Below are 56289 nucleotides of genomic sequence, written 5' to 3' on the forward strand. Positions count from 1 at the left end.
AAATTGATTCCCAGCGGATCGTGCTGGAACCGTTCGATCCTGCGATGGTCCAGCCGTCGTCCGTGGATGTCCGGATCGACAAGTTCTTCCGCCTGTTCGACAACCACAAGTACGCGCACATCGATCCCGCGCAGGAGCAGCCTGAGCTGACGCGGTTGGTGGAAGTGGAGCAGGACGAGGCCTTTATCCTGCACCCGGGGGAGTTCGTCCTGGGTTCCACCTATGAAACCGTGACGCTGCCCGACGACATCGCGGCCCGCCTGGAAGGCAAATCATCCCTGGGCCGCCTGGGCCTGCTCACGCACTCCACCGCAGGTTTCATCGACCCCGGATTTTCCGGCCACGTCACCCTGGAGCTGTCCAACATGGCCACGCTGCCCATCAAGCTGTGGCCGGGGATGAAGATCGGGCAGCTGTGCTTCTTCCGGCTCAGCTCGGCCGCGGAATACCCCTACGGCCAGGGCGAATACGGCAACCGGTACCAGGGCCAGCGCGGCCCGACCGCAAGCCGCAGCCACCTCAACTTCCACCGCACCAGCATTTAGCCGCACCAGCGTTCACCTGCGGCAGTGTCCGGCAGAACCGGCACGGCCGCCGGCGCGCCTCCAGCGCCTAGAGCTGCGGGGCGACGGCCGGCCTCCGGATAAACGGCCTGGCCAGCGGTTCCACGTAACGTGCGGCCAGCGGGCCCAGCACCGCCATCAGCAGCACGTAGGCCGTAGCCAGCGCCGCCAGCTCGCGCGGGACCACTCCCGATGCAACGGCCAGGCCGGCGATCACGATGGAGAATTCGCCGCGGGCCACGAGCGCGGCGCCGGCGCGGAAGCGGCCGGGCCTGGCGATGCCGGCGCGTTTGGCGGCCCAAATCCCGGTGGCCATCTTGGTGGCGGTGGTGGCCGCCGCAAGGACCAGGGCCCAGCCAAGGACCGGGGGAATGGATGACGGGTCCGTGTTGAGTCCGAACGCCACAAAGAAGATGGCGGCAAACAGGTCGCGCAGGGGTTCAAGGATCCGGGTGGCGTTGTGGGCCGTGGAACCCGAGATCGCGATGCCCAGCATGAAGGCCCCCACGGCTGCGGAAACCTGCATTGCCGATGCCGCCCCCGCCACCAGCAGGGCGGCCCCCAGGACGTTGAGCAGGAAGACCTCGGAATTCTCGCTGTGCACTGCCTTGGAAACATGGTGCCCGTGCCGCAGCGCCACCATGAGGACCATGGTGACCACCGCCAGGGCGATGCCCACCGCGGTGAGCCCGCCCAGGAAACTTACTCCCGCGAGCGTTGCCGTGAGGATGGGCAGGTAGACGGCCATGGCCAGGTCCTCGAACACCAGGATGGACAGCACCACTGGTGTCTCGCGGTTTCCCAGCCGGCCGAGGTCGGTGATGACCTTGGCGGCGATGCCGGACGAGGATATGTACGTGACGCCGCCCATGACCATGGCACCCACGCCGCCCCAGCCCAGGAGCAGGGCCAGCCCCGCGCCGGGCAGGAAGTTAAGGACCAGGTCCAGGACGCCGGCCTGCCACGAGCGCCGCAGGCCGGTGAAGAGCTCAGACGCCGTATATTCCAGTCCGAGCATAAGCAACAGCAGGATGACGCCGATCTCGCCGGAGAGATGTGCGAACTCGTGCATGCCTTCCAGCTTGACGATGCCGCCCGCACCAAAAGCCAATCCGCCCAGCAGGTAGAGCGGGATGGGCGACATTCCGATCCGTCCGGCCAGCCTGGCCAACAGCCCCAGGCAGAACACAACGGCCCCCAGTTCAATGAGGGTCAGGGCCAACGGGTCCATAGGGCTTAGCCGTGGCGCAGGATATCGGCCGCTGAGTCGAGGCCTTCCTGGGTACCCACAGCCACCAGCAGGTCGCCGGGGTGCAGCACGACGTCGGGACCCGGCGACGGCAGCACTTCGCCCTCGCGCATGATGGCCACGATCGACACGCCGCAGCGGGTGCGGATGCAGGCCTTGCCCATGGGCTGGTTCTGGAACGGGGAGTCCGCGGCGATGGAGAACTGCCGGGTGACAATCCCGGGAACGTCCTTGTGCTCTTCCGCGAGCTTCATTGCCAGGTGCGTGCCGCCGAGGAGGTTGCCCAGGGTGGCGGCTTCGTCGCTGGTGAGCGGAATGGAAGCCTGGCAGGTGTCGGGGTCGTCCCAGGTGGAAACGATGAGTTCCGTCTGGCCTTCCCGCCGCTCCACGACACCGATGCGGCGTCCGGAGGCGGTCATGAAATCCTTCCGGCGGCCCAAGCCGGGAAGGTTGGTTTCGTCCACGTTCATAGGTCAAGCCTAGTCTGCCTGGCAACACTTGGCCGGGGCCTGGAACGTTGCCCGGAAGGTGTTTTCAGGCGGCGGGGACCACGGCGATGGGTGCCTTGGCCGGCGACTTCACCGGCAGCAGCACCAGGAGCCCTGCCAGGAGGACCACCATGATGCCCAGGATCCCCCACCGCTGTGCCTGCCCGGCCGGCACCAGGGGGGTGGCCACGGTGATGCAGAGGGTGAACAGCGCCGGCGCCAGGAAGCTGACGGCCCGGCCTGTGGTGGCGTAAAGGCCGAACAGCTCCCCGGATTCGCCGTGCGGCGCGAGCCGGGCCAGGTATGCGCGGGAGGAGGACTGGGCAGGCCCGACGAACAGGCAGAGGAAGAGCCCGAATACCCAGAACGTGGTGGTCCCGGCCCACTGCATCCCGAAGAAGACATAGTCCCCGTTGCCCAGGGCCAGGATCGCCGACCCGGCGACCAGGAGGCCCGCCAGGGACCCGGTGATGACAGCTTTGGGGCCCACCTTGTCGTCCAGGAATCCGCCAATGACCGCCCCGACGGCAGCCACCACGTTTCCGAAAATGGCGAAGAAAATCACCTGGGAAAGGGCAAAGCCGAAGGTACCGGCGGCGATGATGCCGCCAAACGTGAAGACGGCGGCCAGTCCGTCACGGAACACGGCACTGGCCAGCAGGAAGTAGATGGTGTGCGGGCTGGTGGCATAGATCGCCTTGATGCGCCGGAACAGCAGCCCGTAGCTGGCAAAAAAGCCCAGGCGGCCCGCCTGGGCGGACCGGGGCAGTTCGGGGACGGCAAACAGGACGGGGAGGGCGAAGACGAAGAACCACAGGGCGGAGAAGACGGCAACCAGCCTGATGTTGAGGCTGTCCCGGGTGGACGCGCCGAACCAGTCAAAGGCCGGCTGGACGAACAGCTGCAGGACGATCAGGAGTGCCACGATGCCGCCAAGATAGCCGGCTGCCCAACCCAGGCCGCTGACCTTTCCGATGTTTTGCGGCGTGGAGACCTGGGCCAGCATGGCGTTGTAGTTCACGCCGGCAAATTCAAAGAACACGTTGCCCAGGGCGATCAGCGATACCCCGAGGAGCAGGAATTCCGGGCGGGGGAATACGAAGAAGCACAGGGCCGTCAGGATGGCGACGGCGGCCGAGTTGACTCCCAGCCACAGCTTCCGCCGGCCCCCCGCGTCCGAACGCTGGCCCGTGACCGGCGCCAGCAGGGCGATGGCGAGCCCGGCAACGGCAAGTGCGGCGCCCAGGACCGCCGAGGCACTGTCCTCGCCGCCGAAAGCGTTGGACGTCAGGTAGACGGTGAAGACAAAGGTGGTCATCACTGCGTTGAAGGCCGCCGAGCCCCAGTCCCAGGAAGCCCAGGCCAGTACGCGGCCCTTGCTGGAGTTCCGGGTTCCGGCTTCGAGTTCCGAGGCAGGCTGCATTGCTCCCGGAGCGCTGGCGCTGTTCATACGATGCATCGTATCCGCCGGTGGCGAACACCCTTGGGACCACGGGCCTTTGACGGCGGGGTTCCGCCGGCGGCGGGGCCGCTGACGGGGGAAGACACCCGACGGGCCTTGATAAACTGAGCCCTCCCGGACCTTACTTTTTGCCGCCTGCTCCAACTTTTGACAATCGAATTCCTGACGTTGCGGAGAATACAGTGATCACAGTCCTTGCCGTGCACTTTTCGGTGGCTGTCCTCGCGCCCTTCCTCTTCAGGCTCTGGGGCCGCAACGCCTTTTACGCGCTGGCTGCCGTTCCGGCTGCTTCCTTCGGCTGGCTGGTGTTCCAGCACGGTCCCGTCTACTCAGGGTCAGGGGCCGTCACCGAGGCCTTGGACTGGATCCCCAGCCTCCACCTGGAATTCGCCTTCCGCATGGACGCACTGGCTTGGGTGATGTCACTGCTGGTGCTTGGCGTCGGCGCCCTGGTGCTGGTTTATTGCGCCCGGTACTTCAAACGGAAAGACCAGGACCTCGGCCCGTTCGGCGCCCAGCTGCTGGCCTTCGCCGGTGCCATGTTCGGGCTGGTCACCGCCGATGACCTGCTGCTGCTGTTCATCTTCTGGGAACTGACCACCATCCTGTCCTACCTGCTGATCGGCTTCGCCCGGACCAGGCTTGCCGCCCGCCGGTCCGCCCTCCAGGCACTGATGGTCACCACTGCCGGCGGCCTGGCCATGCTGGTGGGCCTGATCATGCTGGGCTACACCGCGGGCACGTACCGTATCTCCAGCATCCTGGAGCAGGCTTCCACACTGGCGTCCGGACCGTCCGGCGCCGTGGTGGGTGCCGCCGTCGTGCTCATCCTGGTGGGTGCCATCACCAAGTCCGCGCTGGTCCCGTTCCACTTCTGGCTCCCCGGCGCCATGGCCGCGCCCACCCCCGTCAGCGCCTACCTGCATGCCGCCGCCATGGTGAAGGCCGGCATCTACCTGGTGGCGCGCCTCGCTCCGGGATTCTCCGCGACGGCGTACTGGCAGCCCGTGGTCCTGGGCCTGGGCCTGGCCACCATGCTGGTGGGCGGCTACCGGGCACTGCGGCAGACCGACATCAAGCTGATCCTCGCGTACGGCACCGTCAGCCAGCTGGGCTTCCTCACCATGACGGTGGGCCTGGGAACGCCCGACGCCGCGCTGGCGGGCCTTGCCATGCTGCTGGCCCACGGCCTCTTCAAGGCCACGCTCTTCCTGGTGGTGGGCATCATCGATCACCAGTCCGGAACCCGCGACGTGCGCAAGCTGTCAGGGGTCTTCCGTTCCTCCCGTGCGCTGGGCATCGTGGCCGGCATCGGTGCCGCGTCCATGGCGGGCGTTCCGCTGCTGGCCGGCTTCGTCGCCAAGGAATCCGTGCTGGAGGCGTTCGTGCACCACGCCGCGGACCCGCACTCCGGACCGTGGGGCACGGTGGTCCTGGCTGGGCTGGTGGTGGGGTCAATCCTCACGTTCGCCTACAGCGCCCGCTTCATGTGGGGTGCCTTCGCGGTCAAACCCGGCGTGGACCCCATCCCCTTCAAAGCCATCCGGCCCTCCTTCCTCGCCGCCCCCGCCGTCCTCAGCGTCCTGACCATCGTGTACGGGCTCTGGCCCGTGCCGGTGGAGGCCTGGATCCAGCCGTACGCGGCGCTGTTCGCTTCCACAGCGCCCGACGCCGGCACTCCGGCCGCGCAGGCGGGCCACCTTGCGCTGTGGCACGGACTGACCCCGGCGCTTGGGCTGACGGCCGTCACCTTCGTGCTTGGCGCGGCCATGTATCTTGGCCGCAACGCGGTGGCCCGCGTCCAGTCCCTGGTCCCGGCCTGGGTGGACGGCGACCGTGCCTACCAGCTGACCATCGGCGCCCTGGACGACGTGGCCGTCTGGATCACCGGCCGGACCCAGCGCGGCTCACTGTACTTCTACCTTGCCGTGATCCTCAGCGTGGCGTTCGTCCTGCCGCTCACGGCCATCCTCCTGGGCGGCAACCCCCTGCCGCAGAACGTCTACCTGGTGGATCCCAACTCCCCGCTGCAGCTTGTGGCCGGGGTGGGCATCGTGATCGGCGCCCTGGCCGCCGTCAAGGCGAACAAACGCTTCCTCGCTGTGCTGATGGTCTCCGTGACCGGGTACGGCATCGCCCTGGTGTTCGCCCTGCAGGGCGCTCCGGACCTGGCGCTGACCCAGATGCTGGTGGAGACCATCATCCTGGTGGCGTTCGTCCTTGCCATGCGCAGCCTCCCGCCGGAACTGCGGGACCGCACCGGCGGCAAATACCGGGTGGTGCGCGTCATCATCGGTTTGGGTTTCGGCGCCACCATGGTGTTCGCGGCCATTTTCGCCATGGGCGCCCGGACCGCCCTGCCCGTATCACTGCAGTTCCCGCAGCTTGCCTACGAGGGCGGCGGCGGCCTGAACGTGGTCAACGTGACCCTGGTGGACATCCGCGCCTGGGACACCTTCGGCGAGATCAGCGTCCTTGCGCTTGCCGCCACCGGCGTCGCCAGCCTGATCTTCGTACGCGGGCGCGGCGACCGGCTGCAGCGGTCCGCATCCGTTGCCGAGGGCACGGTGGGACGGTCCCACGGCGTGGATCCCGGCTCCCGCGACGGCGCGGCACTGGCCATCAGCCGCAGGTTCGCAGCCGCAGCCCGGGATCCCTGGATCGTCGCGGGCCGCACCCTGGCCCCCGAACGGCGCTCCATCATCTTCGAAGTGGTCACCCGGCTGCTCTTCCACTCGATGATCATCTTCTCGCTCTACCTGCTGCTGGCCGGCCACAACCTGCCGGGCGGCGGTTTCGCCGGCGGCCTCACCGCCGGCCTGGCGCTGACCATCCGCTACCTGGCAGGCGGACGCTTCGAACTGCGGGAGGCGGCGCCACTGAGCGCCGGCGCGCTGCTGGGCACCGGCCTGGCCCTGGCCGCCGTGTCCGGCGTGGTGCCCCTGCTGCTGGGCGGCCAGGTGTTCCAGTCCGCCATCATCCAGGTGTGGCTGCCCGTCTTCGGGGACATCAAATTCGTCACCTCCACGATCTTCGATATCGGGGTGTACATCGTGGTGGTGGGGCTGGTGCTTGACGTGCTGCGCAGCCTCGGGGCCGAAATTGACGAGCACATGGAGGAACGATCGGCGGCCGCCCCACACCAGGACGAGCCGGACATCGACCGTCCCGGGCAGCCGGAACTGGAGGCTGAACGGGACCTGGAACCCCCGCTGGAGCCCGACACCGTCCCCGCCGAGACCACCGCAAAGGGCCACGCATGAGCGTCAACCTGACCCTGCTGATCGTCATGGGCGCCCTGTATGCCTGCGGCATCTACCTCATCCTGGAACGCAGCCTCACCCGGGTGCTGCTGGGGCTGATGCTCCTGGCCAACGCCACCAACCTGCTGATCCTGGCCACCGGGGGCTATGCAGGACTGGCGCCGCTGTTCGCCAAGGACACCCCGGCACAGGACTACAGCGACCCGCTCCCGCAGGCCCTGATCCTGACCTCGATCGTCATCTCCTTCGCCGTCACGGCGTTCATGCTCGGCATCATCTACCGCACCTGGCTGCTGGCGCGCCAGGACGACATCCAGGACGACCTGGAAGACCGCCGCGTGGCGGCGACCCCCAGCTTCGACGCGGAGGACGACGCCGAAGTTCCGGCGGAAACCTCCGAGTTCCCGCTCACCATGCTGGGATCGGACGGCCGGGACGTCTCAAACCATGCAGCGTCCAACAACAACGCAGATCTGCAAACGGACCAGCCGGTGGCCACGCTTGTGGCCGGCGGCCGGGAGATGCCCGCCGAACACGCTGCCGCGGAGGAAAAGCCCGGCTCACTCAACGTCGACTCCGGCCCGGAAGGAGGCGGAAAGTGAACATCGCAAGCTTTGCCCCGCTCGCCGTCGTACTTCCCATCCTGGGCGCTGCCCTGACCTTCCTGCTGATCCGGCATACCCGGGCCCAGCGCGCGGTGAGCATCGCCCTGCTCTCGCTGACGCTGGCGCTCGAATGCCTCCTGCTGGCATCGGCGTGGAACGGCGGGACCGCTGCCGTGGCCATCGGCGGCTGGCTGCCGCCGTGGGGCATCGTGATGGTGGTGGACCAGTTCTCGTCCCTGATGCTGGTGGTGTCCTCCGCCGTGAGCCTGGCCGTGCTGGTGTATGCCACCGGGCAGGGCATGGCCGACGGCGACCAGGACGCCCCGGTCTCGATCTTCCACCCCACCTACCTGATCCTGGTGGCGGGGGTGTCCAACGCGTTCCTGTCCGGGGACCTTTTCAACCTATACGTGGGCTTCGAGATCCTGCTCACGGCAAGCTACGTCCTGATGACGCTGGGCGGCACCGGGCCGCGCATCCGCGCCGGCGTCACCTACGTGGTGGTGTCCGTGGTGTCCTCGGTGCTGTTCCTGATCTCCATAGCCATGGTCTACGGCGCCACCGGAACGGTGAACATGGCGGATCTGGCCATCAAGCTCGGGGACCTGGACCAGGGCACCAGGACCCTTCTGCACGTCATGCTGCTGGTGGCCTTCGGCATCAAGGCCGCCGTCTTCCCCCTGTCCTTCTGGCTCCCTGACTCCTACCCCACGGCGCCGGCCCCCGTCACCGCCGTGTTCGCCGGGCTGCTCACCAAGGTGGGTGTGTACGCGATGGTCCGGACCGAGACCCTGCTGTTCCCCGGGGACACCCTCAACACCCCCCTGATGGTGGCGGCGCTGCTGACCATGGTGGTGGGCATCCTTGGTGCCCTGGCCCAAAGCGACATCAAGCGGCTCCTGTCGTTCACCCTGGTCAGCCACATCGGGTACATGGTGTTCGGCCTGGCCATGTCCTCCGTTGCCGGGCTGGCCGCAGCGGTTTTCTACGTGGCCCACCACATCACCATCCAGACCAGCCTCTTCCTGGTCACCGGCCTGATCGAACGGCGGGGCGGGAGTTCCTCCGTGGACCGGCTGGCCGGCCTGGCCAAACTGTCGCCCATGCTGGCGATGCTGTTCTTCGTTCCGGCCATGAACCTCGCTGGCATCCCGCCCTTCTCGGGGTTCCTCGGCAAGGTGGGCCTGATGCAGGCCGGCGTTGAGCTGGGCACGCCACTGGCCTACGCCCTGGTGATCGGCGGGGTGGTGACGAGCCTCCTGACCCTGCTGGCCGTTGCCAGGGTCTGGAACCGCGCGTTCTGGCGCAGGCCCACCGACGCTGAGCATCCGGATCCGGTGCTCCTTGCCAGCCCGGCCCGGGTGTCGGGACCGGGCGCCAAGCTGAACACCGTGACCCTCCTGCCGCGCACCATGGTGGGCCCCACCCTGGGCCTGGTGGCGCTGGGCGTTGCCCTGACCGTCTTTGCCGGGCCGCTGTTCGGGCTCTCGGACCGGGCAGCGCGGGACATGCTGGACCGGACCCCGTACATCCAGTCAGTCCTGGGCCCTGATGTCCCGGTTCCCGCCACGCCTGCCGTGGGAGGTATGCGATGAGCCGCAAACGCATCTCCCTGCGCCAGGAACTGCCTCTCCTGGTCTGGCTGGTGATTGTCTGGGGCGCCCTGTGGCAGGACTTCAGCCCCGGGAACCTCCTCTTCGGTGCCCTGCTGGCAGTGGGCGTGGCCCGGTTGTTCTACCTTCCGCCGGTGGAGCTCAGCGGCCGGTTCAACATCCTTTACGCGGTTCCCTTCGCGCTTGCCTTCGTGGGCAAAGTGGTGGTGGCCAGCGCCCAGGTGCTGTACCTGGCCACGGTCCGCGGCCCCAAGGTGACCAACGCCGTCGTTGCGGTGAGGCTGCGCAGCCACCAGGACCTGATCGTCACCGCCACCGGCCACGTGATCTCCCTGATCCCGGGGTCCCTGGTGGTCGAGGTGGACCGCTCCACATCCACCCTCTACCTGCACGCGCTCAACATCGCCTCCAAGCAGGACGTGGAGGGCCTGCGGAACGAAGTCCGGTCCATCGAGGCCGGCCTGATCCGCATCATGGGCAGCCCGGAGGAACTCGAAGCCGTCCGAATGGAGGCCGCCACGTGATGCATGTTGTCCTGGCTGTTACAGCCGTCATCTTCTCGCTTGCTGCGGCCGGTGCCATCATGCGGATCGCCCGCGGCCCGTCATTGCTGGACCGGGTGCTGGCGGCCGACGTCCTCCTGGCCATCCTGGCCGGAGGCCTGTGCATCGACATGGCCGTGAACCGGCACCTGAACAACCTCATGCTGGTGGTGGCCATTTCCATCATCGGCTTCATCGGGTCCGTCACCGTGGCCCGTTTTGTGGCGGACCGAAGGGTGAAGCCCGATGAATCCTGACTTGTCCGGTCCCGACGGCTGGATCGACGCCGTCTCGGCAGTATTCATGGTGGTGGGGGCGCTCATGTCCCTGGGCGCCGCCATCGGCCTGCTCCGCTTCCCCGACCTGCTGAGCCGCATGCACGCGGCCACCAAACCGCAGGTCCTGGGCCTGTTCCTGCTGCTGGCGGCTATTGGACTGCAGATGCGGACATGGTGGGTATGGCCTGTCCTGGTGGTTGCCTGGATCTTCCAGCTGCTCACCGTACCGGTGTCCGCGCACATGGTGGGCCGCGCGGGGTACCGCACCAAGCACCTGCACCGGGAGCTGCTCACGGCCGACGAGCTGGAGGCCGTGGTGCAAAAAGCCGCCGCCGAGGCTGCCCGGAAAGACAGCCCCGACGGCGGCGGGTAATGCCGGGAGCTAGACGATGTCCTGCGACTTGGCGAAGCGGGTGATGGCGCGCTGGGTGCCGCGGTTGGCCAGGACCTGGATGATGGCGCTGACCGACGCCGAGATCAGCGCGAAGGTCAACGCCGAACGCAGGCTGGTGGGGACATCCTCGTTCTTGCCGGTGGGGGCTTTCTGCCCGGTGGTCTTCTCCCAGATGGTGTTGACCAGCTTGGTGCCGGCCAGGCCTGCGCCGAGGCTCACCCCGGTTCCGAGCAGCTTGATGAAAAGGTTCATTCCTATTACTCCTTGCGGGCGGAAAACGGACTGCCTCCAGCCTAGCCGTACGCCCGTGCCGGTCCGGGCAAGGCCGTGGCGTGCTGCAGGCAGGTTGTTGGACTGAATGGCTTGTTGGACTACTTCGCGGGCGGCTCGGTGCGGAACTTGATCATCTTGTGCGTGCCGTCGCAGTAGGGCTTGATGGCCGAGGCGCCGCAGCGGCACAACGCAACTGTCCTGCGGTCGCGGGGCACCGCGTCCCCGGATGGGGTGACGATCTCGAAATCACCCCTGACGATCAGGGGCCCGTCCGGGCAGACCACGATGGAGCCCGCGGCGGATTCGTGGTCCATGTCCGATCCTGTTCCATGCTGTCCGGGTTTCATGCCTGCACCGCTTTCGTCGTAGTCATGCTGCCGCCGGTACGGCCGCCCGCAGCGATGATGCCCCGGCTTCCCATGAGGACATCAGATGGGCGGACAGCCGGCCGTCGAGGGCCATGGCGGCAGTGGCCCCAAACAGGACGTCCGCGAGGAGTTCCGGCTCGGCTTCGACGAGGCCGCCGGCGAGGTCCCGGCCTGCGATCTGCTCGTGGACGGCGTCGGCCTCCACATGCTCATCGAAGTAGTGGGTGATGTCCGCGCCGAAACCGTGCCGGCGGAATCCGTTGCCGTAGAACCGGTTGGGCTGGGAGGAGGTCATCTCGTAGATCGCCAGGTGGCCGGTGATGGCACCCCGGAGCCGCCGGTTCAGGCCGCACAGCGACATGAGGTTGACGGACGCGAGGGAGACGGCGGGGACGGCATCCACGTACGCGCCGTAGCTGACGTCGAGGCCCAAACCGCGCATGGTCCGGGCGAACAGCGCGCTGTGCATGCGCTCGGGGCGGCCGCCGCCGTATTCATCCGCCTGGATTTCCACCAGGGCCGCCTTGGGCCGTCCGCTGAGCCGCGGAATGGCCCATGTATGCGGGTCGGCTTCCTTCAGCTGGTACATCGACTTGTGGATCAGGAACTCCCGGAGCTGGTCCAGGCCCGCCCTCCTGGCGACGTAGCGGGAGACGCTGGGCCCGGTGTCCGTGGCTGCGAGGCCGAACAGGACGTCGGCGACCTGGTCGCTGGTCAGGGCACCGGCAGGCAGTTCGAAGTCTGCGGCGGCCTGGTGCGCGGCAGCACGGAGGGCTGCCTCAAACGGTGCCTCGACCAGCTGCCGGACCCGGATTAACGCCGGCTCCCACTCCCAGTTGTCGGAGACGCCGGCCAGGCCGGAATAGTGGAGCTCGTAGAGGCAGAAGAGGGCCAGCTGGATGTCCTCGTCGCCGATGATGTCATTAGTGCCGGCCACCTGCCGTGCCGCGAGGTGGTACAGCCCGTCCAGCCCCGTCCCGGCTTCGGCCGGAGCCTGCGCAAGGAGTGCGAACAGGGCGTTGCTGAGGGGGCCTCTGGATTCCGGGATTCTCATGGTGCTCCTTGGTCTGCCGCGCTGGTGACGGGAACGAACGCGGGACCGCCCATGGTGACTCCCATGCCCTGTCCTCCTCGAAACCCGGGAACCAATATAGTAAGCATGATTACTAATAAAAGCTAAGCAGGCTTCCTGTTGGCGGCAGGTCAACCGGCGCCTAATCCCGCAGCGACGACCCCAGGATGTCGCGCAGCGCCTCAACCACCAGGTCATGGTCCTGCAGCTGCGGCAACCCGGAGACGGTCACCGTGGCCACGGCGCCCACGCCGGTGACGTAGATCGGAAAGGCGCCGCCATGGGCTGCATACCGGGATTGGTCGAACCAGGCGTTGTCCTCGATCCGGCCGCCGCCCAGCCGGCCCCGCAGCCCCACCAAAAGTGACGGCACCTCGTACCGGGCGGCAGTGCGCTGCTTGGCGCGGATCCAGTGCCCGTTGTCCGGCGTGGCGCCCGGGAGCGCGACGTGGAACAGGACCTGCTCGCCCTTGGTGATGTCGATGGCGATGGGAAGGGACCGCTCCTTGCCCAGCTCCACCAGGAGCAGGCCCAGGTTCAACGCGTCATCCAGCGAAAAGCCGGGGAACTGGAGCTCCCGGACCTCCGCCTCGACGCGGGCAATCGACGCTTCCAGCGACCCCTCCAGCTGGGCGTCGGCGGAATCGGGATCGAATCCGGTCACATCCGGTGGAATGGCGCTCATGGCCCTCAATCTACCCCCGCCAGGTGTAAACTTGACCACGCCCGGAAGGGCAGTTCAAAAAGCCTTACCCATCCAAAAGCACCACTAATAACGACAGGGGAGCGCCGCCGTCGGACATCCTGGCACAAGCCGGGCACCGCAGGTGGGCGCTGAGAGTGCGGACAGCCGCAGACCCTCGAACCTGATCCGGTTAGTACCGGCGCAAGGGAGTCGAGTTCTCAAAGTGCCGCGGCTGCACGGCAACAGCCGTCAGCCGGGTCCACTTTCCCCTCCTGTTTCCCAGGAGGATCACATGAGTACTGCAGCAATCAAGAAGACCGCCAGTAAGTCCTGGCGCGTCGTGGACATCGTGGTCGCCGCGCTGGTGGCCATCGCGGGCGGCGTCATTTTCTGGGCGTGGGACCAGGGAGCAGCCGCGCTTTCTGCCCCCATGAATGCCGCCTACCCGCCCCTGACCGGGCTGCTGGCGGGCGGCTGGATGATTCCCGGCGTGCTGGGAATGCTCATCATCCGCAAGCCCGGGGCCGCCCTGTTCTGTGAAACCGTGGCCGCCACCGGGGAACTCCTCATGGGTTCCCAGTACGGTGCCTCGGTCCTCTTCTCCGGCTTCATCCAGGGCCTCGGCGCGGAAATCATCTTCGCCATCTTCGTCTACCGCAAGTTCAACCTTCCCGTCTCCCTGCTGGCAGGCGCCGCGGCTGGATTCTTCTGCGGACTGAATGACTCGTTCGCACCGTGGGGCTGGAACATCGCCTACTCCGGTGCGGACAAGCTGGCGTACATCGTGCTGACCACCCTCTCCGGCGCCATTCTCGCCGGCGCCCTGTCCTGGCTGGCCACCCGCGGCCTGGCGCGTACGGGCGTGCTGAGCTCCTTCGCTTCGCGCAAGGCCGCCACGGAGCCTGTCTTCTCCTGATGGCACCAGCCCAGCGTGACGGCGGCACCGTCCGCCCTGCCGCCGTCACAGCCCGGGGCTGGGGGTGGCGGCATGCCGGCAGGGCCAAGCCTGCCGTCCATGCGCTTGACCTGGACATCAGCCCGGGGGAGCGGGTGCTCCTGCTCGGCCCCTCGGGTGCCGGGAAGTCCACGCTCCTGCATGCGCTCGCAGGGGTGCTGGGGGACATTAACGACGACGGCGGCGAGGCGGGGGACGCCGACGAGTCGGGTTCGCTGCTGGTTGACGGCGCCGTGCCCCGCGCCCAGCGCGGGCGCGCCGGACTTATGCAGCAGGACCCCGAGACGCAGGTGGTCCTGTCGCGGGTGGGGGACGACGTCGCCTTCGGTGCCGAAAACCTTGCCGTCCCACGGGAAGCAATCTGGGCGCGCGTGCACGAGGCGCTTGCCGACGTCGGACTGTCCCACCTGCCGCTGGACCACCCGACGTCGGCCCTGTCCGGCGGGCAAAAGCAGCGCCTGGCGCTGGCCGGCATCCTGGCCATGCGCCCGGGTCTGATCCTCCTGGATGAGCCAACCGCCAACCTGGACCCGGACGGCGTGTTGGAGGTCCGCGATGCCGTGGCGCGGTGCCTGGACAAGACCGGGGCCACGCTCGTGGTGGTGGAGCACCGGGTGTCCGTGTGGAAGGACCTGGTGGACCGGATCGTGGTCCTGCAGCCGGGCTCCGCCGCGGATCCTGCCGTACTCCTGGACGGGCCGCCGGACCGGGTGCTCACGGAGGCGCGGGCCATGCTGGCCGCCGCCGGTGTGTGGGTCCCCGGCTACGTCCCGGCAACCCGTGCCCGGGCGGTGGTCCCGGCCCCCGGCACGGGAAACCTCCTGCTCGCGGCCGAACAGTTGGGAGTCGCCCGCGAACGTCCCCGACGCAAGGGCTTAAGGAAGATTCCGCCGTCACCGGTCCAGGAAGGCCTGGCCGCGCAGGTGCGCGCCGGGCAGGCGCTCGCCGTGACGGGTCCCAACGGCGCCGGTAAGTCCACTTTCGCCCTGACCCTGGCAGGGCTGCTGGAACCGGTGTCCGGAAAGGTCTCCGCCACCATGGACCTGAGCCGCGGTGCCGGCATTGACCCGTACCGGTGGAAGGCGGATCAGCTGATTTCCCGAGTGGGGACGGTGTTCCAGGAGCCGGAGCACCAGTTCGTGACCGGCAAGGTGCTTGACGAACTGCTGTTCGGCCCCCGGCACCTGGGCCACGGCGGGGATCGGGTGGACGAACTGCTGGAGCGGCTGCGGCTCACCGCGCTGGTGGACGCCAACCCCTACACGCTCTCCGGTGGCGAGAAGCGGCGGCTGTCCGTGGCCACCGTCCTTGCCGCCAGCCCGCAGGTCCTGGTCCTGGATGAACCCACGTTCGGGCAGGACGCCAACACATGGGCCGAGCTGGCGTCCTTCCTGTCCGAGCTCCTGGATGCCGGCACTGCCGTGGTGTCCGTGACCCATGACGCCGAATTCACCCAGGCCTTGGGCGGGGCCGAACTGTTGATGGCCGCGGCGGAAGCGGTGGCGCCATGAGGCAGCAACTCACCCTGGGCGGCAACCATGCCCTCCTGGTCCGCGCCAATCCACTAAGCAAGTTCGCTGCCGTCCTGCTGATCACCGCCGTCCTGGCGCTGTCCATCGACTGGGTTTCGGCGTCCGTGGCCCTGGTCTTTGAGCTTCTGCTCTTTCCCCTGGCCGGGCTCACCCTGTCCCTGCTGTGGCAGCGCGGCTGGCCGCTGATCCTTGCCGCTGCCGTGGGTGGCTGGAGCACCTCCATCCTGGCCCCGGACAGCGGCCGGATCCTGCTCGACGCCGGGATCTGGTCCATGAGCGAAGGTTCCCTGCAGCTGGGCATCGGCTTCCTCCTGCGCGGCTTTGCGATCGCCCTTCCGGCCGTGCTCCTGATGAGCTGCACCGATCCCACGGACCTTGCCGACGCGCTGGCGCAGAAGGCGCGCCTGCCGCACCGCTTTGTCCTGGGAACGCTCGCCGCGATGCGCCTGGTGGGGCTCATGGCTGAAGAATGGCAGACCATCGGGATGGCCCGGCGTGCGCGCGGCGTGGGTTCGCGCGGCAGCGTGGCCCAGCGGGTGAAGGCCACGCTGGGCCAGAGTTTCGGGCTGCTGGTACAGGCCATCCGCCGCGCGTCCCGGCTTGCTGTGACCATGGAAGCCCGCGGTTTCGGCGGCGGCAACCGGACCTGGGCCCGGGAATCCACGTTCAGCGCGCTGGACCTTGGGGTGGTGGCCGGCGGTGTCCTGGTGGCCGGCCTCGCGCTATTTGCTGCCCTGGCCGCCGGGACCTGGAACATGGTGTGGCTGGGCAGTTGATGTTGGCGGTCCGGCCCAGGTGATTCCTATCGCATGCAGTGGGTAGAGGCTTTCCCGATGCCCCATACCAGTGGCCGATCAGGGCCCGCGTAACTCATCTATGATATATTTGCGGATATGACGCAGGAGACCGCTGAGCACGTTGCCGCCATGTTGAGGGATGCCCGGAGCGAGAAGGGCTGGACCCAGGGCCAGTTGGCCGCCGAGCTCGGCACCAGCCAGAGCGCCGTTGCCCGGATGGAGCAGGGCAAGCAGAACCTGAGCCTGAAGATGATCCAGAGGCTGGAGAAGATCTTCGACCGCAGCATCGTCAACGTCGGCAAGCCGCAGATGACGCACCTGCGGGTGGAGGGCGGCCGTACCCTCTCCGGTGCCGTGGATGTCAACAGCAGCAAGAACGCCGGCGTCGCCCTGCTGTGCGCCAGCCTGATCAACCGTGGCACCACCGTGCTCCGCCGGCTGGCACGGATCGAGGAAGTCAACCGCATCGTCGAAGTGCTGACCAGCATCGGCGTCGAGTGCACCTGGCTTAACGACACTGACCTGCGTCTTCGCCGCCCCGCCGTCCTGGACCTGGAAGCCATGGACGTTGACGCGGCGCGCAGGACCCGCAGCGTCATCATGCTGCTGGGTCCCCTTCTGGATGAGTCGCGGGAGTACCGGCTGCCCTACGCCGGCGGCTGCGACCTCGGCACCCGCACCGTGGAACCGCACATGCAGGCGTTGCGCCAGTTTGGCCTTGCCGTGGAAGCCACGGCCGGTTTCTACACGGTCCAGGCTCCGCCGGCGGACGCGCAGGACCGCTCCTTCGTCCTCACCGAACGCGGGGACACCGTCACCGAGAACGCCATCATGGCCGCGGCGCACCGGCCGGGAACCACCGTGATCCGCAACGCCAGCCCCAATTACATGGTGCAGGACCTGTGCTTCTACCTGCAGATGCTGGGCGTCACCATCGAGGGCGTGGGCACCACCACCCTGAAGATCACGGGCCGGGCCGACATTGACGCGGAGATCGAGTACTTCCCCTCCGAGGATCCCATCGAGGCGATGAGCCTCATCACGGCCGGCATCGTCACCAATTCCGAGGTCACGGTGCGGCGGGTGCCCATCGAGTTCATGGAAATCGAGTTGGCCACCTTGGGCCAGATGGGGCAGAAGCTGGAAATTTCCGGCGAGTACATGGCCCGCAACGGCCGCACCCGGCTGGTGGACGTCACCACCAAGCCCTCCGAGCTGCATGCCCCGGAGGACAAGATCCATCCGATGCCGTTCCCCGGGCTGAACATCGACAACCTGCCGTTCTTTGCCGTCATTGCCGCGAACGCCGATGGCCAGACCATGATCCACGACTGGGTCTACGAGAACCGGGCCATTTACCTGACAGAGCTGAACAGGCTTGGGGCGCAGGTGCAGCTGCTGGATCCGCACCGGATCTACGTCAACGGGCCCACCAAGTGGCGCGCCGCCGAGGTGGGCTGCCCGCCGGCGCTTCGTCCGGCCGCCTGCCTGCTGCTGGCCATGCTCGCCGCCCGGGGCGTGTCCGAACTGCGGAACATCTACGTGATCGAGCGTGGCTACGAGGACTTGGCGGAACGCCTGAACACCATTGGCGCCAAGGTGGAGTACTTCCAGGACTAGCATTCACGGTTCGTCATGAATCGCCGGGGGCCCTCGAATGCCGGACAAGTATCGCAGAATGTTCGTATGCGTACTTTTGGCGTAGAGGAGGAACTCCTGATCGTTGATCCGGAGTCCGGGGAACCCCTTGCCCTGGCCGACGCCCTCCTGGCCGGCCACCGCGTTGCGGCTGACGATCTTCCCGTGGACCCGGAGGTCCACCACTCCGGAAAACAGGCGGATTACGACGACGAGATGGGCTTGAGTGCCGAGCTGAAGCTTGAGCAGATCGAGACCCAGACCCGTCCGTGCCTCGAATACGGGAGCCTGCTCGAACAGATCCGCGCGGGCCGCGCCCTGGCGGACCAGGCCGCCAGGAAGCATGGCGCCAGGGTGGCGGCCCTCGCCACCTCGCCCTTGGCCTCCACCACCCACACGACGCCCGACCCCCGGTACGCCAAAATGCTGGAGCGCTTCGGCCTCACCGCCCAGGAGCAGCTGACCTGCGGCTTCCATGTGCACACGTTCATCGAATCGCCCGAAGAGGGCGTGGCGGTCCTGGACCGGATCCGCGACAAGCTGGCAGTGCTGACGGCCCTGAGCGCCAATTCGCCCTTCTGGAACGGCGTTCCAACCGGGTTTGAAAGCTACCGCACCCAGGCCTGGAACCGGTGGCCCACGGCGGGCCCGGCCGGTATTTACGGGACGTACCCTGCCTACCGGCGCGTGGTGACGCGGCTGCTGGAAAGCGGCGTCATGCTCGATGAGGGCATGCTGTACTTCGACGCCCGGCTGTCCCGCAACCACCCCACCGTCGAGGTTCGCGTGGCGGACGTCTGCCTTCGTGCCGAGGATGCAGCGCTCATTGCCGTGCTGGTTCGGGCGCTGGTGGAATCCGCCAGCAGGGAATGGCAGGCCGACGTGGATCCTGCGCCGGTTCCCACCGTCCTCCTCCGGATGGCCTCGTGGCAGGCCAGCAGCGCCGGGCTGAGCGGTGAACTCCTGGATTTTGGGAATTTCCGGCCCGCACCGGCCGCGGACGTGGTCCGGTCCCTGGTGGATTACCTGGCTCCCGTCCTGTCCGAACAGGGGGAGCTGGCACTGGCACGGCAGGGGGTGGAGGACATCATCGCCCGCGGAACGGGAGCCGCCGAACAGCGCCGCGCCCGGGACAAGGCGCTGGCGGGACCGCCCCCGGAGGACATGGGGTTCGGCGCCGTGGTGCGGCAGGCCGTCAACGTGACCATGCGGGATGCCCTGGACCTTGCTGACGTGGAGGGCACGCCCGAACTGCTGCGGGTCCGCCAGAGCTGACCTTCGACGCGCATATCCATTCCCGACGCGCAGATTCCTCCTCGCGGCCCATATTTGGTGCGCGCCAGGGAATCTGCGCATCGAGAGTGAGGAAGCGCGTCGCCCGGACCCAGAGGAACTACGGCTTCCCGCGCGGCTAGATCTGCTTGAGGGCCTGTTCCAGGTCGCGGAGGAGGTCCTCCGGGTCCTCGAGCCCCACCGAGAGCCGCACCACGCCGTCACTGAGCCCAATGGCGGCGCGCCCTTCCGGCCCCATGGCGCGGTGCGTGGTGGTGGCGGGGTGCGTGATCAGGGACTTCGAATCACCAAGGTTGTTGGAGATGTCGATGATGCGCAGCCCGTCCAGCAGTGCGAAGGCCGCTTCCTTGCCGGAGCGCCCGCCGGAGGGAGCCAGCTCAAGCGTAAGGACCGTACCGCCGGCGCTCATCTGCCGTGCCGCCAGGTCGTACTGCGGGTGGGACTTGAGCAGCGGGTACTTCACCCAGCTCACGGCGGGCTGTTCTTCCAGCCACTCTGCGAGCCGGAGCGCCGTGGCGGAGGAATGGTTCACGCGCAGGCTCATGGTCTCCAGGCCCTTGGTCAGGACCCAGGCGTTGAACGCCGAGAGTGCGGGCCCGGTGTGGCGCATGAGCTGTTTCACGGGACCGTCGATGAACTCCTTGGTGCCCAGGATGGCGCCGCCCATGACCCTGCCCTGGCCGTCGATGTGCTTGGTGCCGGAGTAGACGATGACGTCGGCGCCCAGGTCACCGCAGCGCTGCAGCAGGGGAGTGGCGAAGACGTTGTCCGCCACCACCTTGGCGCCGGCGGCATGCGCAAGTTCGCTGACCGCGGCGATGTCCACGATCTCCTGCATCGGGTTGGACGGGGATTCGAAGAAGACGGCGGTGGTGGGCTTGGAGAGGGCCTCGCGCCACTGGTCCAGGTCCGGCCCGTCCACGAAGACGGTCTCCACGCCCCACCGGGGAAGGATCTCGTTCAAAATCACGAAGCACGAACCGAACAGCGACCGGGCGGCCACCACCCGGTCGCCGGCAGCCAGCAGGGCACCAAGCGCGGTGAACACCGCGGACATGCCCGACGCCGTCGCGAAGCAGGCTTCGGTGCCTTCCAGCAGCCGGAGCCGCTCCTGGAAGGTGGCCACGGACGGGTTGCCGTAGCGGGAGTAGACAAAGCGTTCGTCCTCGCCGGTGAAGGCGCGTTCAGCTGCTGCCGCGGATTCGTAGACGAAGCCGGAGTTCAGGAAAATGGCCTCGGACGTTTCCTGGAAGTTGGTGCGGTCCAGCCCGCCACGGACAGCCTGGGTGTCGGGGTTCCAGCCGGGGGCGTCTTGGTTGAAGGTCACTTAGTTCTTTCCGAGGTTGGTGGGAAGGCCGCGGTTTTTCCAGCCGTTGACGGTGCGTTCGCCATAGCGGTCCGGCTCGCCTTCAAAGCCCTCCAGCACGTTGTAGGAGGTGAAGCCGGCCCGGGTGGCCGCGATGGCTGCCGCGATGGACCGCTGGCCGGAGCGGCACAGGAACACCAGTTCGGTTGAACGGTCCTCGGGCGCCTGCTGGCTGAGGTCGTTGATGAAGTCGGGGTTGGGGATGCCGCCGGGGAAGGTCCACTGGATGAAGAGGGGGTCGTTGTCCGTGGCCTTGGTGTCCGGAATGCCGATGTGGGCCCATTCGCCCTCGGTGCGGACGTCCACCAGGATGGCGCCCTGTTCCAGCTTCTCCCATGCTTCCTGGGGCGTGAGGTCTCCCGCGTAGCTCATGCGTGGCCCTCGCCGTCGAACTCGCCTTCAAATTCGGCGTCCAGTTCATCCACTGCGGTGGCAACCGCGGCATCGGCCGAGGCGATTGCCGCCGGAAGGACCACTGCCTGCGCCACGATCACGCTGGTGCCGTTGAAGGTGGCTGCCGGGCTGCCGTGCAGCACATAGCCGTCGGCCAGGGCCGTGGAGATCCGCTCGCAGAATGAACGGTCATCCGGGCCGGTGATCAGGCGGTAGGACAATTTTTCGTCAGGGGCAGGTGCGTCAGACACGACGGATCTCCTTCTTTCACGCTTGCAGCTCGAATCGGTCGATATGCCGAGTATTCACCTGAGGCACCCCGCCGCGAAAGGGAGGGTTGCCGACCGGCCAGTCAGGGCTTCACACCGGTACTCATTACTCCCCAAAAACGTAACATCTGCCGCGCCAAGCCGCACCGCCGCCGTCGTCATGTTCCGTAATTGAGCAGCGCTGAAGGGAGGCGCGGGGTTGAAGGAAAGCGCGACGGCGGACATCGCCGCAGGTGGGCGGCCCGCCACGTGCCGCCCGGGGCCGCGGGGCCGATAAAGTTCTTACCGGGGCGCCGCCCCGTCGTCACAGCAATGAGCACCGGGGGTCCTGTCAGCATGCGGGCAAACACATCGCGCCACCAGGCCGCCATCCGGGGGACCCTCCGGCCGTCCATCGGGGCGTTCCTGGCCGCGGCCCTCGTCAGCCTCCTGGCCCTGCTGGCGGCTGCGCCGGCGCATGCGGCGGACGTTGCGCCGGAGAAGGGAAAGCCCTGGCTGGGCGCGGTGCTCGAGTGGGGCGAGGACACCGCCGCAGGTTTCAGCGGCCGGCTTGGTGCCAGTCCGGCCGTCTTCGGCCACGACATCACCATCCCCTACCGCGATTCGGAACGGAACGACCTTGACGGCTTCCTTCAGCAGGCCGCGTCCCTAGGCGCCCACGCCCTGCTCACGGTGAAGCCGTCAGTGCCCCTGGACCAGCTCGGCACCGCGGAAGCGGAAGCATTCGCAGCGCAGGTGCGCGACCTTACGTCCGGGTTCAAGGGGCAGTTGCTGATCCGGTTCGCCCCGGACATGAATGCAAGCTGGGTGGCCTGGGGCCAGCAGCCCGCCGCGTACCGGCAGGCCTTCAGGGCTGTGGCGGCAGCGTTCAAGAAGTACGACGGCGGCCGGGCCACCTTGGTGTGGGCGCCTTACCTGGGCAAGGACTACCCCTTTGACCGCAACCGGGATGCCCCGCAGCCCGGAACCGAAGGCTTTTCCCTCCTGGACACGAACGGCGACGGGGCCTGGAACTCAAGCGACAGCGCCTACGCCCCGTACTACCCGGGTGACGACGCAGTGGACTGGGTGGGGCTGGCCGCCTATCACGACGACACGGCCGGCGGCCCCGCCGTCAACTCCGAGCCGAGGGCCGGCGAGCTCCAGGACATGCTGACATCCTCCGGCGGCGAAAACTTCTACGGCACCTATTCCGAGGGGCGCAACAAGCCGTTCCTCCTCCAGACCTCTGCTTTCTACAGCCCCGCGTCCGGCGGCGCGCAGGAAACGGACATCAAGGCAGGCTGGTGGGACCAGGTGGTGGGAACTGCCACTTCCCCCGCTTTTGCCCGGACTGCCGCCGTTGTCTGGGACGAGCGCACCAGCACCAGGGATACCGGCGTGGCAAGCATCAGCTGGCTGCTCACGGGACAGCCGGGCATCGCCAAAGCGGCCCTGGACAGGCTGAAGGCATCGCCAATGGTCACCGGGCCGGTCACCGACGTGGCATCCGGGAGCACCTACGTCCGGGCCAACACGCTCTCCGGGGCTGCCGCCTGGACTGTTGCCGCCGCCATGGCCATCCTCCTGGTGGCCCTGTGGCAGATACCCCGCCGGATCAACGCAGCCACGGCCTGGGGCTACCAGGATCCCTCCGCCAGGGACTCGCGCATCGATCTGCTGCGCGGGATGGCCATCGTCTTTGTGGTGGTGAACCACCTGGGCATGGCATCGCTGTTCCAGCTGCTCACCCAGGAGGCCGTGGGCTTCGTGTCGGGTGCGGAACTGTTCGTCCTGTTCTCCGGACTGGTGGTGGGCATGGTGTACGGGCCCAAGGCCAGGGAGGACTTCGGGCAGGTGGTCGACCTCACGACCCGCCGCGCCGGCAAGCTCTACCTGACGGCGCTGGCCGTGCTGATCGGCGTCTTCCTTCTGTCCCTGCTCCCGTTCTTCCACACCGAGGCCCTGACCACGTTCGTGGACCAGGGGACCGGTGGCGCCGGGCACAACGGGGCCGGCCGGACCTACGACCTCTATTCGGGCATGGCATCGCTGTTCCAGTTCCCCGTCCCGCCCCAGGTGCTTCCGGCCATCGTGCTGCTGCAGTTCGGTCCCTGGCAGTTCAATGTCATGGGGCTCTATGTGGTGCTGTTGCTGGTCAGCCCGCTGATCCTCGCGGCGCTGAACCGCGGGAAGGCCATCTGGGTCGGGGCGGTGTCGGTTGCCGTGTATGCGGCAGGTGCCATGACCAGGTTCCGGATCCTGCCCTCGCAGTTCGAGGACTCCTTCCCGCTGCTGGTGTGGCAGGTGCTTTTCGTGCTTGGGCTGGTTGCGGGCTACCATCGGCGCAGCATCACAGCGTGGCTGTCGCGCCACACGTGGGTGGTGGTTGCCTGCACCACGGCAGCATTCGCTTTGGCCTTCCTGTCCTGGGGCAACCCCTACCTGGCCAACGCCTATGACGTCCGACTGGCGCTTCTGCCGGATGCGTCCTACCGGGCAATGTATGACGCCTTCTTCGGCCGGACATACCTGGCCCCGGGCCGGCTGCTCAACGTCCTGGTCCTGGTGGTGGCTGCGTACGCATTCCTCAGTGCCTACTGGAAACCGGTGGACCGGGCCCTGGGCTGGTTCCTGGTCCCGCTGGGCCGGGCCACGCTGTACGTCTTCATCATGCACGTGGTGCTGATCGCCGTCGTGGCCAACATCCCGGCCCTGCAGCAGCAAAGCATCTTCCTCAACACCGTGGCCTACGCCGTGGTCCTGGGGCTGCTCTGGGTGATGGTCCGCACCAGGTTCCTCTTCCGGATCATCCCTACCTAGCCCGGGGCATGAAAAATGCTGCGGCACGGGCGCGCCACAGCATTTGATCATGTACCACCCGGCTGCCCGGTGGCCTCTTACGAATCCGGGGGTCTCAGACGAGGCCCGGGTAGCTGGTCATGATGTAGTCCGCAGCGGCAGGACCCTTCATGCGCAGCCCGTTGCGGCGCGGCGGGATCCGGTGCTTCATGGCTGCCCAGAAGGTGGACTCGGTGCCGGCCGGCTGCTGGTTGAGGAAGCACCAGCTGGTGTACAGGCCGTAGAGGCGGTCGCGGTCCATGCTGGAACCAGCGGCGTGGTCGGGGTAGGTGGCTTCGTGGAGAAAAGTATCGAACTGCGAATGTGCCATGATGGCTTCCCTTCGCTAAGTGCTCGGCGCCGCCGTTCGGCTACAGCAGCAAGATTTGATGCCCTGCACATGGCCATCGAATCTATAGGTTGGGTCCCCTGAAAGGCATCTGGGGCCTCAGCGTCGTCAGCGCCTGTCTACGATGTAGACTTTACTCGTAGACTACAAGTAAGGCAACCGTCTCGATTAATCCGGGCCGCCACTTCCACCGCTAGGACAACACCATGAATCCCCCGCACGCTTCCGGCCGCACCCCCGCCAAGGCCAGGCTGAGCAGGGAGGTCGTGCTGGCCAAGGCCCTGGAACTGGTTGATGCCGAAGGACTGGATGCACTGACCATGCGCCGCCTGGGGCAGGAGCTTGGCCGGGACCCGATGAGCCTGTACCGCTACGCCGAGAACCGCGCGGCGCTGCTGGACGGGGTTTCTGAGCTGGTGCTCAACCAGCTTCCGATTCATCCGGAGGACCCGGATTGGAAAGCGCAGCTGCGGAGCATCGCCCACAACCTGCGGATGCTGGCGCTCAAGCATCCCAACGTTGTCCCCCTGCTGGTGACCCGGCCCCTCTCCACGCCGCTGGGCATGCGTCCGCTGGGCACGTTGCGGCCATTGGAGCAGATCCTGACCCTGCTGGTGGCGGCAGGATTCGAGCCGGCGGATGCGCTGCACGTCTACCGCGCCTACTACGGCTTCCTCTACGGGCACCTCCTGAACGAACTGCAGGAGTACGTGGTGGACCCGGAAGAGAACGAGGTGCTGCTGCGGCTGGGGCTCCACCGGCTGCCCGCGAAGGAATTCCCCCGGCTGCGTGCGCTGGCGCCGGCGTTGGCTGACTACGACGGCGCCAAGGAGCTTGACCAAGGGCTCACCATCCTGCTGTCCGGGCTGGAAGCCCAGCTTTCACGGCAGGCGGCAGGCTCCAGCGCCTGACGGAGCGGCCGTGTAAAGGTGTGGTCGTTGAGCGGCCGCTATTCGAATGACGCCCGGCGCCGGTCCTGGAGGCGGGTGTTCCAGACGTCCGGGCGGTTCACCTGGAACCTGCGTCCGGTCAGCGCCTTGGCGTTCAGCCTGACGTAGTTTGCCTTTTCGCCGGGCTGCCACGGCTCCAGGCCAAGGCTGTCCACCGCATCTTTGACGGCCTGGTCTTCGATGATCCCGGTATTGCCCCGCGCCACCACGCTCCAGGCCAGTTCGGTGGTGGGGTCGTAGCCGTCGATCTCCAGCGCGGCAGGGCGTTCCATTTTCGCGTCCCACAGTTTTGAGCCGGGTGCCGTGCGGAAGACGATGCTGCGCAGGTGGACAACGTAGTTCACGGGGAAGATTTCCGGATGTCCGTCCACCACGATGGCCAGCCTGCCCACCGTGTCGGTGTCAAGGAGTTCCCAGCAGTCGTCAAAGGACAGTTTTTCGATCGGCAGCTTGTGCGAGTCCATGGTGCACACCTTACGGGTGATGCCGGGGCGGGAAAAGGGCCGGCCCTGCCTGTTGCGGGCTAATGGATGCCGGCGAAAAGTCCGCTCAGTTCTGTGGTCAGTTCCTTTTGCACAGACGGGGTGCCGATCTCCCTGCCGTCAATCCGGTTCACGGGCGCCAGCAGGCGGACACTGGAGATCAGCCAGACCGCGTCTGCGTCCAGGAGGTCCTGTGGCACCAGCGGCCCGTAGCCCAGTTCCCAGCCCGCCGCCTTGGCGGCAGCAAAGAGAGCCCCCTGTGACGTTCCAGGCAGGATGCCGCTGTCCAGCTGTGGTGTGATGAGGCGCTTCACTGTTGTGCCGTCGTCGGACTTCTCCACATGCGCCAGCAGCACCGTGGAGGTGGGCCCTTCCAGGACCCGGCCATCGGAGGACGTGAAGATGACGTCGTCGGCGCCCTGTTTATGCGCGTGGCGCAGCGCTGCCATGTTGACGGCGTAGGAGAGCGTCTTGGCGCCCAGAAGCAGCCAGGGTGCCCGTTCGGCCACGTCACTGTCGTAGCCGCGGTCAAGGAGGATGACGTCGACGCCCGTTTCCCGCTGGCGGCGGGCGGCAGCTCCGGCCGGTGAGGCCTGGACCCAGGCGGTGGGGGCGGGCGCGCCTTCCACGCCGCGGGTCACCACCAGTTTGACCACCAGTTCATCTGCCGCCGGGTCTGCCGGCGGGTTCTCCGAACGGTGCCGGGCAACGGCAGCGGCAATGGCGCGCCGCCACACATCCTGGTCCGGGATGTCCAGGTCCAGCGCCGCGGCGGATCCGGCAAGCCGGTCCAGGTGGGCCTGCATCTTCCGCACCGTTCCCCCAACGGCCAGCATGGTTTCGAACACGCCGTCACCGCGCGTGACGCCAAGGTCCGTGACCAGCAGCTGGGGCTGGGAGGCATCCGCCACCCTGCCGTCGGGGAAGGCGGGGTCAAGGAAAACGAGAACCACGGGGGCTGGAGAGCTCATGGCACCAGCTTAGTGCGGCACCGCGGATAAGCTGGGCAGAGCGCCCCGGCCGGAAACCGTTCCCCGGGGCCCAACCTCCCCGGGAGTTATTGACGTGTTGTGGCCTTTTTCGCTTGCCGGCACCGCGCCGACGTGGGTTGTGGTGCTCCTGGGCTTCGCCGACCTTGTCATCAGGGTCCTGGCACTGGGCATCATCCCCGGCAACAGGCGGCCCACCACGGCGATGGCCTGGCTCCTGGGCATCTTCTTTATCCCATTCGTGGGCATCGCGCTGTTCCTGCTGTTTGGAAACTTCCAGCTGTCCAGCCGCCGCCGCGCCCAGCAGGAGCAGGTCAACGACCGGGTGCGGGCCGGCATCACCGCCCTCTCGGACGTGGACAGCGACTACCCCGGCCCCGAGTGGGTCAAGTCCGCCGCCGAGCTCAACCGCACCCTGGGTTCGCTGCCCATGGTGGACAACAACTCCGTTGACCTCATCCCCGGCTACCCGGATTCCATCCTGGCCATGACCCACGCGGTGCGGAAGGCGAAGAAGTTCGTCAACGCCGAGTTCTACATCATGAGCTCCGACCACGTCACCAACGACCTGCTCACGGCCATGGAAGAGGCCGCCGAGCGGGGCGTGGAAGTGCGGCTCCTGTTCGACCACATCGGCACGCTGCGCATCAAGGGCTACCGGAAGCTGCTGAAGCGCCTGAGGGCCGGCAAGATCCAGTGGAAGCGGATGCTTCCCCTCCTGCCCATCCATGGCCAGTGGCGCCGGCCGGACCTGCGCAACCACCGCAAGATCATGGTGATCGACGGCGAAATCGCCTTCACGGGGTCGCAGAACCTGATCGAGCCGTCCTACAACAACCCGCGCCACCGCAAGGCCGGCCGCGAGTGGGTGGAGCTGATGGCGTGCCTGCGCGGGCCCATCGTGACCACCCTGAACGTCGTCTTCGCCACCGACTGGCTGAGCGAGACCGACGAATCCCTGGAACACCAGTTGCAGCTCCCCGCGAATCCGGAGCCCGGCCACGTCACGGCCCAGGTGGTGCCCAGCGGTCCCGGGTTCATCACGGAAAACAACCTCCGGCTCTTTAACACGCTCATCTACTCCGCGCAGCACCGGATCTCCATTTGCAGCCCCTATTTCGTTCCGGACGATTCACTGCTGTACGCCATCACCACGGCAGCGCAGCGCGGCGTCGACGTGGAGCTGTTCGTGTCCGAGAAGGGCGACCAGTTCCTGGTCCACCACGCCCAGCGCTCCTACTATGAGGCGCTCCTTGAGGCCGGCGTGCGGATCTACCTCTACAAGGCGCCGTTCGTGCTGCACGCCAAGCACTTCACCATCGACGACGAGGTGGCCGTCCTGGGCTCCAGCAACATGGACATGAGGTCCTTCTCGCTGAACCTCGAGGTCTCCGTGATGCTCCTGGGCGAGGACATCGTGAACAAGATGCGGGCGGTGGAGGACACCTACCGGGACATCTCCCATGAGCTGAAGCTGGCAGACTGGCTGAACCGGCCGCTCGCCGCCCGCTATGTGGACAACGTGGCCCGGCTGACGGCCACGGTGCAGTAGGACGGCCGTACCTCCCTAAACCCGGGTCAGTCTTCGGGAAACTCCGCCCCCAGGGTGGAGAGCACCCCGTAGGCCTTGGTGCGGATCTCCTCATATTCGTCGTCCGGGTCGGAGTCCGAGGTGATGGCACCGCCGACGCCGAGCGACAGTTCCGCGGTTCCGTCGCCAGCCGTGCTGACCACCAGGGTGCGGATGGCGACGGCGAGATCCGCCGCCGCGCTGAGCGAGAAGTAGCCGATGGCGCCTGAATAGATCCCCCGCGGCCCTGCCTCCAGGTTGTCAAGGATGGCCATGGTGCTGATCTTCGGAGCCCCGGTCATGGAGCCGGCCGGGAAGCAGGCCGCCACCGCCTCTGCCCGTGGTGCTCCGGGCAGGAGGTGGGCGTCGATGGTGCTGACCATCTGGTGGACGGTGGCGTAGCTCTCGATGGCGCAAAGCCTGCTGACCGTAACGGAGCCAGGCATGGCAAAGTGGCTGAGGTCGTTGCGCAGCAGGTCCACGATCATGATGTTCTCGGCCCTGTCCTTGACGGAGGTGGCCAGGTCCGTCCGCAGGCGGCTGTCCTCCTGCGGGTCGGCAGCCCGGCGCCGGGTGCCCTTGATCGGTTCGGCGCGCATTCCGCCGTCGGACCCTATCTTCAGGAACCGCTCGGGCGAGGTGCTGGCCACGGCAACGTTTCCCAGCCGGAGGTAACTGGCGAACGGGGCCGGGTTCCTGCTGCGGAGCGACAGGTAGGTGGCCCATGGATCCAGCGAGCCGGCCGGGACAGTGGCTTCGAGGGTGGTGGTCAGGCACACTTCGTAGGTGTTTCCCTGGGCGATCTGATGCTGTGCGGCGGCAATCTTCTCCCGGTACCGTTCCCCGGTGTCCCGGCTGCGGAAAGTGGGTGGTGTGGTGGGACGCACGACGCCGGTGCTGCCGCCGGCTTCCTGCGTTGGGTCCGCGGCGGCTTCCACGGCTGCCCGCGCCTCCACCAGCCACCCGCCGGCGTCCGGTGCCTCCAGGGCCAGGAGCCAGGCCGTGCCTTCGGCGTGGTCCAGGACCACCGCTCGGCCCGCGAAGATCAGGGCTGCGTCCGGCGTGGGCGCGGAAAGATCGCTGCCGCCGGTTTCGCGTTTCAGCTCATACCCCAGGCAGCCCAGCCAGCCCAGGGTGAATTCGCCGGGGTAGCCCTCGGGGGCCCGCACCGCCCGGCGGCCCCAGACGGTGTCGAGCCAGCGGAAGAAGGGGCCGGGAACGTTGGCAGTGGACGAGCCGGCGCTGATCCGGCTCACACCGCCACGGTGCGTGACGCACTGGCCGAATGTGCCGCCGTCGTCCGCCATGATGCTGAACCGGCTGCGCTCTGCGGCAGTCCGCTGTACAGGACCCGTGCTGTCCGGTCCGCTGCCTGTGTTGGAGGAGTCCAGCCAGACGGCGTTGCCAGAGCCGCCATACAGTGAGTGGAACAGGGTGGGTGCGTCCGGGGCGGCTTCAATGCGCTCGGCATGAAGGCGAAGGCCGCGGCGGGCTGACAACTCGGGGGCGAGGACCGGAGCCAGGGCGGGCAGGTAGGGGAGGAGTTGGAGGAGGTCCGCGGGGGCTGAGCCGTCGGCGAGGTTCCGGACGCGGAGGTCCGCGTGGCCGGGGACGTCGTCGCGGCCCAGCCACTCTTGCTCCTGGGCTGCCCACAGGTCCCAGTACGGTTCATATGTTGCGCCGTCGCGCTCCAGTGCCCGGGTCCGCCGGACGTCGTCCGGGGATTCCGCCCAGATCACCGCGCCCAGCATGGGGCGGGCGGCCTCGGCGGCGGCGCCCACTCCCTCAACGATGACGATCTCCGCAGGCAGCGTCACCCGGGCGTCGCCGTCGTAGTGGTTAGCCCAGTCCCAGCTGGTCCAGGAGGCCGCCTGCCCCCGGCTCAGCGGGGTGAGGACCGTGGAGACGTAGCGTTCAATGCCCGCCGCCAGTCCGTCCCAGCCCGGGTAGATGTCCTCAAGGTGGAACAGCGAGACCTTGTGGTGCGCCCGGAGCCGGGCCGCGAGCTCGACGGCGAGGGTGGTCTTGCCTGCGCCGGAGCGCCCGTCGATGGCGATGATGACGGGGGCTGGGCTCATGGACTAGAGCGTACCGTTTTCCGTTGCACCCTTTCACCCGTGGGGCAGTTGCTGCGCCGATGCGTGACGGCCGCTGCTCAGGTGGCCGCCCAGGAACCCGCTCACCAGCAGCAGGACAGCCCCTGCCCTCGCCAGGCGGCGTTGGCGCCGGCATGCATGATGCCTGCACGCTTCAGGGCGCGGTCCTTGCCGGACCATGTCGCCCAGCCGGAGACTCTGCCTCTTCCAGTGTGGCGAGGAGCCGTGCGTACTTGCCGGATGTGCTGGGAAGGCCGTCCATGCAGCAAGAAAATACTCCTGGTGCCGCTGGATTGCACCGTCTTTTGAAGAGTTTTTGGTGCCTAGTGCGGCTGCAGCTGGGTGTTCCGAAGGACCGCGGACCTGATGTGCTGGACCAGGCCGGGCAGGGCTGCATGGATCTGGTGCCAGACGGCGTCGAAATCCGCGTGGCCGCCGTACCAGGGGTCCTCGATGCCCTGATCCAGGCGGTCCCGCTCCGCCATGGTGGGATCGAAGCTGCGGAGCATCCGGATCTTGTCCAGGGATTCCTGGTCCGGCGCCGCCTCGGTGAGCCACGCGTAGTGGTCGATGTCCAGGGCCAGGATCAGGTCGCGCTCGCGGAACCACCCGGGTTCCCACTCGCGGGCCACGTGGTGGTCCGAGGCCAGCTGGGTTGCGGCGAGCCGGCGGGCGGCGCGGGGATCAATGGGCCGGCCCGCTTCGTAACCGGTGGTGCCGGCGGAGTCCACCTCCACCAGGCCGTCAAGGCCCTCGCGTTCAAGCGCTGCCTTGAGCATGAGCTCGGCCATGGGGGACCGGCAGATATTGCCCGTGCAGACGGTGATGACGCGATATGCGCTCGACGCTGAGTTCATGCCCTAAGCATGCGCGCTTCCGAACGCTCTTGGCTAGGCGCCTGTTCACAAAGTTTTACGGGTTTGTAAAGATGCATGACTAACGCCCGAATGGGTACGTCACACGCTGGTGCCGAGTTTGGTGGGTACCTGGTTCAGTGGATCAGGGCCAGCAGGATACCCACACCCACGAACAGGACACCGAACACCCTGCTGAGGACCATTTGGCCCTGTTCCGTGTTGGTGAAGCGCTGGAATGACCTGGCAGCCGCCGCAAAGAAGAACCACATCACCAGGATGTCGATGACAACGATTGTCGCCGTCAACACGGCGTACTGGGTGAACAGGGGCAGGTCGGGCCGGATGAACTGGGGAGTGAAGGCGAGGAAGAACACGATCGCCTTCGGGTTCAACAGGTTGACCCAGAAGCCGCGCCGGAAAATGGACCACGCGGGTTCGTTGCGAAGGGCAGCTGCCTGCTCCTGGGCCACCGTGGGCTTGCTCAGGAACTGGCGGATGCCCAGGTACACCAGATAGGCCGCGCCCGCGTAACGGACCACGTTGAAGGCAAGGGGGGAACTGGCCACCAGCACCCCGACGCCCAGGGCCACGATCAGGACGTGCACCATCAGCGCAGCCTGCTGGCCCAGGATTCCCCAGATGGACCGGCGGAACCCCGCGTTCAGCGAGTTGCTCATGGTGTTGATGGCCCCGGCGCCCGGGGTGAAGCTGATCAGGGCGCCGGCACCTGCCAGGGCCAGCCAGAGGGAAAATTGCACTGAACAATCCTACGGTGGCAATTGGCTGCCCCTTTTTCAGTCCCTGTGCTGCTGTCTGGGCAACCAGGGATCAGGCCCGGGCGATGACCTCACCGTTCGGGATCAGGAACCATCCGTCGTCCGTGGAGCCCCAGCGGTGCCAGCCCGCAGAGATACGGGCAAGGTCGGCCGGGTTGGCGAACCCGTACTCCAGCGCCTGCTCGGCGAAGGCTGAGTGGAGCACCCGCTCACCCCAGACGCGCGCCTGCCAGCGCCGCTGCTGCGCGGTGGCGTAAAGCCAGTTGCTGCTGGTGGGGGCGACGTCGGTGAATCCCGCAGCCTGTGCCCAGCTGACCAGCCGCCGCCCGGCGTCGGGTTCTGCACCGTTCCGGCGGGCAATCCGCTGGTACAGGTCCATCCACTCGTCCAGTTCCGGAATGGCGGGGTACCAGCTCATGCCGTGGAAGTCGGCGTCGCGCACTGCCACGATGCCGCCGGGCTTGGCCACCCTCCGCATCTCCCTGAGGGCCTCAACGGGATCGGTCAGGTGCTGGAGCACCTGGTGGGCATGGACGACGTCGAACGTTTCGTCGGCGAAGTCGAGGTCGTAGATGTTGCCGGCAACGAATTCAACGTTGGGTACTTCCCGCTCGGTGGCGAGGGCCTGCGCCTGGGCGATGATGTCAGGTGAGCGGTCCAGGCCCGTGACCTTGCCGGGGCTGACCAGGGCGGCGAAGTCGCAGGTGATGGTGCCGGGGCCGCAGCCCACATCGAGCAGCGACTTACCAGGCGTGAGGTGCGGGAGGACAAACGCCGCGGAGTTTTCGGCGGTACGGGCGGCATGGGCGCGGACCACCGATTCGTGGTGGCCGTGCGTGTAAACGTCGTCTTCAGGCTGCTGCGCACTCATAACCAAACGCTACCCCCAACCTGCATTGCACGAGCGGACGCCCGGTCCGCGTCATGCAGCCCCCGGAAGGCGGGCCCGAAGGTATGGGTGCTATCCCCGTACCCCCCTGCCTGCGGCCGGGAATACGATGGCCCTCCAGCCGGCGCCGGGCTCCTGACCTCGCTGGACGTTCCATGACACCGCCGTTGCCGCCGAACAGGTGCGGCAACCAGTATTGGGGAGGCAAGAGTGACGCTCAAATCGAGGTTGGCTGCCGCATTGACGGTAGGCGGACTGCTGTCCGGACTGCTCGCGGGACTGGGTGCCCCGGCGGCAAACGCGGCCGTGGCACAGGTGAATGCGACGGTGGAAACTGCCCCAATGCACGGAACGGGGGACGCTGCGGACGACGCAGCGATCTGGATCCATCCCACCGACCCGTCGAAGAGCACCATCATCGGCACGGACAAGAGCACGGATGGCCACGGTCTGGTGGTCTATGACCTGTCGGGCCGGGAACTGTTCTATTACCCCGACGGGCGGATGAACAATGTGGACGTCCGCTACAACTTCCCCCTCGGCAGCAGCCGAGTGGGCCTGGTGGGTGTCAGCAACCGGGTCCGGAGCCTTGACTTCTACAAGGTCAACGAGGCCGACCGTTCGCTCACCAAAGTGGGCAGCTTTGCGCCGACCTCCAACATCGCCACACCCCGCGGGTTCTCCTTCTATCACTCGCCGGACACCGGCAAGTACTTTGCCTACGTCACTGACGTTGGCAAGGTCGAGCAGTGGGAGCTTGACGGCTCCACCGGATCGGTCACCGGCAAGCTCGTGCGCAGCTGGACCGTAAGCGGCCCCGCCCACACCGAGGGCCTGGTGGCCGATGACGAGATGAAACGGCTCTACATTGCGCAGGAGGATATCGGCGGAATCTGGCGGTACGGGGCTGAACCCGGGGATTCAACCGCGGGGACGAAGGTTGTCAGCACCACCGAGAACGGCGGGGACATCGTCCAGGACATCAAGGGCATCAGCATCTACTACGGCAGCGGGGGCGCCGGCTACCTGCTGGCAGCAAGCCAGGGCTCCAACCGGTTCCACGTCTACTCCCGCGACGACAACCGGCCATTGGGGGCCTTCGCCATCCCGGCCGGTAACGGAATCGATGCTGTCACGGGCATGGACGGCATAGACGTCACCAACTTCGGGGTTGGGGGCCCGTTCCCCCAGGGTTTCTTTGTCACCCAGGACACCAGCAACGACACCGGCAAGCAGAACTTCAAGCTCGTACCATGGCAGTCCATCGCAGCCGCCTACGTACCTGCCCTGCTCGTCGATGCGGCCTACGACCCCCGGAAGATCGGGGCCGGCACCTCCACACCGCCTCCGCCGGGGGACACCACGCCGCCCGAGACAACCATCACTTCCGGACCGCCCGCGACAACGACGTCGACCAGTGCCTCCTTCGCATTCACCTCGAGTGAGGCCAATTCAACCTTCCAGTGCAGCCTGGACGGCGCGGCGCGGACAGCGTGCACCTCGCCACAGACGTACTCAGGACTGGCGGTTGCATCGCATAACTTCAGCGTGTGGGCCACCGACGCCGCCGGCAATACGGACGCCACGGCGGCCACGCAGGCCTGGAGCGTCACCTCCGGCAACACCGGCGGCGGCGGCACCATCGTCCGCGAGTCAGTGAGCCAGGCCGTGAACACCACGGCAACCACCACCCTCAGGATCCCCAAGCCGGCCAATGTCGCGCAGGGCGACCTGCTGGTCAGCTGCGTGTCCCTCACGGGCGGTACCATCGCAACGTCAGGTGTCCCCGCCGGGTGGACAGTGCTGGCATCGGTGACCAATATCGCAAACCCCAAGGTCTACGGCTACTACAAAGTCGCCACCGGGACCGAGCCGGCGGATTATGCCTGGACCACCTCTTCGACGACGAGCGGGGGAGGCATCGCCAGGTATTCCGGCGCCTCAGGGCCCGACACCGCTGCCACGTCCGGCTCGGGCGCGGCGGCATCGTCGGGAACCATTCCAGCGGTGGCTACCACGGCCGCGAACGCGATGCTGGTGGGATGCATGAGCGTCAACTCAAGCTCCGTGACCCTGACTTCGCCGGCCGGGATGTCCCAGGCAGTGGAAACCGGTGCGCGCCGCTTCGAAGTTGCGGATGGCATCCAGGCGGCAGCGGGGCCAAGCGGGGCGAAGACGTGGAACTTCAGTGCGGCCCGCGAGTGGGCCGGGTGGCTGGTGGCGCTTCGACCCAAGGCGCCTTAGTCCCCGGGCGCCGCCCTGATTGGGGGAAGCAGGAAGGGCCGTCTTCGGACATCCGAAACGGCCCTTTCCTGCGCTTTCCGGGAATGTCACCTAGCCATCGGCGGACTCGCTCCGGGCAGCCACCGTGGCCTCCACCATTGCGGTCATGAAGCGTGTGACTGTTTCCAGCTCGTCTTGCGAGAAGTCCGCCATGGCGCTGCCCATGTGCTGGGCCAGGGGAGCGAAGACAGCGCCCCCGTCCTGGAAGGCCTTGGGGGTCATTTTCAACTGGACCTGGCGCCGGTCCGTGCTGTTCCGCTCGCGCACGATATGCCCCGAGTGGTCCAGTCGGTCGATGAGGGCGGTGGTGGCAGGCGAGCTCAGGTTCAGCTCTTTGCGCAGGACCCCGGGCGTCACCACGCTCCCGGCGGCCGTGTGCCGCATGATGACGGCGAGGGCATTCATGTCCGTGCGGTGCATGTCCTTCCTGCCGCCGGCGACATCCACATAGCGGTTGGCCTCCATGGTGAACTCCTGCAGGAGGCGGATCAGCGGGTGTGGCGGACCACCGGGAGGGCCGCCGGATGGTCCTGGTGCCGCGCCAGCTGACGTCTTGCGTGCCATGCCCACCTCCCTGCCTTCCTGGTTCCACGCCCACACTTCCGTCCGGCCGTACTGACGGATATTACTGCAGGCCCGGCATTCGTCCCCTACCTGCCGAAAAAAGCTTGGCAGCCACTTATCTCTATGGTGGAGATAATCTATGCTGGAACAAATACTACTCCGCCCGCTTATCGATGGAAGGCGCCATGAACCGCAATAAAGTTGCCAAGGAGCGAGTCCCTTTCTGGCTGCGCTGGCTGGTCCCTGTCGTCCTGGTGCTGATCTGGCTGGGTCTCGCCGGGGTCGGCGGCCCCACCTTCGGCCGGTTGGAGGAGGTCTCCTCCAACGACCAGGCGTCATTCCTGCCCGCCAGCGCCGAGGCCACCGAGGCGCAGGACTGGCAGGCAAAGTTCCGGGACTCGGATGAGGTCCCGGGGATCATCGTCATCGAGAAAAGCGAGGCTTTCACTCCCGCCCAGCTGGGGGAGCTGGCCACGCTCAAGACCAGCCTTGAAGACCTCAAGCTGGGCAGCACGGTGATCGGCCCGATTCCCTCCAAGGACGCCAAGGCGGTGCAGTTCGTGGTCCCGGTCGGGTCCTCGGTTGAGCTCAAGGATGCGGTCAAGGAACTCCGCGGGACTGTCACAGAAGCGGCCCCGGCAGGTGCCCAGACCTTCGTGACCGGCCCCGCCGGCCTTGCCGCCGACCTCACCGCAGCCTTCGGCGGCATTGACGGCATCCTCCTGCTGGTGGCCTTGTCCGCGGTGTTCGTCATCCTCCTCATCGTTTACCGGTCCCTGCTGCTGCCCATCATGGTGCTGCTGACCTCCGTGTTTGCCCTGTGCGCAGCAATCCTGCTGGTGTTCGGCATGGCCAAAGCCGGCTGGATCCAGCTCAACGGCCAAAGCCAGGGCATCCTCTCCATCCTGGTAATCGGTGCGGCCACGGACTACGCCCTGCTGTTCGTGGCACGCTTCCGGGAAGCGCTCACCCACACCACCAACCGCACCGCGGCTGTCCTGAACGCCTGGAAGGCGTCCTTCGAGCCCATCCTGGCGTCCGGCGCCACCGTGATCATCGCGCTGCTGTGCCTGCTCTTCTCCGACCTGAACTCCAACAAGGCGCTGGGACCGGTGGCGGCCGCAGGCATCCTGTGTGCCCTGTTCGCAGCGCTGACCCTGCTGCCCGCGCTGATGGCCCTGCTGGGCCGGGCAGCCTTCTGGCCGTTCCGTCCCAAGCTCCTCCCTGCAGACCAGCGTGAACCCGAACTGGTTACGGGCCTGGAAGGCCAGAAAGGGCTGTGGCGTGCCACCGGTTCGCTGGTAGCGCGGCGGCCCAGGACCGTCTGGGTGGCTTCGGTCCTCCTGCTGCTGGTTGCGGCAGGCGGCCTGTTCCAGCTGAAGGCCAACGGCGTACCGCAGACCGACGTCATCCTCACCGCCTCCAACGCCGTCGACGGCCAGGACGCACTGGCCCGCCATTTCGACGCCGGCAGCGGGAGCCCCGCCGTCGTGATTGCTGACCAGGCCAAGGCCGCCGAGGTGCTGGACCGCGTGAAAGCGGACGACGGCGTGGGCGAGGCCTACCTGCTGGGCCCGGGCAGCGTCCCCATCACCGGAGCCCCCGGGGCTCCCAGCGCCCCGGACGTCCGCGAAGGAAAGGTGATCATCAACGCCACCCTCAACGACGCGGCGGACTCGCTGGAAGCGGAGGAAACCGTCAAGGCGCTGCGGGCCGGGGTGAAGGCCGTCGATCCCGGCGCCCTGGTGGGCGGCGTCACCGCTACGGCGCTGGACACCAACACCACCGCCCAGCACGACCTGGTGGTCATCATTCCGGTGGTCCTGGTGGTGATCCTCTTCATCCTGATGCTGCTGCTGCGCTCGATCGTGGCCCCGGTCCTGCTGGTGCTCTCCGTGGTGCTTTCCTACGCGGCGGCGCTCGGTGTGTCTGCCTTTGTCTTCAACAACATCCTTGGCTTCCCGGGCGCGGATGCGACGGTTCCGCTGTTTGGCTTCGTGTTCCTGGTGGCCCTGGGCGTGGACTACAACATCTTCCTGATGAGCCGGGTCCGTGAAGAGTCGCTCAAGCACGGCACCCGGCCCGGCATCCTCCGTGGCCTGGTGGTGACCGGAGGGGTCATCACCTCCGCGGGCGTGGTGCTCGCGGCCACATTTGCAGCGCTTGGCGTCATTCCCATCATGTTCCTGGTGCAGCTGGCGTTCATAGTGGCGTTCGGTGTGCTGCTGGACACCGTCCTGGTGCGCTCGCTGCTGGTGCCGGCCCTGGCCTACGACATCGGACCGAAGATCTGGTGGCCCAGCAAGCTGGGGCGCGCGGACGGCGGGAATGCAGCCCGGCCGCGGGAGCCCGGCGTCGAGCCGCTGGAAGAAGTGCCCAGCCGCTGACCCTGCGCCAAAGCGCTAAACCTCGGAGCACCAACCCTGCTGCCGCCACCAGTCCACGGTGGCGGCAGCAGCCGTTTCCAGCGGAGTCGGACCGACTTCCAGGGCAGCCTGGGACGCAGCCGAGTCCATGATGAACGGCCGCTCAAACTGGTACAGCATCTCGGCCAGCTCGCGGGCGTCGGTTGAGAGCATCCCGGCGGTGCGGAGGGTCCAGCCGGGCAGGGCGCGCACCTTGGGCGCCGGCCGTCCTGCCGCGGCGGCGAAGGCGTGGGCCAGCTCCATCTGGGTAAGGGCCGGACCCGTGGGGGCGTGCCATATGGCATTCCAGGCGGAGGGCCTGTCCGCCGCCGCGATCATCGCCGTGGCCAGGTCCGGGACGTACGTGAACGAGTGCGGCTGCCGTGAGCTGCCCACCACGCTGACGTTCTTCCCCGCCAGGATGGGCACCACCATGCGCTCCCCGCCGTGCGCCATCCGGACGCGGGGACCAAAAAAGTCGCCTGCCACCACGCTCACCGTTGGCGTTGTGGCGGCCTCGCGGGTCCGGAGCAGCTCCGTCCGCACCCCGCGTTTGCCGCCCGCAGCGTGGCGCGGGCTGCCCTCCGTCATCACGCTGTCCGGCTCGCTGTAGGAGTAGAGGCTTTCCGGGAATACGACGACGGCACCCGCTTGGTGCGCCGCAGTGAGGACCGCCTGCTCGGCGGCGGGAAGCTCCGCCCGCCATGCCGCGGCGGTGTACGCCGAGCCGTGGATGCAGTGGAAGACTGCCCGGGCGCCGGCCAGGGCTGATCGCAGAACCTCGGGATCCTTCGCATCGCCGGCGATGAGCTCGATCAGCGGGTGCTGTGGTCCGCTGCCCGACCGCGTGAGGACGCGCACCTGCCGTCCCAGGTCTGCCAACTGTTCGGCCACCGTCCACCCCACCGGTCCCGCTCCGGTTACTACGTATACATCTGCCATTGTGGCCTCCTTGTTCCTTTTCCGAGAGCACCGCTCTCGGGCAACAGCATGACCCCATACGCCGGCTAAGTCAAGAGCGGTGCTCTCTTTTGATTCCGGCGCTCTCGTTTATGGCATGCTGGACCCGTGACTGACGTCGAAAAAACAGCCGGCACTGTTGTCCGCCCCCTCACCCCGCGGCAACGGGCAAGGGCGCAAACCGTGGCGGATATCGTCCGCCTGGGGCGGCAGCACCTGGCAACGCACGGTGCGGCCGCTCTCTCCCTGCGGGCGGTGGCGAGGGACCTCGGGGTGGTGTCCTCCGCGGTCTACCGCTATGTGGAGAGCCGGGACGAGCTCCTGACCTTGTTGCTGATAGACGCCTTCGGCGAGCTTGGGGACGCGGTGGACGCCGCCGTCGCCCAAGCGCCGGAGGATGACCACACTGCCCGCTTCCGGGCGCTGGGCCGCGCGGTCCGGGAATGGGCCCTGCGCGAGCCTGCCAGCTACGCGCTCCTTTTTGGCAGCCCCGTGCCCGGCTACAGCGCCCCGGCGGAGCGCACGACGGGCCCGGGCACCAGGGTCATCGTCAGCCTCATCGGCATCCTGGATGCAGCTTCCCGGGCAGGGCAGCTGGCAGTTCCGGCCGAAGGCGCACCACAACTGCCGCCAACCCTGGGCAGGGACCTTGCCGCCATCCGTTCCGAGTTTGGCCTGGACCTTCCGGAGGAACTGGTGGCGAGGGGTGTCCTGGTGTGGAGCTCCCTCTTTGGTGCGGTCAGCTTCGAGGTGTTCAACCAGTACGGGCCGGATACCTTCCATGCGCCCGCTGACCTCTTCGACCATCACCTCGCCGTCCTGGCAGGCATCGCCGGCCTGCCGGCAGGGGCCTCCCGATAGGTGCCGGCGAAGCCCTGTTGGTGCGCGCGGGCCGTCGATAGACTGCCAGTGCGCCCGCATGGACGCGGAGCCTCGAAGGAGAGATGCACCATGACCGAGAACCCTGAAGTTGCAGCCGAGGAGCCCCGCAAGGGAAGCAGCGCACCCGGACTGGAGGGTGAAGGCGGGCAGTACGTGGATGGTGACTATGGCGATGCCGGAGCCGTGGAAAGGCCGGCGGGCGAACGGGACGACCAGTATCCGGAAGGCAACTACGGCGATGCCGGAACAGTTGGGGCCCCTGCCGGAGGTGCGGGCGAAGGCGGGCAATACGTGGACGCGGACCATGGCGCCGGCGGTACCGTCAACGGGCCCGGGCGGGACCTTGCCGACGGCGAATACGAGGAAGGCGACTACGGGGAGGCCGGCACAGCCGGCGGCGCCCGAACAGAGGAGGCCGTCCGCGAAGGGCTTACCGACCGCCAGGTCCAGGCGACGGCGGAAGAGCGCGGCCCGCTGCACGGCGACCGGGACACGGAGCGCTGAGTAGCCCGGCGCCGCGTTCTCCTAAAGCGAACCCGCCTTCCGGCGTCGTAATTCTGCGCGCAAAGCCCGGAAATCCAAGGAATACCGCGGCTGTCATCCGGCGCGGCATCCAAAGTTGAGCGGACTGCACTCAACTTTGGATTGACATCGGTGGCGCCCTGAGTAAAGTTGAGTGCAGAACGCTCAATGCTTAGGGCGCCAACCAGTTTCCAAGGAAAGAAGGAAGCAACACATGTCACGTGCAGTAGGTATCGACCTCGGAACCACCAACTCCGTCGTCTCCGTTCTCGAAGGTGGCGAGCCCACCGTTATTGCCAACGCCGAGGGTGGCCGCACCACGCCGTCGGTCGTTGCATTCTCCAAGTCCGGCGAGGTCCTGGTTGGCGAAATCGCCAAGCGCCAGGCCGTCAACAACATCGAGCGCACCATCGCTTCAGTCAAGCGCCACATGGGCACCGACTGGAAGGTGGACATCGACGCCAAGAAGTACACCCCGCAGGAAATTTCCGCGCGTATCCTCATGAAGCTGAAGAACGACGCCGAGTCCTACCTGGGTGAAAAGGTCACCGACGCCGTCATCACCGTCCCGGCCTACTTCAACGACGCCGAGCGCCAGGCCACCAAGGAAGCCGGCGAAATCGCAGGCCTGAACGTCCTGCGCATCGTCAACGAGCCCACCGCCGCGGCACTGGCCTACGGCCTGGACAAGGGCAAGGAAGACGAACTCATCCTGGTCTTCGACCTCGGTGGCGGCACCTTCGACGTCTCCCTGCTGGAAGTCGGCAAGGACGAAGACAACTTCTCCACCATCCAGGTCCGCGCCACCGCCGGTGACAACCGCCTGGGCGGCGACGACTGGGACCAGCGCGTCGTTGACTACCTGCTGAACCAGCTCAAGGTGAAGGGCATCGACCTCTCCAAGGACAAGATCGCCCTTCAGCGCCTCCGCGAAGCAGCTGAGCAGGCCAAGAAGGAACTCTCCTCCTCCACCAGCACCAACGTCTCGCTCCAGTACCTCTCCGTCACCCCCGACGGCCCGGTCCACCTGGACGAGCAGCTGACCCGCGCCAAGTTCCAGGACCTCACCAAGGACCTGCTGGAGCGCACCAAGAAGCCGTTCCACGACGTCATCAAGGAAGCCGGCATCAAGCTCTCCGACATCAACCACATCGTGCTGGTGGGCGGTTCAACCCGTATGCCCGCCGTCTACGACCTCGTGAAGGAACTGGCCGGCGGCAAGGAGCCCAACAAGGGCGTGAACCCGGACGAGGTCGTCGCAGTCGGCGCAGCCCTGCAGGCCGGCGTGCTGAAGGGTGAGCGCAAGGACGTCCTCCTGATCGACGTCACCCCGCTGTCCCTCGGCATCGAAACCAAGGGTGGCGTGATGACGCACCTGATCGAGCGCAACACCGCCATCCCCACCAAGCGGTCCGAGACCTTCACCACGGCGGATGACAACCAGCCGTCCGTGGCCATCCAGGTCTTCCAGGGCGAGCGCGAGTTCACCCGCGACAACAAGCCGCTGGGCACGTTCGAACTCACCGGCATCGCCCCGGCACCGCGCGGTATTCCGCAGATCGAGGTCACCTTCGACATCGACGCGAACGGCATCGTGCACGTCTCCGCCAAGGACAAGGGCACCGGCAAGGAGCAGTCCATGACCATCACCGGTGGCTCCAGCCTCTCCAAGGAAGACATCGACCGGATGGTCCGCGACGCCGAGGAGCACGCAGCCGAGGACAAGGCGCGCCGCGAGGCCACCGACACCCGCAACACGGCCGAGCAGCTTGCCTACTCCGTGGACAAGCTGATCGCCGACAACGCGGACAAGCTGCCCGAAGAGGTCAAGACCGAGGTCCAGGCCGACGTCGACAGCGTCAAGAAGGCCCTTGAGGGCACCGACGACGCCGCTGTGAAGTCCGCGTTCGAGAAGCTGCAGGCTTCCCAGACCAAGCTGGGCGAGGCCATCTACGCCCAGGCCGGTTCGCCGGACGGCGCAGGCGCTGCAGGTGCTGAAGGTGCCGCCGGAGCTTCGGCAGGTTCCAAGGACGAGGACATCGTCGACGCCGAAATCATCGACGAAGACGAAGCGAAGAAGTAACCCATGCCGCACCACGGTAACGAGGAAGAGCACAACACATCCGCAAGCCAGCAGAACACGCAGGGCAACGGCCAGGAGCCCGTCATCCGGGACAACCGCAAGGTTGACCCGGTGACCGGGCAGGCCCGGCACCCCGAGGGCGGCCAGTCCGCTCCGGGGGCCGGTTCCCGGGCCGGGGCAGCAGATTCCGACGGCGACGCGCTGGCCCAGGCCGAGGAGATTCTCAACGGCGTGGACGTGCCGGCCGAGGAATCCGTGGCCCAGGGTGCGCCCGCAGGGTCCGCCGGCGCCGAGGCAGCCGAACTGCGCAACGACCTGCTCCGCCTTCAGGCTGAGTACGTCAACTACCGCAAGCGCGTTGAACGCGACCGTGCCGTGGCAGGGGAAATGGCCGTCATCGGCGTCCTGAATTCCCTGCTCCCGGTCCTGGACGACGTCGACGCCGCACGGCAGCACGGTGACCTCACCGACGGCCCCTTCGCCGCGATCGCCACCAAACTGGAGAACGCGCTGAAGACCTACGGCCTGGTCCGCATCGACGAAACCGGCGTGGAGTTCGATCCCACGATCCACGAAGCCCTGATCCAGCAGCCCGGCGAGGACATCGAGGTTGACACCGTCAGCCAGGTCCTCCGCTCCGGCTACAAGTCAGGCGACCGTGTCCTCCGCGCAGCCCAGGTGATCGTGGCCGTCCCGGCTTAGTTGCCCCTCGCCTCCGCGGATGAGGGGGTCCCGCCCGGGCCCCCTCATCCGCTCCGGCGTTCAGCGGTAATCTCGCCCTAACGCTTTTGTACTTTGAAAGGAAACGCCATTGGCTAGCCAGGATTGGGTGGACAAGGACTTTTACAAGATCCTTGGTGTTGCCAAGGACGCTTCCGACGCCGACATCAAGAAGGCCTACCGGAAGCTTGCGCGGCAGCACCACCCTGATACGAATGCGGGGAACGCCGCTTCCGAGAGGAAGTTCAAGGACATCTCCGAGGCTTATTCGGTGCTTTCGGATCCGGATGAGCGCCAGCAGTATGACGCCATCCGGGCCATGGGCAGCGGGGCCCGCTTTGCTCCCGGCGGCGCCGGCGCCCCCAACGGCGGGTTCGAGGACATGTTCGGCGGCCTGTTCACCGGCAATACCGGACGGCACGCCGGTGGTTTCAATCCCTCCGCCGGCGGCATCCCGCCCGAGTTCGCCGACCTCTTCGGCGGCTTCGGCGGCGCCCCCGGATTCCAGCGCGCCCCGCAGAAGGGCGCCGACCGGACCGCGTCGACCAGCATCTCCTTTGCCGGCTCCATCCGCGGCACCACCATCGGCCTGCGTGAACCCAGCGGCGAGGTCATCGACGTCCGGGTTCCCGCGGGTATCAAGGACGGCCAGAAGGTCCGCGTGCGTGGCAAGGGCCAGCCCGGTCCTGCCGGCAATGGTGACCTGGTGGTCTCCGTGTCGGTCCAGCCACATGCGTTTTACACGCGCGACGGCGACAACCTCCGGATCCACGTCCCCGTCACCTTCCCGGAGGCTGCTTTGGGCGCGGACATCGAAGTTCCCACCATCGACGGCGACAAGGTCAAGGTCCGCGTCCCGGCAGGCACGCCGTCCGGCCGTACCCTGCGGGTCAAGGGCAAAGGCGTCAAGACGCCCAAGGCCACCGGCGACCTGCTGGTGACGATCGACGTCGCGGTTCCCAAGAATCTCAACAAGGACGCCGAAGCTGCGGTCAAGGCGTTCGCCGAGGCCACGTCGTCGGCGGACGTTCGCGAGGGCCTGGCAGCCAAGGCCCGGCTCTAGGCGCGGAGGTGAGGCGTGGACATCAATGCTGACCAGCCGATCTTTGTGATTTCGGTGGCGGCAGAGCTGGCGGACATGCACCCCCAGACCCTGCGGCAGTACGACAGGCTTGGCATCGTCAAGCCCAGCCGTGCCCCCGGAAAGTCCCGGCGCTATTCGCAGCGTGACGTGAACATGCTGCGGGAAGTGCAGCGGCTGTCGCACGAAGGTGTGTCGCTGGAGGGGATCAAGCGCATCCTGGAACTCGAAAACCAGGTCGCAGCCCTCCAGAGCCGGATCGCTGAACTCACCGAGGAACTCGGGCGGCGGCCGCGTTCCGTGGATTCGCGCATCTTCGCCGCCGGCGCCGCGGGCGATGTGGTGAGCCTGGCCCGTGGCCAGCGCCCCCGGCCCCGGTCACAGGCGGTCATGTTGTGGCGGCCCCGGGCGATCGGACAATAAGTGCCCTCGGACAATAACGGGATGCCGGAGAGCAGGTAGCGTTTCCCGGTGCCCCGGACAAATATGAGTACCCGCTACTCGTGACGGAAAAGCCCTCTGGAATTTGAATGGAACCATCGCCGGATCAGCGGCGATGGTTCCGCAATTTCTGGGGGTTTTCGTGTTTAAGGTTCTCAGCGAAGCTGCTTCAACCCGGGTCCGGCCATGAGCCCGGGGATGGAATCCGTGGCCGCGTTCAGCAGCTCCTTGCCGGGGCAGATCCTGCTGGCCATCGGGCAGACCATTGTTGTGGTCTGCGTCTGCTTTGACATGGTCCGTGAATTGTCCGTCCCGCGGTCCCACCGGCGTTACGTGGCCAGCACCGTCTTCCGTACCCTGGCGATCCCGTCGATCGTGGCCAATGCCATGACCGTCTTCATCGCCCTGGTGGTGTCCTCCTGGGTGGACGTGGTGATGGGCATGTTTGTCCTGGTGGCCATTGTTTTCCGGTTCCACCACAACCAGGACGAGGACAACTGGTGGAAGGGCAAGGGCAAGAAACTTGCCCGGTGGGCCCGCCGGCAGTTCGCCGGCCGGACGTCCACGGCCCCGGCCATGGGGTAGCGCCGCGAAGCCCCGGGAGCCCGGCGCCGGCAACCTTGCGTGCCGGGCTCCCGCGTCAACATCAGCCGTTGATCACCTGCGGTACGCCCAGGGCCTTGAGGCCCTCCACGCCGAATTCCACGCCGTAGCCGGACTGCTTGGCGCCGCCGAACGGGATGCGCGGGTCCACGGCGCCGTGCCGGTTGATCCACACGGTTCCGGCCTGGATGCGGGCCGCGACCTCCCGGGCTGCTTCCAGGTTGGGGGACCAGACGGAGGCGCCCAGGCCGACGTCGAGCCCGTTCGCCTTTTCCACCGCCTCGTCGATGCTGCTGTAGCGGATGATCGGCAGGGCGGGGCCGAACTGTTCCTCGGCCACCAGCGGGTTGTCGTTGTCGATGTCCGCCACCAGGGTGGTGGGGTAGAAGTAGCCGGGCTGGCTGGTATCCGGGTTCCCGCCCAGCAGGACGCGTGCCCCGGAAGCCTTGGCCGCCTCCACGAGGGTGGCCACGACGTCGTACTGCGCCTTGTTCTGCAGCGGTCCCAGCACGTTGTTCTCGTCCAGGCCGTTGCCCATGGGCATCTGCTTGGCGACCGCCACGAGCTCGTCACAAACGTCGTCGTAGATGTCGTCGTGGACGTAGAGCCGCTTGAGCGCGGCGCAGGTCTGGCCGGTGTTGAGGAAGGCGCCCCAGAAGATGTCCGTGGCAATGGCCTTGGGGTCGGCGTCGGGCAGGACAATACCGGCGTCGTTGCCCCCAAGTTCCAGGGTGAGCCGCTTGACGGTGTCGGCGGAGGACTTGATGATGGCGCGGCCGCCGGCGGTGGAGCCGGTGAACATGATCTTGCCGATCGCCGGGTGGTCGGTGAGGCGGGCGCCCACCTCGCGGCCGCAGGACACCACGGACAGGATGCCTTCGGGGAGTTCTTCGTTGAGGACCTTGACCAGCGCCAGAACGGAGAGCGGGGTGTTGCCGGAGGGCTTGACGACGACGGTGTTGCCCATGCGCAGGGCCGGCGCCAGCTGCCAGACGGCGATCATCATGGGCCAGTTCCACGGGCCGATCGCCCCGACCACGCCGATGGGCCGGTAATGCAGCTCAGCGCGGGTCTCACCGTCGTCCACGATGGTTTCCGGTTCCAGCGGCAGGCCGGCCGTGGCGCGGAGCCAGGCGACGCAGGCGCCCACTTCGAAGCGGGCGTTTGGACCGTTCAGCGGTTTGCCCTGCTCGCGGGAGAGCAGCTGGGCGAGTTCCTCGGCGGAGCGTTCGACGGCGTCGGCTGCCTTGAGCAGCGCGGCGGACCTTGCGTCGTGGCCCAGGGCAGCCCAGGCTGGCTGCGCGGCCACGGCTGCGGCCACGGCGCTTTCCAGGTAATCGAGGCTGTGGACGGGGGCTTCGCCTACCGGTTCGCCCGTGGCCGGATTGAGGATGGTCCGGCCAGTGCCGGCAGCGGGGGCAATGGAGGCAAGAAGTGCATCGTACGTTTCCAAGGGATACTCCACATCGAGTAGGCGAGGACGCCAGCCGGTCGGCGTAGCGGGTTACTCCCCAGTTTGGGTGAGTGCCCGCCCCCGCTCTTGTGTTTGTGCGCAGGACTGTTGGCGGAGAGGGAACGGCGTAAAAATCAGCCCGCCTTATTGTGAACTTGTCAGATTAAGCCTTAGGGTGGGGATCAGGCCGGCGAAGCCCTCGAGAACCGCCGGGTAACTCCTCCCCGGATCCAGGCAAACGACCCCGTCAAACGCCCAGCAGCGGTACCGCGGCCCTTATTGCGCCACGGCGCACAGGTGCTGGGTTTTGCCTCGTCGACGCCCCCGACAAGCAGGAGAACACCATGACCGTAGAGTCCGAGCTCACTGAAGCGCCCGCAACAGCACCTACCGACATCTCCCGAGGGGGCAGCTACGTTACGTTGCCACCCGGATCGGAGGTATCGCCGAAGCTTGAGGGCAGCTACGTCACGGGGCCCGGAGCCCTTCCCGGACATGGCAACAGGGCCCAGGGCACGTACGTGACACTTCCCGCGGCGCCGGCGGGGGCGACCGAGATCAGCTACACCCGCGTCGGCTGACCCGCGTCAAGAAGCACCTGCCACCCTTTCGACCAGGGCGGCAGGTGCTTCTTCCCCGCGGTTACCCGGCGTAGGGGTCGGCGATGCCGATGTATTGGGTGGTGGTGTATTCGGCGATGCCTTCGGAGCCGCCTTCGCGGCCCAGGCCGGATTGCTTGACGCCGCCGAAGGGTGCGGCGGCGTTGGAGATGACGCCGGCGTTGAACCCGACCATGCCGAATTCGATCTGTTCCGCGACGCGCAGGAGGCGGTTGAAGTCGCGGCTGTAGAGGTAGGACGCCAGACCGTATTCGGTGTTGTTGGCGAGCCGGATGGCGTCTTCCTCGGTGCTGAAGGTGGTCACCGGGGCTACGGGGCCGAAGATTTCCTGGCCAAGGATCGCCGCGTGGTTGGGCACGTTGGCCAGGACGGTGGGCTGGTAGAAGTAGCCCGGTCCGTCCACCGGTGCGCCGCCGGTCACGGCCACTGCTCCGGCGTCGACGGCGGCGCTCACCAGTGCATGCACCTCATCACGGGCGCCTGCGTCGATGAGGGGTCCCACCTGGGTGGCCGCCTCGGTGCCGCGCCCGGTGTGCAGGGCGCCCATGGCGGCGGCGAACTTCCGGGTGAACTCCTGCGCCACGGATTCGTGGACGAGGAAGCGGTTGGCGGCGGTGCAGGCTTCGCCCATGTTCCGCATCTTGGCTGCCATGGCCCCTTCGACGGCCTTGTCCAGGTCGGCGTCTTCGAAGACGATGAACGGAGCGTTGCCGCCGAGCTCCATCGAGGTCCTTAGCACGTTCTGCGCGGCGTCGGCCATGAGGCGCTTGCCGACGGGGGTGGAGCCGGTGAAGGAGACCTTCCGCAGCCTGGAGTCCTTCAGGAGCGGGCCGGAGATCCCGGACGCGGAGGAGGATGCGACGACGTTGAGGACCCCGGCGGGAAGGCCGGCGTCGAGCATGGTCTGGGCGAAGTACTGCGCCGTAAGCGGGGTGAGCTTGGCGGGTTTGAGGACCATGGTGCAGCCGGCGGCGATGGCGGGGGCGACCTTGCGGGTGGCCATGGCGAGCGGGAAGTTCCAGGGGGTGATGAGCAGGCAGGGGCCAACGGGTTTGTGCTGGACCAGGATCTTGTTCCTGCCCTCCGGGGTGGTGAGGTAGCGGCCATAGTCGCGGACGGTTTCCTCCGCGAACCAGCGCAGGAACTCCGCACCGTAGGTGACCTCACCGCGGGCTTCGGCCAGCGGTTTGCCCATTTCCAGGGTCATCAGCAGGGCGAAGTCCTCGGCCCGCTCGGTCACCAGGTCGAAGGCCCGCCGGAGGATCTCCGCCCGGGTCCTAGGTGCGGTGCGCGCCCAGGACGCCTGCACGGCGTCGGCTGCATCGAGTGCGGTAATGGCGTCTTCGCTGGTGGCGGAGGCGAGGGTGGCGAGCACCTCCCCGGTGGCGGGGTCGTGCACATCGAACGTGCCGCCGTCGGACGCCTCGCGCCACTGACCGTTGATGAGCAGGCCGGTAGGGACGGAAGCCAGGAGCGAGGCTTCATGCTCCGGCGAAAAGGCAGGGGAGATCGCAGAAAGTGTCATGGCAAGTCCTTAGGAAGGGAAGGTCAGTAGCTGGCGGGGGTGTCGCCGTCGGCGTGGGGAATGTACTTTGCTGCGAGGGCCTCGGAACCGCGGGCGAGGAGTGCGACGTCGGCGCCCACCAGGATGAAGTCCGCGCCGTTGGCGAGGTAGTGCTCGGCCGTGGCGGGAGCGAAGGCGTTGACGCCCCCGGGTTTCCCGGCCGCCTTGGCAACGGACAGGCAGTGTTCGACGGCGGCGCGCACCTCGGGGTGTTCCTGCTGTCCCAGCAGGCCCATGGAAGCGGCGAGGTCGGAGGGGCCCACGAAGATGGCGTCCACACCGTCCACTTTGAGGATGTCCTCCACAGCCTCGACGGCCGCCGTCGATTCAATCTGGACGGTGACGCTGATGGTCTCGCTGGCCCGGGCGAGGTAGTCCGGGACCCGGTTCCAGCGTGCGGCGCGGGCCAGGGCCGAGCCCACGCCGCGGGTGCCGTGGGGCGGATAGCGGGTGGCAGCAACCGCCGCCTCCGCTTCCGCCACCGAATTCACCATGGGGATCAGCAGGTTCTGAACCCCCAGGTCCAGGTACTGCTTGATCACCACCGTGTCATTCACCGGCGGCCGGACCACGGTGTGGACCGGGTAGCCATGGATGGCCTGGAGCTGGGCGAGGATGGACTCGAGGCCGTTGGGGCTGTGCTCCGCGTCCACCAGCAGCCAGTCCAGCCCTGCCCCCGCGCAGAGTTCGGCGACCAGCGGGCTGCCGGAGCACACCCACATCCCGGCGAGCGGGCGGCCTGCCTTTCCCTTCTGTTTTTGCGCAGCCAGGGCGGAGCGGAAGGTGTCTTCTATTCGAAACGGCATGTCACAGCTCCCAGGGGTCCGTAGTCGGCGTGGACGGTGTCGCCCTTGTACACCCACAGTGGGCGGGTGAACGAGCCGGCCAGGATGATGTCGCCTGCCTTGAGCGCGTCGCCGTGGGCGGCGATCTTGTTGGCCAGCCAGTGCACGCCGTTGGCGGGATGGTCCAGCACGCCCGCGGCCACGCCGGTTTCCTCCACGGTCTGGTTCTTGTAGAGGATGGCGGAGACCCAGCGCAGGTCAACGGCGTCCGGCTTGACCGGGTTGCCGCCGATCACCATGGCGCCCATGGCGGCGTTGTCCGAGATGGTGTCCACGATGGTCCGGCCCTCCATCTCGATCCGGGAGTCCAGGATTTCGAGGGCCGGAACCACGTAGTCGGTGGCCTTCAGGACATCAAAGATGGTCACGCCCGGGCCCTTGAGTCCGTCCCTGAGGACGAACGCCAGCTCCACCTCCACGCGCGGGTGGGTGTACTGGTCCCACCGAACGGAGCAGCCGGTCTCCAGCACCATGTCATCGAAGATGGCGCCGTAGTCCGGTTCGGTGATGCCGGTGGCGGCCTGCATCGCCTTGGACGTGAGGCCGATCTTGCGCCCCACCAGGGTCCGGCCGGCGTCCTCGTTGCGGCGCCGCCACAGCTGCTGCACCGCGTAGGAATCCTCCACCGTCATCTCCGGGTACCGGGCGGTTAGGCGGGGGACAGGGGTGCGGGTCCGGCCGGCTTCCACCAGCTCGTCCGCGATGGCCTCGATCGTCTTGGGCTCCAGCATGGCTAGACCTGGACGCCCAGCTTGAAGCCCGTCCGGTCGCCTTCGGGCGAGCCGTCCTTGCGGGTGTAGGAGAAGCCGTCGGCACCCACCGTGACCGCCATCTCGGACTTTTCCTCGCGGACGATGACGGGCTGCGGGTTGCCGTCCAGGTCCAGGACCAGGGAGGCCTCGGTGTACCAGGAGGGGACCACGGGGTTGCCCCACCAGTCGCGGCGCTGGTTGTCGTGGACGTCCCAGGTGATGGTGGGGTTGTCCGGGTCGCCGGTGTAGTAGTCCTGGGTGTAGATCTCAATGCGGTGGCCGTCCGGGTCCAGGATGTAGAGGTAGAACGCGTTGGACACGCCGTGGCGGCCGGGGCCGCGTTCGATCCGGTCGCTGATGCGCAGGGCGCCCATCTTGTCGCAGATCTGGATGATGTTGTGCTTCTCGTGCGTGGCGAACGCGACGTGGTGCATGCGGGGGCCGTTGCCGCCGGTCAGGGCGGTGTCATGGACGGTCTGCTTGCGGTGCATCCAGGCGGCGTAGGTGACGCCGTCGGCATCCTTGATGTCCTCGGAGACGCGGAAGCCCAGGTCCTCCAGGTACTTGCGGCCCTTGGGGACATCCGGGGTGACCTGGTTGAAGTGGTCCAGCCGGACCAGTTCACCGGCGGAGTAGAGGTCGTAGCGCTGGGTGAGCCGCTCCACGTGCTCCACGTCGTAGAAGAACTCGTACGGGAAGCCCAGCGGGTCCTCCACGCGGACGGAGTCGCCGATGCCTTTGGTGAAGCCTTCCTTGCGGCGCTCCACCCGGCAGCCGAGCTCCTTGTAGTAGGCCTCGGCGGCATCCACCTCGGCGGGGGACTTCACCCGGTAGGCGAACGCGGCGACGGCGGCGACAGGGCCCTTGCGCAGGACCAGGTTGTGGTGGATGAACTCCTCCAGGGAGCGCAGGTAGATCGCGTTCTCGTCCTCCTCGGTGACGTGCAGGCCCAGGACGTCGACGTAGAACTCGCGGGACCTGGCGAGGTCGGTGACGATGATCTCCATGTAGGCGCAGCGGACGATGTCCGGTGCCGGGACGGTGGGGGTGGGAACGAAGTTGGTCATGATGGTCTCTCTTCTTTGAAAGGGGGCTTCTTCCCCAACTGACTGGCAGTAGTTGTCGTTTTGAGGCCTCAAAACGACAACAAATGCGAGCTGGTTGGGTTCAGGCGCCGAATTTGGGGGTGTGGACGGTGCCGAGCGTGATGTGCACGGCCTGCTGGTCGGTGTAGAAGTCGATGGAGCGGTAGCCGCCCTCGTGGCCCAGGCCGGAGGCCTTGACGCCGCCGAACGGGGTGCGCAGGTCGCGGACGTTGTGGCTGTTCAGCCACACCATGCCGGCTTCGACGTTCTGCGAGAAGTTGTGGGCCCGGGTCAGGTTCTGGGTCCAGATGTAGGCGGCCAGGCCGTACTTGGTGTTGTTCGCCAGGGCGAGGGCCTCGTCGTCGTTCTCGAACGGGGTGATGGCCACGACGGGTCCGAAGATTTCCTCCTGGAAGATCCGGGCATCGGGCGCGACGTCGGCGAACACCGTGGGTGCGATGTAGTTGCCTTCGGGCAGGTGGCCGGGGCGGCCGCCGCCGGCCAGGAGCCGGCCTTCGGACTTTCCAATCTCCACGTAGGAGGCCACCTTGTCGTAGTGCTCGGGGTGGACCAGGGCCCCCACTTCGGTCTTGGGGTCATGGGGGTCACCCACCACGATGTTCTTTGCCCGGGCGGCGTACTTTTCGCAGAATTCGTCGTAGATGGCGCGCTCCACCAGGATGCGTGAGCCGGCGGTGCAGCGCTCCCCGTTGAGGGAGAAGACCCCGAACAGGGCGGAGTCGATGGCGGCGTCCACGTCGGCGTCGGCGAACACGACGCAGGGGGATTTGCCGCCGAGCTCCATGGACAGGCCCTTGAGGTTGGCCGCGGCGTTGCGGAAGATCGTCTGGCCGGTGGTGGTCTCGCCGGTGAAGGAGATCAGCGGGACGTCCGGGTGCTTGACCAGGGCGTCGCCGGCCTCCTCGCCCAGGCCGTTGACCAGGTTGAAGACGCCGTCCGGCAGCCCTGCATCCTTGAAGATGGTGGCCCACAGGGAGGCGGACAGCGGGGTGAATTCGGCGGGCTTGAGGACCACGGTGTTGCCGGTGGCCAGCGCCGGGGCGAGCTTCCACGACTCCAGCATGAACGGGGTGTTCCACGGCGTAATCAGGCCGGCGACGCCGATGGGCTTGCGGTTGACGTAGTTGATCTGGGAGCCGGGGACCTTCATGGCGTCATCGAACTGGGCCACGATCAGGTCGGCGAAGAACCGGAAGTTCTCCGCAGCGCGGAGGGCCTGGCCCTTGGCCTGGGTGATCGGCAGGCCGGTGTCGAACGTTTCGAGTTCGGCGAGCCGGGCTTCCTGGGCCTCGACGGCGTCGGCAATCCGGTTCAGGACACGGGCGCGTTCACGGGGCTTCATCCGGGGCCACGGGCCGTTCACGAATGCATCACGGGCGGCCGCGACGGCGAGCTCGATGTCTTCCTTCTGCCCGGCCGCGGCGGTGGCGTAGTTGCGGTTGGACACCGGGTCCAGGACATCGAAGGTCTTGCCGGAGATTGAGTCCACGAACTTGCCGTTGATGTAGTGCTGGATGTGGCTGGGCAGGTCATCCGGAACGTAGTGCTTGGTGGTTTCTACTGAGGTCGTCATCGTTGAAGTCCTAACTGTGGTCTCTTCGTACAAGTGGTCGCGTCGTACAACTGGTCTTTTCGTACTAATTGGTTTGGGCGAGGTAAGCGTCCAGGGTCGCCGTGCGGTGCCGGCGGGCTGCCTTCTCGATGTCGTCGGCATCGGCACCGGACTCGATCAGCTTCAGGAGTTCCTCATGTTCCTCCACCGAGTCGCGGGCCCGGCCGGGGACGAAGCGGAAGGTGGAGGACCTGAGTGCGGCCAGCCGGTTCCAGCCGCGGTGTACCAGGTCCAGGATGTGCGGGTTGGGGCAGTGTTCGAACAGGACGCTGTGGAAGTCCTGGTTGAGCTGGGTGAAGCGCACCGGATCGAAGTGCTCCAGGCACTGGCGCATTTCCTGGTTCACGGCACGGGCCCGGGCAATGGCCTGGCCGTCGATCAGCGGTGCGGAGAGTGCCGTGGCGGCACCTTCCACGATGCTGAGGGTCTGCATGGTGTAGAGGTATTCGGTGGGGTCGATGCCTGCCACCGTGGCGCCGACGTTCCGTTCAAACGTCACCAGTCCCTCGGCTTCAAGCCTGCGGATCGCTTCCCGGACCGGAACCACGCTGAAGCCCAGGTCCTTCGCTATGGCACCCAGGACCAGCCGGTAGCCGGGAGTGTAGGTGCCTTCCACGATCCGTGCCTTGACGGCCTGGTAGGCCTGTTGGGACTTGCTGCCGGGAGTGGTTGCCACGCCGGCCACGGCGGTTTCAGTCATGGCGGTTGCCTGCCCATTCCTTGTACCGGGCCTGCCATTCGGCGTTCATCGGGTAGAGGCCGTCCACGCTGTTGCCCTGCTTGACCATCTCGAAGATGAAGGTTTCCTCCTTTTCCTGCTGGATGCAGTCCTCAACGAGTTCTTCGGCGATGGCGGGCGGGATGACCAGGATGCCGTCGGAGTCGGCCACGATGATGTCGCCGGGCTGGACGGTGGCGCCGCCGCAGGCGATGGTGATGTCCGTGTCCCACGGGATGTGCCGGCGGCCCAGCACGGCGGGGTGCGGGTTGGCGAAGTACGTGGGCATTTCCAGGCCGGCCACTGCGGTGTAGTCGCGGACGCCGCCGTCGGTGATGATCGCTGCCGCGCCGCGGACCTGGGCGCGCAGGGCCAGGATGTCGCCCACGGTGCCGGTGCCCTTTTCGCCGCGGGCTTCCATGACCAGGATTTCGCCTTCGTTGACGGAATCGATGGCGCGTTTCTGGGCGTTGAAGCCGCCGCCATGGGTCTTGAAGAGGTCTTCCCGGTTGGGCACGTAGCGCAGGGTCCGGGCCAGTCCCACCACGCGCCGGTCCGGGCGGGTGGCCTGGAGGCCGTCGATGCTGACGTTGTTAAGGCCGCGCTTGCGCATCTGGGATGACAGGGTGGCGGTGGCGACCGACTCGAGCTTGGCTTTCAGTTCCGGGGTGAGGGCGCTGTCAGGAGCAGGGAGCCCTGCGGCTTCGCGGGATCCGTAGGCCTCCTCCCGCTGCAGGTCGTCAACCTTGGGCTGGGCACCAAAGTCCGCGAACGCCGTCGTGCCTTGCTCAACGGTGGTGACCAGGCGTCCGGTGGTGAGGGTGCCATCAATCGTGCCCGCCTCAACCTCCAGGACGTCGCCCGGTGCGGCCACGGAGGCGCCGGCAGGGGTGCCGGTGAGGATGATGTCGCCCTCCTCGAGGGTGAGGAGCTGGGACAGGTCCGCCACCAGCCGGGCGAAGGGGAAGAGCAGGTCAGCGGTTGTGTCGTCCTGGACCAGTTCACCGTTGTGCCAGGTGCGGATGCGAAGTTTGGAAGGGTCGACGGCGTCTGCCGGAAGAAGTGCCGGGCCCACAGGGGTGAACCCGTCCCCGCCCTTGGACCGGAGGTTGGAGCCCTTGTCCGCGTAGCGCAGGTCGTACACTCCGAGGTCGTTGCTGGCGGTGACGGCGGCAACGTGGCTCCAGGCCTCCTCGACCGTGACGCGGCGGGCGGCCTTGCCGATGATGAGCGCAATCTCGCCTTCGTAGCCGAGCAGTTCGCAGCCGGCCGGGCGCTCTACGGGGCTTCCGCTGAGCGCCAGCGAGCTGGAAGGCTTGAGGAAGTAGGACGGTTGGGCCGGGGTGCGGCCACGCTGGGCGGCCCGGCTGGGGTAGTTGATGTGCACCGCGACCACCTTGCGTGCTGCTGCCAGGGTGTCGCCGTTGACCTGCTCCAAAACGTCTCCTCATCAGGTACGAAATCGTATACGATCACTATCCATAGATTTGCAGCTTCCGTCAACCCCCTTGTTTCGGCTGTTTCTGCGGCACTTCCGGAGCCACTTGTCGCCCGCGTCACAACCGGCGTACAGTGGAAAACAAGTTTAGAGTTTTCGATTATCGAATCTACTGTTCTGATATAGAACACAAACTGATGTGAATCATCCACAACGAAGTGAGGAAAGCCCGTGCAGTTCCACCACCACGGATACGTATCCGGTGACCCGCGCATCAAGCCGGCAGCCGGCGTCGGACTGAACCGCCCCGAGGAGCTCCCGGATGAAGTGGACGTGCTCATCGTCGGCACCGGCCCGGCCGGAATGCTCGCCGCCGCGCAGTTGTCCATGTTCCCCAATGTCACCACGCGGATCATTGACCGCCGGCCGGGCCGCCTCGCTATTGGGCAGGCTGACGGGATCCAGGCGCGCAGCGTCGAAACCTTCCAGGCCTTCGGGTTCGCAGAGCGGATCATCGCCGAGGCGTACCGGATCACGGAGATGGCGTTCTGGAAGCCGGACCCTGCCAACAACGCCAACATCATCCGCGCCGCACGCGCCGTCGACGACGAAACAGGGATCAGCGAGTTCCCGCACCTGATCGTCAACCAGGCCCGCGTGCTGGACTACTTTGCCGAGTTTGCGGCGAACTCACCCACCCGCCTCAAGCCCGACTATGGCTATGACTTCCAGGGCCTCACCGCCGCCACCGAGGGCGACTA

The 56289-nt window shown here is 67.0% G+C and carries 53 protein-coding genes and 2 riboswitches (2 of these 55 cut by a window edge); of the genes, 26 read left to right on the forward strand and 27 right to left on the reverse strand.

Annotated features, from left to right (window positions below; genetic code table 11):
* A protein-coding gene (gene dcd / locus AC3ANU_RS03680; RefSeq protein WP_018769967.1) for a dCTP deaminase crosses the window boundary here: on the forward strand, positions 1–545 show its 3' portion. Its footprint begins 31 nt before the window's first position; 545 of the gene's 576 nt are visible here — the last part of the coding sequence; the start codon falls outside the window, past its left edge; the stop codon is at positions 543–545.
* 67 nt (positions 546–612) lie between these two features.
* On the opposite strand, the gene AC3ANU_RS03685 is transcribed toward dcd, so the two are convergent.
* The 3 genes from AC3ANU_RS03685 to AC3ANU_RS03695 form a co-directional block, all read right to left on the reverse strand.
* The gene (locus AC3ANU_RS03685; protein ID WP_026265881.1) at positions 613–1794 is read right to left on the reverse strand and encodes a cation:proton antiporter; all 1182 of its coding nucleotides are present in this window, start codon (positions 1792–1794) and stop codon (positions 613–615) included.
* Between the two features lie 5 nt (positions 1795–1799).
* Positions 1800–2282, reverse strand: coding sequence for a cation:proton antiporter regulatory subunit (locus AC3ANU_RS03690; protein WP_018769969.1), 483 nt, complete (start codon positions 2280–2282; stop codon positions 1800–1802).
* A 64-nt stretch (positions 2283–2346) separates the two neighbouring features.
* A complete protein-coding gene (locus AC3ANU_RS03695) occupies positions 2347–3906 on the reverse strand; it encodes an MFS transporter (RefSeq protein ID WP_488315477.1) in 1560 nt (519 codons plus the stop codon).
* A gap of 38 nt (positions 3907–3944) precedes the next feature.
* Here AC3ANU_RS03695 and AC3ANU_RS03700 point away from each other — a divergent pair, with 38 nt between their 5' ends.
* Genes AC3ANU_RS03700 through mnhG form a run of 6 tightly spaced genes read left to right on the forward strand, consistent with a single transcriptional unit; the run spans position 3945 to position 10436 of the window.
* Positions 3945–7025: a Na+/H+ antiporter subunit A gene (locus AC3ANU_RS03700; protein ID WP_488315478.1), complete on the forward strand. Its 3081-nt coding sequence runs from the start codon at positions 3945–3947 to the stop codon at positions 7023–7025.
* A complete protein-coding gene (locus AC3ANU_RS03705) occupies positions 7022–7627 on the forward strand; it encodes a Na(+)/H(+) antiporter subunit C (RefSeq protein ID WP_018769972.1) in 606 nt (201 codons plus the stop codon). Before AC3ANU_RS03700 ends, AC3ANU_RS03705 begins: the two co-directional genes overlap by 4 nt.
* Positions 7624–9225, forward strand: a complete 1602-nt coding sequence (locus AC3ANU_RS03710) for a Na+/H+ antiporter subunit D (protein ID WP_018769973.1) — start codon at positions 7624–7626, stop codon at positions 9223–9225. The genes AC3ANU_RS03705 and AC3ANU_RS03710 overlap by 4 nt, the downstream gene beginning before the upstream one ends.
* On the forward strand, positions 9222–9767 hold the full coding sequence (locus AC3ANU_RS03715) for a Na+/H+ antiporter subunit E (RefSeq protein ID WP_018769974.1): 546 nt from the start codon (positions 9222–9224) through the stop codon (positions 9765–9767). The genes AC3ANU_RS03710 and AC3ANU_RS03715 overlap by 4 nt, the downstream gene beginning before the upstream one ends.
* Positions 9764–10042: an MrpF/PhaF family protein gene (locus AC3ANU_RS03720; protein WP_488315479.1), complete on the forward strand. Its 279-nt coding sequence runs from the start codon at positions 9764–9766 to the stop codon at positions 10040–10042. Before AC3ANU_RS03715 ends, AC3ANU_RS03720 begins: the two co-directional genes overlap by 4 nt.
* Positions 10032–10436 carry a monovalent cation/H(+) antiporter subunit G gene (gene mnhG / locus AC3ANU_RS03725; protein ID WP_018769976.1) on the forward strand — a complete coding sequence of 135 codons (405 nt, stop codon included), beginning with the start codon at positions 10032–10034 and terminating at the stop codon, positions 10434–10436. The genes AC3ANU_RS03720 and mnhG overlap by 11 nt, the downstream gene beginning before the upstream one ends.
* Positions 10437–10445: 9 nt before the next feature.
* Here the strand turns inward: mnhG and AC3ANU_RS03730 are convergent, their stop codons facing one another.
* From AC3ANU_RS03730 to AC3ANU_RS03745, 4 genes are all read right to left on the reverse strand, one after another.
* Positions 10446–10709 carry a DUF4235 domain-containing protein gene (locus tag AC3ANU_RS03730; RefSeq protein ID WP_018769977.1) on the reverse strand — a complete coding sequence of 88 codons (264 nt, stop codon included), beginning with the start codon at positions 10707–10709 and terminating at the stop codon, positions 10446–10448.
* Between the two features lie 119 nt (positions 10710–10828).
* Positions 10829–11044 carry a CDGSH iron-sulfur domain-containing protein gene (locus AC3ANU_RS03735; RefSeq protein ID WP_056391927.1) on the reverse strand — a complete coding sequence of 72 codons (216 nt, stop codon included), beginning with the start codon at positions 11042–11044 and terminating at the stop codon, positions 10829–10831.
* Positions 11045–11099: 55 nt separating this feature from the next.
* On the reverse strand, positions 11100–12152 hold the full coding sequence (locus tag AC3ANU_RS03740) for an iron-containing redox enzyme family protein (protein ID WP_056391925.1): 1053 nt from the start codon (positions 12150–12152) through the stop codon (positions 11100–11102).
* A 160-nt stretch (positions 12153–12312) separates the two neighbouring features.
* Entirely contained in the window at positions 12313–12855 is a 543-nt protein-coding gene (locus AC3ANU_RS03745) for a heme-degrading domain-containing protein (RefSeq protein ID WP_488315480.1), read from the reverse strand.
* An 85-nt stretch (positions 12856–12940) separates the two neighbouring features.
* A riboswitch (TPP riboswitch) is annotated at positions 12941–13081 on the forward strand.
* Between the two features lie 66 nt (positions 13082–13147).
* On the opposite strand from AC3ANU_RS03745, the gene AC3ANU_RS03750 reads away from it, so the two are divergent.
* The 5 genes from AC3ANU_RS03750 (at position 13148) to AC3ANU_RS03770 (ending at position 19052) form a co-directional block, all read left to right on the forward strand.
* Positions 13148–13771 carry an ECF transporter S component gene (locus AC3ANU_RS03750; RefSeq protein WP_478222756.1) on the forward strand — a complete coding sequence of 208 codons (624 nt, stop codon included), beginning with the start codon at positions 13148–13150 and terminating at the stop codon, positions 13769–13771.
* Complete coding sequence (locus tag AC3ANU_RS03755) at positions 13771–15321, forward strand: ABC transporter ATP-binding protein (RefSeq protein WP_488315481.1); 1551 nt, start codon at positions 13771–13773, stop codon at positions 15319–15321. The genes AC3ANU_RS03750 and AC3ANU_RS03755 overlap by 1 nt, the downstream gene beginning before the upstream one ends.
* On the forward strand, positions 15318–16118 hold the full coding sequence (locus tag AC3ANU_RS03760; RefSeq protein ID WP_018769983.1) for an energy-coupling factor transporter transmembrane component T family protein: 801 nt from the start codon (positions 15318–15320) through the stop codon (positions 16116–16118). Before AC3ANU_RS03755 ends, AC3ANU_RS03760 begins: the two co-directional genes overlap by 4 nt.
* Before the next feature lie 117 nt (positions 16119–16235).
* The gene (locus tag AC3ANU_RS03765) at positions 16236–17759 is read left to right on the forward strand and encodes a UDP-N-acetylglucosamine 1-carboxyvinyltransferase (RefSeq protein ID WP_018769984.1); all 1524 of its coding nucleotides are present in this window, start codon (positions 16236–16238) and stop codon (positions 17757–17759) included.
* 66 nt (positions 17760–17825) lie between these two features.
* Positions 17826–19052, forward strand: coding sequence for a glutamate--cysteine ligase 2 (locus tag AC3ANU_RS03770; RefSeq protein WP_056391918.1), 1227 nt, complete (start codon positions 17826–17828; stop codon positions 19050–19052).
* Between the two features lie 136 nt (positions 19053–19188).
* Here AC3ANU_RS03770 and AC3ANU_RS03775 read toward each other — a convergent pair whose 3' ends face one another.
* Genes AC3ANU_RS03775 through AC3ANU_RS03785 form a run of 3 tightly spaced genes read right to left on the reverse strand, consistent with a single transcriptional unit; the run spans position 19189 to position 21080 of the window.
* Entirely contained in the window at positions 19189–20397 is a 1209-nt protein-coding gene (locus AC3ANU_RS03775; RefSeq protein WP_056391915.1) for an O-succinylhomoserine sulfhydrylase, read from the reverse strand.
* Positions 20398–20808: a rhodanese-like domain-containing protein gene (locus AC3ANU_RS03780; protein ID WP_018769987.1), complete on the reverse strand. Its 411-nt coding sequence runs from the start codon at positions 20806–20808 to the stop codon at positions 20398–20400. It abuts the gene before it with no gap.
* Positions 20805–21080, reverse strand: coding sequence for a DUF1737 domain-containing protein (locus AC3ANU_RS03785; protein ID WP_018769988.1), 276 nt, complete (start codon positions 21078–21080; stop codon positions 20805–20807). Before AC3ANU_RS03785 ends, AC3ANU_RS03780 begins: the two co-directional genes overlap by 4 nt.
* A 13-nt stretch (positions 21081–21093) precedes the next feature.
* Positions 21094–21209, reverse strand: a riboswitch (SAM riboswitch).
* A gap of 225 nt (positions 21210–21434) precedes the next feature.
* On the opposite strand from AC3ANU_RS03785, the gene opgC reads away from it, so the two are divergent.
* The gene (gene opgC / locus AC3ANU_RS03790) at positions 21435–23900 is read left to right on the forward strand and encodes an OpgC domain-containing protein (protein ID WP_488315482.1); all 2466 of its coding nucleotides are present in this window, start codon (positions 21435–21437) and stop codon (positions 23898–23900) included.
* A gap of 94 nt (positions 23901–23994) precedes the next feature.
* Here the strand turns inward: opgC and AC3ANU_RS03795 are convergent, their stop codons facing one another.
* The gene (locus AC3ANU_RS03795; protein WP_018769990.1) at positions 23995–24249 is read right to left on the reverse strand and encodes a hypothetical protein; all 255 of its coding nucleotides are present in this window, start codon (positions 24247–24249) and stop codon (positions 23995–23997) included.
* Between the two features lie 224 nt (positions 24250–24473).
* Here AC3ANU_RS03795 and AC3ANU_RS03800 point away from each other — a divergent pair, with 224 nt between their 5' ends.
* Positions 24474–25178, forward strand: a complete 705-nt coding sequence (locus AC3ANU_RS03800) for a TetR/AcrR family transcriptional regulator C-terminal domain-containing protein (protein ID WP_056391914.1) — start codon at positions 24474–24476, stop codon at positions 25176–25178.
* 38 nt (positions 25179–25216) lie between these two features.
* On the opposite strand, the gene AC3ANU_RS03805 is transcribed toward AC3ANU_RS03800, so the two are convergent.
* Together AC3ANU_RS03805 and AC3ANU_RS03810 are read right to left on the reverse strand one after the other, a co-directional pair.
* Complete coding sequence (locus AC3ANU_RS03805) at positions 25217–25681, reverse strand: pyridoxamine 5'-phosphate oxidase family protein (protein WP_018769992.1); 465 nt, start codon at positions 25679–25681, stop codon at positions 25217–25219.
* A 59-nt stretch (positions 25682–25740) separates the two neighbouring features.
* Entirely contained in the window at positions 25741–26670 is a 930-nt protein-coding gene (locus AC3ANU_RS03810; RefSeq protein WP_056391913.1) for an aminodeoxychorismate lyase, read from the reverse strand.
* Positions 26671–26764: 94 nt separating this feature from the next.
* On the opposite strand from AC3ANU_RS03810, the gene cls reads away from it, so the two are divergent.
* The gene (gene cls / locus AC3ANU_RS03815; RefSeq protein WP_026265885.1) at positions 26765–28240 is read left to right on the forward strand and encodes a cardiolipin synthase; all 1476 of its coding nucleotides are present in this window, start codon (positions 26765–26767) and stop codon (positions 28238–28240) included.
* A 26-nt stretch (positions 28241–28266) separates the two neighbouring features.
* Here cls and pabB read toward each other — a convergent pair whose 3' ends face one another.
* From pabB to AC3ANU_RS03835, 4 genes are all read right to left on the reverse strand, one after another.
* The gene (gene pabB / locus AC3ANU_RS03820) at positions 28267–30336 is read right to left on the reverse strand and encodes an aminodeoxychorismate synthase component I (RefSeq protein ID WP_488315483.1); all 2070 of its coding nucleotides are present in this window, start codon (positions 30334–30336) and stop codon (positions 28267–28269) included.
* Between the two features lie 341 nt (positions 30337–30677).
* On the reverse strand, positions 30678–31211 hold the full coding sequence (locus AC3ANU_RS03825) for a low molecular weight protein-tyrosine-phosphatase (RefSeq protein ID WP_134165020.1): 534 nt from the start codon (positions 31209–31211) through the stop codon (positions 30678–30680).
* Positions 31212–31345: 134 nt separating this feature from the next.
* Complete coding sequence (locus AC3ANU_RS03830) at positions 31346–31969, reverse strand: LysE family transporter (protein WP_488315484.1); 624 nt, start codon at positions 31967–31969, stop codon at positions 31346–31348.
* A gap of 70 nt (positions 31970–32039) precedes the next feature.
* Positions 32040–32858, reverse strand: coding sequence for a methyltransferase domain-containing protein (locus AC3ANU_RS03835; protein ID WP_056391909.1), 819 nt, complete (start codon positions 32856–32858; stop codon positions 32040–32042).
* Between the two features lie 228 nt (positions 32859–33086).
* On the opposite strand from AC3ANU_RS03835, the gene AC3ANU_RS03840 reads away from it, so the two are divergent.
* Positions 33087–35120: a phytase gene (locus AC3ANU_RS03840; protein WP_488315485.1), complete on the forward strand. Its 2034-nt coding sequence runs from the start codon at positions 33087–33089 to the stop codon at positions 35118–35120.
* A gap of 90 nt (positions 35121–35210) precedes the next feature.
* Here the strand turns inward: AC3ANU_RS03840 and AC3ANU_RS03845 are convergent, their stop codons facing one another.
* Entirely contained in the window at positions 35211–35723 is a 513-nt protein-coding gene (locus AC3ANU_RS03845; protein WP_488315486.1) for a MarR family winged helix-turn-helix transcriptional regulator, read from the reverse strand.
* 185 nt (positions 35724–35908) lie between these two features.
* On the opposite strand from AC3ANU_RS03845, the gene AC3ANU_RS03850 reads away from it, so the two are divergent.
* Complete coding sequence (locus tag AC3ANU_RS03850; protein ID WP_018770001.1) at positions 35909–38110, forward strand: MMPL family transporter; 2202 nt, start codon at positions 35909–35911, stop codon at positions 38108–38110.
* A 15-nt stretch (positions 38111–38125) separates the two neighbouring features.
* Here the strand turns inward: AC3ANU_RS03850 and AC3ANU_RS03855 are convergent, their stop codons facing one another.
* On the reverse strand, positions 38126–39070 hold the full coding sequence (locus AC3ANU_RS03855) for an NAD-dependent epimerase/dehydratase family protein (protein ID WP_488315487.1): 945 nt from the start codon (positions 39068–39070) through the stop codon (positions 38126–38128).
* Positions 39071–39196: 126 nt separating this feature from the next.
* Here AC3ANU_RS03855 and AC3ANU_RS03860 point away from each other — a divergent pair, with 126 nt between their 5' ends.
* The 7 genes from AC3ANU_RS03860 (at position 39197) to AC3ANU_RS03890 (ending at position 45402) form a co-directional block, all read left to right on the forward strand.
* Entirely contained in the window at positions 39197–39949 is a 753-nt protein-coding gene (locus AC3ANU_RS03860) for a TetR/AcrR family transcriptional regulator (RefSeq protein ID WP_056391907.1), read from the forward strand.
* Between the two features lie 90 nt (positions 39950–40039).
* Positions 40040–40474, forward strand: coding sequence for a hypothetical protein (locus AC3ANU_RS03865; RefSeq protein ID WP_478222764.1), 435 nt, complete (start codon positions 40040–40042; stop codon positions 40472–40474).
* Between the two features lie 232 nt (positions 40475–40706).
* Positions 40707–42575, forward strand: a complete 1869-nt coding sequence (gene dnaK, locus AC3ANU_RS03870; RefSeq protein ID WP_488315488.1) for a molecular chaperone DnaK — start codon at positions 40707–40709, stop codon at positions 42573–42575.
* Positions 42576–42578: 3 nt separating this feature from the next.
* Positions 42579–43277 (forward strand): nucleotide exchange factor GrpE, encoded by a 699-nt coding sequence (locus AC3ANU_RS03875; RefSeq protein ID WP_018770005.1) that lies wholly within the window; start codon positions 42579–42581, stop codon positions 43275–43277.
* Positions 43278–43386: 109 nt separating this feature from the next.
* Positions 43387–44358: a DnaJ C-terminal domain-containing protein gene (locus AC3ANU_RS03880; RefSeq protein ID WP_026265889.1), complete on the forward strand. Its 972-nt coding sequence runs from the start codon at positions 43387–43389 to the stop codon at positions 44356–44358.
* A gap of 15 nt (positions 44359–44373) precedes the next feature.
* Positions 44374–44799 (forward strand): heat shock protein transcriptional repressor HspR, encoded by a 426-nt coding sequence (locus AC3ANU_RS03885; protein ID WP_018770007.1) that lies wholly within the window; start codon positions 44374–44376, stop codon positions 44797–44799.
* Between the two features lie 216 nt (positions 44800–45015).
* Positions 45016–45402, forward strand: coding sequence for a hypothetical protein (locus AC3ANU_RS03890; RefSeq protein WP_018770008.1), 387 nt, complete (start codon positions 45016–45018; stop codon positions 45400–45402).
* Positions 45403–45463: 61 nt separating this feature from the next.
* Here the strand turns inward: AC3ANU_RS03890 and AC3ANU_RS03895 are convergent, their stop codons facing one another.
* A complete protein-coding gene (locus AC3ANU_RS03895; RefSeq protein ID WP_134165025.1) occupies positions 45464–46873 on the reverse strand; it encodes an aldehyde dehydrogenase family protein in 1410 nt (469 codons plus the stop codon).
* Between the two features lie 344 nt (positions 46874–47217).
* On the opposite strand from AC3ANU_RS03895, the gene AC3ANU_RS03900 reads away from it, so the two are divergent.
* Positions 47218–47454, forward strand: coding sequence for a hypothetical protein (locus tag AC3ANU_RS03900; protein ID WP_478222766.1), 237 nt, complete (start codon positions 47218–47220; stop codon positions 47452–47454).
* Between the two features lie 61 nt (positions 47455–47515).
* Here AC3ANU_RS03900 and AC3ANU_RS03905 read toward each other — a convergent pair whose 3' ends face one another.
* The 7 genes from AC3ANU_RS03905 to AC3ANU_RS03935 form a co-directional block, all read right to left on the reverse strand.
* Complete coding sequence (locus tag AC3ANU_RS03905) at positions 47516–49018, reverse strand: NAD-dependent succinate-semialdehyde dehydrogenase (protein ID WP_488315489.1); 1503 nt, start codon at positions 49016–49018, stop codon at positions 47516–47518.
* A gap of 23 nt (positions 49019–49041) precedes the next feature.
* Entirely contained in the window at positions 49042–49863 is an 822-nt protein-coding gene (locus tag AC3ANU_RS03910) for an HpcH/HpaI aldolase family protein (RefSeq protein WP_026265890.1), read from the reverse strand.
* Positions 49848–50633, reverse strand: a complete 786-nt coding sequence (gene hpaH / locus AC3ANU_RS03915; protein ID WP_018770013.1) for a 2-oxo-hept-4-ene-1,7-dioate hydratase — start codon at positions 50631–50633, stop codon at positions 49848–49850. The genes AC3ANU_RS03910 and hpaH overlap by 16 nt, the downstream gene beginning before the upstream one ends.
* Positions 50634–50635: 2 nt before the next feature.
* On the reverse strand, positions 50636–51721 hold the full coding sequence (gene hpaD, locus AC3ANU_RS03920; RefSeq protein ID WP_488315490.1) for a 3,4-dihydroxyphenylacetate 2,3-dioxygenase: 1086 nt from the start codon (positions 51719–51721) through the stop codon (positions 50636–50638).
* Positions 51722–51821: 100 nt separating this feature from the next.
* On the reverse strand, positions 51822–53333 hold the full coding sequence (hpaE, locus tag AC3ANU_RS03925; protein WP_488315491.1) for a 5-carboxymethyl-2-hydroxymuconate semialdehyde dehydrogenase: 1512 nt from the start codon (positions 53331–53333) through the stop codon (positions 51822–51824).
* 64 nt (positions 53334–53397) lie between these two features.
* The gene (locus tag AC3ANU_RS03930; RefSeq protein WP_478222769.1) at positions 53398–54072 is read right to left on the reverse strand and encodes a GntR family transcriptional regulator; all 675 of its coding nucleotides are present in this window, start codon (positions 54070–54072) and stop codon (positions 53398–53400) included.
* Positions 54065–55528, reverse strand: a complete 1464-nt coding sequence (locus AC3ANU_RS03935) for a fumarylacetoacetate hydrolase family protein (protein WP_056391897.1) — start codon at positions 55526–55528, stop codon at positions 54065–54067. The genes AC3ANU_RS03930 and AC3ANU_RS03935 overlap by 8 nt, the downstream gene beginning before the upstream one ends.
* A gap of 231 nt (positions 55529–55759) precedes the next feature.
* Between AC3ANU_RS03935 and AC3ANU_RS03940 the strand changes: the two genes are divergently transcribed.
* Positions 55760–56289: the start of an FAD-binding monooxygenase gene (locus AC3ANU_RS03940; RefSeq protein ID WP_488315492.1), read on the forward strand. The gene runs 1393 nt beyond the window's last position; the window shows 530 of its 1923 coding nt (coding positions 1–530); it begins with the start codon at positions 55760–55762; the stop codon falls past the right edge of the window.

The organism is Arthrobacter sp. SDR-2R, assembly GCF_057747955.1.

Coding starts and splice junctions, on each gene's coding strand:
- AC3ANU_RS03685 (WP_026265881.1), bottom strand. CDS start 1,794: ATGGACCCGTTGGCCCTGACCCTCATTGAACTGGGGGCCGTTGTGTTC.
- AC3ANU_RS03690 (WP_018769969.1), bottom strand. CDS start 2,282: ATGAACGTGGACGAAACCAACCTTCCCGGCTTGGGCCGCCGGAAGGAT.
- AC3ANU_RS03705 (WP_018769972.1), top strand. CDS start 7,022: ATGAGCGTCAACCTGACCCTGCTGATCGTCATGGGCGCCCTGTATGCC.
- AC3ANU_RS03715 (WP_018769974.1), top strand. CDS start 9,222: ATGAGCCGCAAACGCATCTCCCTGCGCCAGGAACTGCCTCTCCTGGTC.
- mnhG (WP_018769976.1), top strand. CDS start 10,032: ATGAATCCTGACTTGTCCGGTCCCGACGGCTGGATCGACGCCGTCTCG.
- AC3ANU_RS03730 (WP_018769977.1), bottom strand. CDS start 10,709: ATGAACCTTTTCATCAAGCTGCTCGGAACCGGGGTGAGCCTCGGCGCA.
- AC3ANU_RS03735 (WP_056391927.1), bottom strand. CDS start 11,044: ATGGACCACGAATCCGCCGCGGGCTCCATCGTGGTCTGCCCGGACGGG.
- AC3ANU_RS03740 (WP_056391925.1), bottom strand. CDS start 12,152: ATGAGAATCCCGGAATCCAGAGGCCCCCTCAGCAACGCCCTGTTCGCA.
- AC3ANU_RS03745 (WP_488315480.1), bottom strand. CDS start 12,855: ATGAGCGCCATTCCACCGGATGTGACCGGATTCGATCCCGATTCCGCC.
- AC3ANU_RS03750 (WP_478222756.1), top strand. CDS start 13,148: ATGAGTACTGCAGCAATCAAGAAGACCGCCAGTAAGTCCTGGCGCGTC.
- AC3ANU_RS03755 (WP_488315481.1), top strand. CDS start 13,771: ATGGCACCAGCCCAGCGTGACGGCGGCACCGTCCGCCCTGCCGCCGTC.
- AC3ANU_RS03760 (WP_018769983.1), top strand. CDS start 15,318: ATGAGGCAGCAACTCACCCTGGGCGGCAACCATGCCCTCCTGGTCCGC.
- AC3ANU_RS03765 (WP_018769984.1), top strand. CDS start 16,236: ATGACGCAGGAGACCGCTGAGCACGTTGCCGCCATGTTGAGGGATGCC.
- AC3ANU_RS03770 (WP_056391918.1), top strand. CDS start 17,826: ATGCGTACTTTTGGCGTAGAGGAGGAACTCCTGATCGTTGATCCGGAG.
- AC3ANU_RS03780 (WP_018769987.1), bottom strand. CDS start 20,808: ATGAGCTACGCGGGAGACCTCACGCCCCAGGAAGCATGGGAGAAGCTG.
- opgC (WP_488315482.1), top strand. CDS start 21,435: ATGCGGGCAAACACATCGCGCCACCAGGCCGCCATCCGGGGGACCCTC.
- AC3ANU_RS03795 (WP_018769990.1), bottom strand. CDS start 24,249: ATGGCACATTCGCAGTTCGATACTTTTCTCCACGAAGCCACCTACCCC.
- AC3ANU_RS03800 (WP_056391914.1), top strand. CDS start 24,474: ATGAATCCCCCGCACGCTTCCGGCCGCACCCCCGCCAAGGCCAGGCTG.
- AC3ANU_RS03805 (WP_018769992.1), bottom strand. CDS start 25,681: ATGGACTCGCACAAGCTGCCGATCGAAAAACTGTCCTTTGACGACTGC.
- AC3ANU_RS03810 (WP_056391913.1), bottom strand. CDS start 26,670: ATGAGCTCTCCAGCCCCCGTGGTTCTCGTTTTCCTTGACCCCGCCTTC.
- pabB (WP_488315483.1), bottom strand. CDS start 30,336: ATGAGCCCAGCCCCCGTCATCATCGCCATCGACGGGCGCTCCGGCGCA.
- AC3ANU_RS03825 (WP_134165020.1), bottom strand. CDS start 31,211: ATGAACTCAGCGTCGAGCGCATATCGCGTCATCACCGTCTGCACGGGC.
- AC3ANU_RS03835 (WP_056391909.1), bottom strand. CDS start 32,858: ATGAGTGCGCAGCAGCCTGAAGACGACGTTTACACGCACGGCCACCAC.
- AC3ANU_RS03845 (WP_488315486.1), bottom strand. CDS start 35,723: ATGGCACGCAAGACGTCAGCTGGCGCGGCACCAGGACCATCCGGCGGC.
- AC3ANU_RS03850 (WP_018770001.1), top strand. CDS start 35,909: ATGAACCGCAATAAAGTTGCCAAGGAGCGAGTCCCTTTCTGGCTGCGC.
- AC3ANU_RS03855 (WP_488315487.1), bottom strand. CDS start 39,070: ATGGCAGATGTATACGTAGTAACCGGAGCGGGACCGGTGGGGTGGACG.
- AC3ANU_RS03865 (WP_478222764.1), top strand. CDS start 40,040: ATGACCGAGAACCCTGAAGTTGCAGCCGAGGAGCCCCGCAAGGGAAGC.
- dnaK (WP_488315488.1), top strand. CDS start 40,707: ATGTCACGTGCAGTAGGTATCGACCTCGGAACCACCAACTCCGTCGTC.
- AC3ANU_RS03875 (WP_018770005.1), top strand. CDS start 42,579: ATGCCGCACCACGGTAACGAGGAAGAGCACAACACATCCGCAAGCCAG.
- AC3ANU_RS03890 (WP_018770008.1), top strand. CDS start 45,016: ATGGAATCCGTGGCCGCGTTCAGCAGCTCCTTGCCGGGGCAGATCCTG.
- AC3ANU_RS03900 (WP_478222766.1), top strand. CDS start 47,218: ATGACCGTAGAGTCCGAGCTCACTGAAGCGCCCGCAACAGCACCTACC.
- AC3ANU_RS03905 (WP_488315489.1), bottom strand. CDS start 49,018: ATGACACTTTCTGCGATCTCCCCTGCCTTTTCGCCGGAGCATGAAGCC.
- AC3ANU_RS03910 (WP_026265890.1), bottom strand. CDS start 49,863: ATGCCGTTTCGAATAGAAGACACCTTCCGCTCCGCCCTGGCTGCGCAA.
- hpaH (WP_018770013.1), bottom strand. CDS start 50,633: ATGCTGGAGCCCAAGACGATCGAGGCCATCGCGGACGAGCTGGTGGAA.
- hpaD (WP_488315490.1), bottom strand. CDS start 51,721: ATGACCAACTTCGTTCCCACCCCCACCGTCCCGGCACCGGACATCGTC.
- hpaE (WP_488315491.1), bottom strand. CDS start 53,333: ATGACGACCTCAGTAGAAACCACCAAGCACTACGTTCCGGATGACCTG.
- AC3ANU_RS03930 (WP_478222769.1), bottom strand. CDS start 54,072: ATGACTGAAACCGCCGTGGCCGGCGTGGCAACCACTCCCGGCAGCAAG.